Here is a 57671-nt window from a genome sequence, read left to right on the forward strand (position 1 = left end):
CAGGGAGGGAGATTGTACTGGGTTTTATTGGCGGTAGTCTGAGCATTTTGGTTTTGCTCTGTTTGGGCGCTTGGAGTGGCCATCTTTTTATTATGGCTCCCTTTGGTGCCAGTTGTGTTTTGCTTTATGCGGCATCTCAATCACCATTGGCACAACCCAGAAACATCATTTTCGGGCATTTGATCTCGGCTGCGATTGGGTTATGTTTTTTGAAATGGTTTGGTGTGAGTTATCTATCTATTGCCTTTTCAGTCGGTGCAGCAATTGCATGCATGCAATATTTTCGTTGTATTCATCCCCCAGCAGGTCCGAATCCATTGGTGATTCTCTTATCGGCACCTCATGTGACTTATGATTGGAGTTTCTTATTGTTTCCTGTAGCACTAGGTGCCTGTGTGTTGGTTGGCATTGCTTATATTCTTCATCACTTAAAAGCAAAGCATCACTGGCCACTGTATGGATTGGGCTTGTGGCGCAGTAAAATGGACCAATGAGCATTTAAGTATGCCTCAGCACAGTGACTGAGGCATTTTCTTTTTAAATCTGATGAGCCAAGCGATATTGTACCAATTCTTCAATGGTAATCACGGTCAGCTGATGGGTTTGTGCATAAGCCAGTACTTGAATGCCAGAAGCCATGGTGCCATCTGGATTGGTTAACTCGCACAACACACCCGCAGGTTTCAGTCCTGCCAAACGGGCAAGATCAATGGTTCCTTCAGTATGTCCACGGCGGCTAAGTACACCACCATCACGTGCACGCAAGGGAAATACATGACCAGGGCGGTTCAAGTCACTGGCAATTGCACCTGTACGGGTCGCCGCTTGAATGGTGGTGACACGGTCTTGTGCAGAAACGCCTGTCGTGACTCCTTGAGCCGCCTCGATGGTGACGGTGAAAGCAGTTTTGAATTGGCTAGAGTTATCACTCACCATAGGTGGCAATTCTAAATGGTCGGCGAGTTCATTGGTGATGCAAAGGCAGACAATACCTGAACCATCACGAATCATGCGAGCCATGGTCGCAACCGTTAATGTTTCCGCAGCAATAATTAAATCAGCTTCATTTTCACGATCAAAGTCGTCCATCACCAAGACAGGTTTACCTTGGCGGATATCGGCTAAAGCTTGTTGAATACGTTGTTCAGCAGGTGGAAGAGCTGAAAAGAAGATTTCGGGTTGAATTAAACTAGACATTGAAACGCTCGCGTAACTTGAAAATACGATTGAACATTTCAGGACATTTGAAAATAGGCTCGTAGCAAAACCATCTTACTGTGCTATAGGCAATAAGAAGGGTGTTGATGACGTCGTCTTCTTTCATCCGGACTATACCGTCGGCTTTGGCTTTGAACCAAATCTGCATGTAGGGTTGAGACTACACGCTCGTGGGCTGAATCAGCAGAAATTTTGATCCTACTGAAATTACCACCGGTGGGGAATTGCACCCCGCCCTGAAGCGATGTAGGTTCATTATAGGCTAATTTACAGAAAATGTGATTTTTCATGTAACTTGAGCGTCATGATTATTTCTGACAAGGTTTGCAATTAAATTGCTAAGACAATGAATTGAAGGAAGGGGGAGAATTATAGGATGGAGAGCTTGGTTTTTTTTAGGAAATAAAAAAGCTCGCAATCAGCGAGCTTTTTCTACATCTTAAGCCACTTGCACAGGAATACAGTTTGCAGTGTGATTTACTGTATTGTCTGGGTTCGCGTAGACCAAACGTGGTTTATGCGCATTTGCTTCAGCTTCTGTGAACGCACCGAATGTTGCAATGATGACAAGATCACCAACATCAGCTTGATGAGCAGCACCGCCGTTGACAGAGATAATGCCAGAGTTGTCTTCACCGCGAATCGCATAAGTTGCGAAACGTTTACCGTTGGTAACGTTCCAAACATGGATTTCTTCGTATTCACGAATGCCAGCTAAATCCATTAACACACCATCAATTGCACAAGAACCTTCATAGTGAAGTTCTGCATGTGTAACTACAGCGCGGTGAATTTTGCATTTTAATAAACGAGATAGCATGGCGAGCGTCTCCTGAGTGGACCTAAGACCGTTATCTTATGGTTAAATCAATCGCTTCTTACAAAACCAGTAATCGGCAAAAAACGCATTTTGCTCTGAAATGAGCAACATGGCAAGAAGGATTGTTCAACAATTCAAATAAATTCAGTTGGGTTTATAAGCATTGATTTGATTCATTGCTTGCTGGATATCACCATTCACGAGTAACTTGAGTCGTGAGAGTGCATGGTCAATTGCATCATCCATTAAACCTTGTTCACTGCTTGGCGCTTTGCTAAGCACATGCCCAGAGACACGTTCTTTTGAACCAGGATGACCAATACCAATACGCAGACGATGAAAATTTGGACCAAGATGTGGAACAATGTCACGTAGTCCATTATGACCACCATGACCACCGCCTGTTTTTAGGCGAATCACACCAGGGTTCATATCAAGCTCATCATGGGCAATTAACATTGCTTCAGGTGCGACTTGATAAAATTTGCAGAAGGGAACAACACTTTTGCCTGAAAGGTTCATAAAGGTTGTTGGTAAAAGCAGACGGACGTCTTGACCTTCGATATTACCACGACCACTGATTCCGTGAAATTTAGGGTCGTTTTTTAATGTAATGCCATATTTGTCTGCAATGCGTTCTACAAACCAGAAGCCTGCATTATGGCGGGTTTGGGCATATTCCTTTCCAGGATTGCCCAAACCAACAATTAGCGAAATATTAGCCACTAATTTACACCATTAAACACTTATGCGCGTTTGAAGTCAGCGTGCATTGGAGTGTTTTTAGCTGGGTGACGTTGTAACGCTTGGATTTTAACGCTTTCAACTTTGTCGCCAACTTTGATTTCAACAATTTCTTCAAAGAAAGCGTTGTTTTCTAAAGCTTTAACAAGCTCACGAAGTTCTAAAGTAACAGCTACAGGTTCAGCGTTGCCACCGTAGATGATTGCTGGAACTTGTGCAGCGTGACGAAGGCGGCGGCTCGCACCTTTCCCTTGGTTAGCTGCTTCACGTGCTTGTGCATTTAATACGAAGTTTGCCATGATAGACATCCTTAATTTAAGTTTAATTAAACTAGATCTGCGACCGACCTAGTGAGACAAAGCCCTGCACTGGGCAGGGCTTTTAAAATTCAGCGCTATATTATAGATAAGAATCAAACATTGCGCTAATAGATTCTTCGTTGTTAATACGACGAATTGTTTCAGCAACCATGCCGGCAACCGAAACCTGGCGAATCTTACCAAGTGCTTGTGCTTCTTCAGACAATGGAATTGTATCTGTTACAACGAGTTCATCGATAACAGAGTTTTTCAAATTCTCAATAGCTTTGCCTGAAAGAACAGGGTGAGTTGCATATGCAACCACTTTGCGTGCACCAAATGTTTTTAGTGCATCAGCAGCTTTACATAACGTACCTGCTGTATCGACCATATCATCAACAATGACACAGTCACGACCCTTCACATCACCAATCAAATGCATCACTTGTGATTCATTCGCTTTTTGACGACGTTTATCGATGATCGCAAGATCAATATCACCCATTTGTTTTGCAACAGCACGAGCACGAACTACACCACCAACGTCTGGAGAAACAACCATTAGGTTGTCATGCGACTGTTGACGTAAGTCAGCAAGCAATGCAGGTGTACCGTAGATGTTGTCTACAGGGATATCGAAGAAACCTTGGATTTGGTCTGCGTGTAGGTCAATCATTACAACACGGTCAATACCAACAGTCGTTAGCATATCTGCTACAACTTTTGCGGTGATTGGAACACGTGATGAACGAGGACGACGGTCTTGACGCGCATAACCGAAGTAAGGAATGACAGCAGTAATACGACCAGCACTTGCACGACGTAATGCGTCAGCCATTACTAAGATTTCCATCAGGTTATCATTGGTAGGGGCGCAAGTAGGTTGTACGATAAATACGTCTTTACCACGAACATTTTCAGTGATTTCAACAGCAATTTCACCATCAGAGAAGGTAGAAACTGATGCTGCACCTAAAGGAATGTGCAAATGGCTTACGACTTTTTGAGCGAATTGTGGATGAGCAGTTCCACTAAAAACGACAAGATTGGGCATGAAGCACCCTTGGCGGTTGGTATGTTTGAAAATAGATGGCAGGGGCGGCTGGATTCGAACCAACGGATGGCGAGATCAAAACCCGCTGCCTTACCACTTGGCGACGCCCCTAATGCGGCAGAATTTTAATATTTTTGCATATTCATGTCAAGGTGAAATGACAAGAAGATCAAAAACGCTATTCTGTCTTTTAAAACTTGAAATTGGCAGGGGCGGCTGGATTCGAACCAACGGATGGCGAGATCAAAACCCGCTGCCTTACCACTTGGCGACGCCCCTAAGTTTGATGTGTGTATATGGCAGGGGCGGCTGGATTCGAACCAACGGATGGCGAGATCAAAACCCGCTGCCTTACCACTTGGCGACGCCCCTAATACATACATCTACAGGTGAAATTGGCAGGGGCGGCTGGATTCGAACCAACGGATGGCGAGATCAAAACCCGCTGCCTTACCACTTGGCGACGCCCCTATTGAACTTTAAAATGACGTAATGGAGATTCATTTAAACTATTGACCAAGTAAGCTTTACAAGGCGAATGCTTAAGAATTTCATTAACGTGCATTTCAGCAGTTACTTCAGTAAAAACACAAGCACCTGTACCTGTAAGTTTTGCAACACCGAACTGATCTAAATATTGCATCGCTACATCGACTTCAGGATATAAGCTTCTTGCCAGAGGCTCAAAGTTATTTCTAAAGTCAGATGGCTTTATCTGATAGGCGCAGAATTTAGATGGCTTCGTGTTTCTTGTCAATGTTTTTTGTGAAAAAAGCAGTTGAGTGCTGATAAAACAGTCAGGTTTAAGCACAATGTATTGTTTTTGATCTAAGTCTATGAATGTTAAGTGTTCACCAATGCCTTCTGCCCATGCATTTTGACCATGGACAAAAATAGGCACATCGGCACCGAGTTTCACACCCAGCTCTGCCAGTTGTTCAATGCTTAATCCACATTGCCAAAGTTGATTGACTACAATCAGGGTGGTCGCTGCATTCGAAGATCCACCGCCTAATCCAGCACCCATGGGAATGTTTTTCTCGATTTTAATCTTTAAGCCTGTGAGATGCTGGGCAAAGGGTTTTAGCATCTGTGTGGCTTTGTAAATTAAATTTTGCTCAAGATCGACGTTATTTAAGCCATCAATCTGAATGTGGTCTTCCTGCAGGGGCTTAAATTCCAGCCAATCATATAAATCAATCAGCTGAAAAATACTTTGTAGCTCGTGATACCCATTTTCACGACGTCCCGTGATGTGTAAAAACAGGTTAAGTTTTGCAGGAGAGGGTACGCGAATCATAGCCAGCCAGAATTAACGGTTTTGAATGAGCATTGTAATACGATTTTCTTTGCCAGATTCAAGTTCTTGTTTAAGAACTAATTTGTTTGGCAGTTGAGCTGTATCGTTATAACTGAGATCGACTTGCCAGCCATCTTCAATGATTTGTTGAGGGCGATTGCTGGCATCTTTATTGATTTGTGCTTGTAAAGTAGCTGGTCGCGCCTGCACCCAATCCACTAAATGGGTAATCGGTGCTTGCCAGCCTGTTGCCTGTTCCAGAAGTTCTTCGGGCGTCGCTGCTTGAATCAGTCCTGTTTTGGCACTGTTCAGGCTCACAGCGCCTGGTTTGCCTGTAATTTGGGTTTTACCTACGCCCAGAATGCCACTCAGCTCAATATCAAATTCTTGCTGTTGTTGCTGCCAAGTAAAAAAGGCACTCCCAGACTGTTGCGGCGTGCGTACACCTATTTTGCCTTGCAAATTAAAATTATTCTGTTCGGCAGCATTTGGACTTTCCGCAGGAATTTGCGGTTTGGTAAATTGCTGACAACCCGTAAGGAATAAAACACTGCTGGTCAATACGGTCAGACCGACTTTGGAAAATACACGCATCAAAATCAATTAGCTCTTTTTCATTTGTTCAGGTAACAGTAACGAATTCAGTTGTTCCAATTGAGGATCATTTGGATGTTTTTGTTTGAGTTGTTGTAACACCGCGCTAAATTCTGCAATTTTTCCTTGCATATATAAGGCCTTGGCATATCGTACGCCTATCGAAACACTATTGCTTAATGTGTAGGCTTTACCCAGTACTTGCGCTGAAGTCTCGAAATCGTTCTGCAAATAGGTGATATAGCCCAGCGTATCCAAAATCGAAGCCTGATCTGGGGTGTACTCTAATGCCAGTTCGACATAATGCCGTGCATCATCCAGACGTCGATTTTGCAGTGCCAAGGTATAGGCATAAGCATTCAAATAAGTGGGGCTATTCGGTTCAATTTCCAGCAAGCGATTCAACAGTTGTTCCAACTTGACCCGATCTTGAAAGGGATCGAGTAAGAGTACTTCGGCATAAATCAAGTCAGGATCATCTGGCAGGTTCTTAATGGCTTCATCCAATAAGCGACGTGCCGCCTTATTGTTGTTCATGCGCTTTAAAATGTCTGCTTGTGCCTGATATAAAAAACTAGCATGTTGTGGATAATTAACCCGTTCTTGAGTCAAAAAGCGCAAGGCATCCTGTAATTTGTCCTGCTGGGCGTAGATATTGATCATGCTGCGTCTAGACACAGGGTAGAGGCTGCCATCTACCAAGCGATAGTAAGCTTTGGCCGTTTCAAAATGCTGTTTCCGTTCTGCATTGACTGCCAAATAGTAATAGGCATCATTTTGATACTGTGCGGAATAGCGCAACTCGACCAAATATTTTTCCGCATCTTCATATTGCTTTAAGTCGATACTGGTTAAGCCTGCAAGAAACAGGGCTTCTTCCTGTTTTGGCCAGCTTTTTAAAATACTTTCCAGTCTTTTTAGCGCGATATCGGATTGATTGACTTTAATCAGATATTTCACTTCTGCAAGACGCACTTCGAGATTGTCCCGATGCCGACGACTGGATTTGTCATACCATTTTAGCGTTTCTTCCTGATTGCCTAATGCATTCAGTAAGTTCGCTTTCATCAGGATAAAGCCCGTGACTTTAGGACGTTTACGCAAGGCACGGTTTACGGTCAGCAATGCTTGCTCATATTGCGCATTTTGCGCTTCTAAACCTGCAATCAGCACTAAAATAGAAGGATTGTCTTTTTCCTGACTGGCCGATAAAGTTTTGAGTAGCTCTTCACGATCACTCTGCGTTTCAGGGGAAATACCTGCCAAGATTTGTTCTAAGTCTGCATTCGGATCAATGTTGAGAATTTTATCCAGTGTTTCCGCAGCCAGTTCATATTCATGTGCTTTTAAGGCAATATGTGATAAATAAAATAATGCAGGCACATCTTCAGGTTCTTGCACCACCCAGTGCGTGGCAATATCGAGTGCAGCTTTTAAGTCATCTTGTTCTAGCGCAATGTTTAAGGCACGCTGTTTGACCAAAGTGGAGTTGCTGCGAATCGCAAGTACCGTGTAATTATGCAAGGCAGTTGGAATATCGTGATAAGCCAAAGCGAATTCGGCAATCATGCTTTGTTTTATGGCATTATTATTTGAATTTGCATGATAAACTGCCTCCGATGCTCTTACATGAGTACCAGAAGCCATGCTACCAAGCAGTAAGAATGTGGTAGAATACTGCTTTATCGTCGTGCCGTTCATACGGCTGTATGTTTGACGCAATTTTTTCTTGATCCAAGTAATGCTTTTTATGACACCGATGTTGCACAATAGCATAAATTTAGTGAATTGATGATTTGATATGTCTTTCTTTGCATTGGGGGTCAACCATCAAACCGCGTCAGTAGAGTTGCGTGAGCAAATTGCATTTAATGCTGAAAAGCTGAGTGTATTGCTTGCCCAGCAAAGTCACAACACTGAATTAAACGATTTAGTGGTGGTCTCGACGTGTAACCGCACCGAAGTTTATGCCATATCCGAAAATGCAGATATGGTATTAAATTGGCTCGCCCAAGCAAATGATCTTGATGTCAAACAACTGGTCAATCATGTTTATCGTTATGAAGATGCACAAGCCGTTACGCATTTAATGCGGGTTGCCAGCGGGCTTGATTCGCTCATGTTGGGTGAACCGCAAATTTTAGGGCAAGTAAAATCTGCACTCTCTCTGGCAAAAGATGCGCATACCGTTTCAGGTAATTTAAACCGAATTTTTGAATATGCCTTCTATGCGGCAAAACGTGTCCGTTCTGAAACTGCGGTGGGCAGCCATGCCGTTTCAATGGGGTATGCGGTTGCGCAATTGGCCTTACAAGTCTTTAGCCAGCCTGAAAAAATGACCGTGTTGATCGTCGCAGCTGGTGAAATGAATAGCTTGGTGGCGAAGCATTTGGCAGAGATGGGTGTCGGTAAAGTCCTGATTTGTAACCGTACCCGCGAACGTGCTGAACTGTTGGCACAAGAAATTGCCCATCAAGTTGATGTTGAAATTATTGATTTTGCTGCGTTAGCTGAAAACTTATACCGTGCAGATGTGATTTCAAGTTGTACGGGTAGTTTACATCAGATGATTTCTTATCAGGATGTCAAACGTGCGTTAAAGAAACGTCGTTATCAGCAAATGTTGTTGGTGGATTTAGCTGTACCACGCGATATCGAGCCTAAAGTAGAATCTTTGGATGGAGTCTATCTTTACGGGGTCGATGATTTACAGTCTGTGATTGATGAAAATCTGGCACAACGTCGCCAAGCGGCGGTTGAAGCCGAGGTGATGGTAAATCAGCTAGCTGTAGAGCTGATTACTCATGAACGCGTGAATGAAGCAGGTGCAACCATTCATCAATACCGTGAACACGGGCATGAATTACAACAAGAAGAATTACAATTGGCATTAGCGCGCTTACAAAAAGGCGAAAATGCCGCACAGATTATGCAAGAATTTGCCCATCGTCTAACCCAAAAGCTGTTACATCCAACTTCGATTGTCCTGCGTGATGCAGCCAAGGCAGAAGATCCCGCCTATTTTGAACAGCTCCAACAAAGCCTTGCTTATGTGATCGAGCATCGTCGTAAAGCTAAAAAATAATCGTTTTTTCGATGACTTAAGATAATAAGCGCAGTCCGATTTTCTTGGTCAGTTCATTGAGTTGTTGGCGTAAATTACGCGATTCAAGCAATGAGTTTGGATCTTTTAATTTCTGACGTAAATATTTTTCCTGCAAAGCCAAAGCATATTCAGTCGCCAGTTTATCTGCCATTTCAGGCGCATGCGTCAGCACTTCAATATTAGTGCGTCGCATAATATCGGCAATTTCTAAACCGTAAGTGCTGCAAGCACCGAGTACATAATACGTAGCCAGTTCTTGATCATCAGGCAAATTATCAAAAATTCGATTCAGAATAGTTAAGATATGCGAAAGTAATTCATTGCTCGGCACAAATGCCCGCAACGTTTCAAAATGAATATATAAAAAGGGATGGTGCATTAAAATCGCGATGGCGAAATCTTCATCTTTGGTGCGAATGTTAAAAGATAACGATGCATCATTACTCAGTTGCGGTGTCCAGCGCTTTCCAAAACCCAGTTTTTCTTTAAAGGACTGATTCAACAGATAACGGAAGGAGCCTTTTTGAGGGAGCAGTTCAGTCAGTTGGCGCAGTTCTGCCATCACCAGACTTTTACCTTCAGGACTGCTGATGTCCTGATTTTGAGTTAAATGCGCAAATACAAAGTCAGAAAGCAAAGGCGCTTGCTGTAAGAGGCGTTGGAAATTTTCCAAGCCTTCACGTCGGATCAGAGAATCTGGGTCATGATCATTCGGCAGGACAAAAAACTTGAGTTCACGACCATCATTTAACAGCGGAAGTGCAATTTCCAAAGTGCGTCGTGCTGCTTTTTGACCAGCAGCATCACCATCAAAGGCAATGGTAATACGGTTATTCTGTTTAAACAGAATATTTAAATGCTCGGTATTACTCGCAGTTCCTAAGGTTGCAACCGCGCCATAAATGCCATTTTGTTGTAATGCTATGACATCCATGTAGCCTTCAACCATCAGCCAGTCTTGAGCTTTCTGCTTGCGTCCTTCATACAGTCCATACAGTAACTGATTTTTATGAAAGACTTCGGAATCTGGCGAGTTGATGTATTTCGGTTTAATTTCATCATTCAGGGCACGACCACCAAAACCGACCACACGACCTTTGGCATCACGAATTGGGAAAATCACCCGATCACGTAATAAGTCAAAATCGCGTCCCTTGTCACTGGTACGGATTAAACCCAGTAATTTTAAGCCTTGAACATCTTGGGGAAAGGCCTTTTCCAGATGTTGCCAATCCTCAGGTGCATAGCCTAAACGCCAGAATTGTATCGTTTCTGCACCTAAACCACGGTGTCTAAAGTAGTGTTGCGCACTTTGGCTTTGTGGCAATTGGCGCTCGTAAAACTGTGCCACATTTTCCAGTAAGTCATAGAGATTACCATCTTGCGCTGGAGCTTCATGAAACTCTTGAAACGGTTCAAACTGGGCAAACGGATCATCGACATTACGAAACTCTTCAAAAGGGTCGTGATCAATCGGCAGCTCAGTTGTAGCAGGCGATTGGACAGGGGCAACAGGCGCTGTCTTTGGCGGCTCAGCAACAGCTTTGGCTTCGCGTTTGTAAGAGAGACGCTTGGAATCTTGATTGTCTTTAGGGAGTTCAATGCCTGTTTGACTGGACAGGTCTTTCATCACATCGACAAAGTTACGATTGTCGATGTCCATCAGAAAACGAATGGCATTACCATTGGCTTGGCAACCAAAGCAGTGGTAATACTGCTTGTCACGATAGACGTGAAACGAAGGAGATTTTTCCTGATGAAACGGACAGCAGCCCGAATAGGTGCGTCCTGTTTTTTTCAGTTTCACGCGTTGACCAATCAAGTCGACAATATCAGTTCGATCGAGAATTTGATCTATCGTATGTTGAGGAATGGCCATAGTCGTTATCGTGATTGGTGCAACAAAAAGAAAATACAAAGCGAGATCTGGATAAATCCATGCTTTGCAAAAGAACACTATTTATTTGTATATGGTTTGACCAACCTGATCAAGCCCAATACCCAATATAAAAGGGCAAGTATGATAACTTGCCCTTGAATAAATTGCACGATGAGTTGCGAGTTTATTCGGCAGCCGCACCTGAAGCAGGTGTTTCAGTTGTCGTTGCTGGTCGATCCAGTAAACCGAAACTCATGCGGTTGGTTAAGCTACGTTGCTCAGCGGGTGCAGCCGTTTTTGGTGTTTCGATGTTGCTTTGTTCTTCACGACCAAAGACACCGAATGTTGCGCGGTTGACCCAGCTGCCTTCTTTACGTGCCGCACGTAAATTGACGCTGCCATCAGATTTCACCAAGTTTGGATAGTTCAGCTTTAATACATCTACATATTGTTGTGCTGTCGCTTGGTCACCCAATTGCTCATAGCCATAAGCCACAGTTGCTAGCGCTTCTGGAATTTGCGGGGTTTGTGGATAGTGTTCGATCACCCATTGTGAACGCTCTACCGCAGCTAACCACGCTTTACGCTTAATGTTAAAGCGCGCCACGTTCATTTCACTTTCAGCCAATTCATTGCCGATATATTTCATACGTTGTGCTGCATCTACGGCATACGTGCTAGATGGATAACGGCGGATGAAGTCGACAAAGTTTTGGTAAGCCAGTTTTAAGTAGCTGGTGTCACGGTGTGATTGCTTTAATGAGGTATAACGCATTAAACCATCATAGTTTTGTTCCATGTTCGCTACACCGCGAACATAGTAGGCATAATCCACATTTGGATGCTGTGGATTTAAGCGAATAAAACGCTCGGCAAGGCTAATGGTGCCTTCATAATCTTTTTGCTGGAATTTGGTGTACAACAATTCAAGTTGAGCTTGTTGTGCATAATCGCCAGTCGGGTAGTAAGTATCAATCGCTTCTAGGTACTTGGCAGCATCAGTATATTGACCATTATCTAAGGCTTTCTCAGCTTTTTGTATATACACTTGCTCACTTAATTGTGGGCCTGTATCTACCACTTCTTTTTTTGGATTACTGCTACAGCCCACCATTGCCGATGCAATGCCTAAAGAAAGAACGAGCATTGTAATTTTATAACGTGGCAGCGACATAAAAATTCCTCTGTTAATACGGGCAATGAGCTACAATTGCGCTATTAAACCACTTTTGTTTGAATGATCAAATGACCCAAGCACAATCTACTGATACAAATTTTGCAGAAACTGATTTCAATTTACTTGAAGAAACAGACGAAGCAGATAACCATACTTCCGATGCAACTGCAACACGTTTATCGTTGCAATTTCAATTGGATGAAAGCTATATCGGGCAACGTATTGATCAGGTGGCTGCCAATGTTTGGAGTGACTTTTCGCGTGAAAAACTCAAGCAGTGGCTGAAGGATGGGCATTTGTTGGTAAATGGTAACACTGTGAAGCCAAAGTACAAATGTGAAGGAAATGAGCTACTTACTCTGGATGTAGAGTTGGAAGCACAGACCACCAGTCAGCCTGAAAACATTCCTTTAAACATTGTTTATGAAGATGATGACATCATTGTCATTAACAAATCTGTAGGCATGGTGGTACATCCAGGTGCAGGGAATACCACGGGAACTTTAGTCAATGGATTGCTTTACCACTATCCAAAATCGGCTGAACTTTCACGTGCAGGTTTAGTCCATCGTATTGATAAAGATACCAGTGGCTTATTGGTGGTGGCGAAAAACTTAGAAGCGCAATTCTCACTGAGCAAGCAATTGGCGAAAAAAACGGTTTATCGTGTTTATGATTTGATCGTTTATGGCAACATGATTGCTGGCGGTACCATTGATGAGCCAATTAAACGCCACCCTGTTGATCGCGTGAAAATGACGGTATTGCCTGGTGGTAAAGATGCAGTGACGCATTACAACGTGAAAGAGCGTTTTCAGCATTTCACGCGTGTACAAGCACGTCTGGAAACAGGTCGTACTCATCAAATTCGTGTGCATTTCTCTTATATCGGTTTTGGACTGGTTGGCGACCAAGTTTATATGCCGCGTGTTCGCGTACCTGCGGGGGCGTCTGAATTGCTGAATGACACTTTACGTGCCTTTAAACGTCAGGCCTTACATGCAGCAAAGTTGGGACTGGTTCACCCACGTACGGGCAAAGACATGATGTTTGAAGCGCCGTGGGCGGAAGATTTTGCAGCATTGGTTGATGTGTTACGTAGCGAAGATGCCGCCTATTAAGTCTCTGACTAGAAATAACTTCACGGTATACACTTATTACAAGCAATACCGTGAAGAAAGATGATTTTATAATAAGGAATTCAACATGCAATTTGTTCAAGGATTGCCAGAGGGGATCTGTGTAGGGCAAACCCGAGTACATCACGAGCATGCCTTGGCGTCGGATAAACCTGAATTGGCAGGTTTTAATCTGGCATTGCATGTACAGGATGATGCGAAGCGGGTGCAACAGCACCGTATGTGGTTGCTACAAGAGTTTTCAGCCTTTGGTGTAGATAAAATTACGTGGATGACGCAAACACATAGCACCATTTGTCATACCGTGAATGAGCAAATCCGCTTCGAGGCATTGGAAGGCGATGGTTTGGTGACACAACGTAAACAGCATGCCTTAATGATGATGACCGCAGATTGCTTGCCGATTGTACTGGGTGATGCTGAAGCCACTGAAGTTGCCAATCTGCATGCTGGCTGGCGCGGGCTGGCGAATGGCATTGTGGAAAACACCATTGCAGCGATGCAACATCCGCCTGCATGGGCATGGTTGGGGGCTGCCATCAGTCAACCTTGTTTTGAAGTGGGGGCTGAAGTCAAACAAACTTTCTGTAGTAAATATGCTGCACTCGATTCTGCTTTTGAACCTTCGAAAGAACAGGGGAAATACATGGCAGATTTATACGCGATCGCACGTTATATTTTACAGCAGCATGGTGTCACCAAGATTTTGGGGGGTGACCAGTGTACCTATCGACAAAAGGATGAATATTATTCTTATCGCCGTAATGCCAAGACTGGGCGTATGGCAACTTTTGTGTTCATCAAATAAGCTGGTTTCTTCTGTTTGACTCGGGCGATTTCATTGTTGATGTGCTCGCCTCAAATCAAGTAAAAGTGTTAAACTTGACTGAATTATTTGGTTTTAAAAGTTTCCATGTCTGTTACTGATCTCGTTTCTGCTGCTCCTGTTCATGTCTGTGTGGTTTATCATAGTCCTTATGGGCATACGGCTAAAGTGGCTCAATATATTGCGCAAGGTGCAGAACAGGCGGGTGCAGATGTGCATCTGATTTCGGTAGCAGCAGTGCAATGGGAACTGTTGGATCAGGCGGATATCATTATTATGGGTTGTCCAACCTATATGGGCAGCCTGACCTCGGCACTGAAACAGTTTATGGAAGATTCATCTAAGCGTTGGTTAGCACGTGCTTGGCAAGGCAAACTCGCTGCAGGCTTTACCAATGGTGGTGGTTTAAGTGGTGATAAGTTGGCGGTCTTGCAGCAGATTAACTTATTTGCCATGCAACACGGCATGTTATGGGCAGGTTTGCCGTTTATGCCGACAGGTCGTAGCCAGCAAGATATTAACCGTATGTCTAGCTTTTTAGGATTAATGACCCAGTCCGATAATGCCAGTGTGGAAATCACACCACCAGAAGGTGACTTGGAAACGGCACGCAAGTTCGGAAAATATTTGGTCGAACTAAAAGCCGATTATTAAAAGATGAGTCATTAAAAAACCTCCAAGTGGAGGTTTTTTATTATTTGTGGAACAGGCGGGCTTTGTCACGCTGCCAATCACGGTCTTTTTCAGTGGCACGTTTGTCGTGTAGTTGTTTACCTTTCACCAAAGCAATTTCAAGCTTGACCAAAGGGCCTTTCCAATAACATGCCAAAGGTACACAAGAGAAACCTTTTTGATTCACGGCACCGAGTAATTTGGCAATTTCATTGCGATTCAGCAATAATTTACGCGTGCGTGTGGCTTCAGGCACCACATGGGTCGATGCAGACAATAAAGGCTGAATTTGCGCGCCAAATAAATAGGCTTCGCCATTTTTAAACAGAATATAACTTTCCGTCAGGGTCATGCGACCAGCACGTAAGGACTTTACTTCCCAACCTTGTAAGGACAGTCCTGCTTCAAATTTTTCTTCGATAAAATAATCATGACGGGCACGCTTATTTTGGGCAATCGTACCGCCATTATGTTTTTTAACTACAGTTGCTTTCGCCATAATCAGTTACTTCCAAAGTTATGACTATTGTGCCCCAACATGACCTTACTGACAATTCTTAAATCGAATCAGTAAGATTTAATCTAAATCAAATAGAGCGATAAAGGATGCGCAGCGATTGGGTGAAAGTGGAAACAGTAGAATAGTTTTGAACGAATAGTGAAGATTTTTCAAATTTATGCAGTTTCTTCGCTAATAAAATCAGATTTTGTTAAAATACCTCCCAATAAAATGAATCAGAGTACAAATGGATGTCTAAAACTCGCGTAATTTATCCAGGAACATTTGATCCAATTACCAATGGGCATGTCGACCTTGTAACGCGTGCATCAAAAATGTTCGACGAGGTGGTGGTAGCCATTGCGATTGGACATCATAAAAATCCATTGTTCAAACTAGAAGAACGCGTGGCCTTAGCTCAAGCTTCTCTGAGCCATTTACCCAATGTAGAATTTGTGGGATTTGATGGTTTATTGGTGAACTTTTTCCGTGAACAGAATGCGACTGCGGTATTACGTGGATTGCGTGCAGTTTCGGACTTTGAATATGAGTTCCAATTGGCTAATATGAACCGTCAGTTAGATTCACGCTTTGAAGCAGTGTTTTTGACCCCATCTGAACAATATTCATTTATTTCTTCCACGTTAATTCGTGAAATTGCTCGTCTGAAAGGCGATGTCACCAAATTCGTTCCTGAAGCGGTGGTCAAAGCTTTTGAGCAGAAGCATCAACAAGGTTGGTAGAGTGTCTTTATATATAACCGATGAATGCATCAATTGTGATGTTTGTGAACCTGTTTGCCCCAATGAAGCGATTTATATGGGTGAATTGATTTACGAAATTAACCCAGACTTATGTACCGAATGTGTGGGACATCATGATCAGCCACAGTGTCAGTTGTTCTGTCCTGTGGATTGTATTCCCTTAGATCCGAATCATGCGGAAACTCAAGAACAGTTGCTGGAAAAGTATCAACGTTTAATTGCTCAAAAAAGCACAAGCAAATAGTTTTTAAATTTGATAAGATGCGCCTTCGAAGTGAGCCAGACGATCGCTGCTGTGGAGGTCTCCGTGACTAAAGCAGGGGAGGAAAGTCCGGGCTTCAACGGGCAAGGTGCCAGGTAACGCCTGGGCGGCGTGAGCCGACGGAAAGTGCAGCAGAGAGTAGACCGCCTTCATTATGGTTTCGAGCAATCGGAATCGGAGGTAAGGGTGAAAGGGTGCGGTAAGAGCGCACCGCATGACTGGTAACAGTTCATGGCATGGTAAACCCCACCGGAAGCAAGACCAAATAGGGATCCTTTAGGCATGGCCCATGCTGGATCCGGGTAGGTCGCTGGAGCGTATGAGTGATTGTACGCCTAGAGGAATGATCGTTCACGACAGAACCCGGCTTATCGGCTCACTTCACCAAATTTTGATCAATTAAGCGCATTAGGTACTTGACGTACTGTAAATAAAACAACATAATGCGCGCACAGTTTACGGCTATGTAGCTCAGTTGGTTAGAGCACCGCACTCATAATGCGGGGGTCACAAGTTCAAGTCTCGTCATAGCCACCATTTTATAAATCACGTTCCTATAACGTGATTTTTTTTGTCTAAAATTTCTGGTTGGATCCTTTTCAAAATAACCTGTTCAATCGCACGGTTAAAATATTCAGAATCATCCTAAAAGCGCTTTGATCATTTTTTCATTGCCATGTGTCTAGTGTTCAGTCCATGCTGCTGTTTTTGATACCGATCTTCCTTGTTGTTGCTATGCCTATAGGGCAGTAATAAAGCTCCACCTAGTCATGGATGTGGATATTGGAGCTGTGTCTGAATAACTGTCGAAAAATATAAAAGCGGCGAAGGTATCTGTGTTTTTTAGACTGATAAAGTGATGAAAAATATACAGTTAAGGCTAGTTTTTATAGTGAGTTTAACTGGTTGTACAAACTCTGAACATTCAAGTGTAAAAAGGCTTGACGCATAGACATGAAATTTAGATAATGCGCACACAGTTTACGGCTATGTAGCTCAGTTGGTTAGAGCACCGCACTCATAATGCGGGGGTCACAAGTTCAAGTCTCGTCATAGCCACCATTTTTATAGACCAAGCTCTCAGCTTGGTCTCTTTTTTTGTGCCTGAAAAATATAGTCTAAAAATGATCCATAAAAAAGCCCAAACAGATGTTTGGGCTTTTATATTCTGATTAGTGCTTAGACACCAGCTTTCCAACCATTAATGATTGGGTAACGACGTTCACGGCTAAAGGCACGTGAGCTGATACGTGGACCAATTGCACCTTGGCGGCGTTTATATTCATTGAAGTCGACCAAACGAATCACTTTCTTCACCACTTCAGCATCAAAGCCTTTGGCGATAATGTCATCTTGGCTCATGTCTTCTTCAATATAGGCGTAAAGGATTGCATCCAGTACGTCATAGTGTGGTAAAGAATCTTGGTCAGTTTGATCTGGACGCAATTCAGCAGAAGGTGGACGGGTAATCACACGCTCTGGAATCACAGGGGTTTCAGAGATGCTGTTACGGTATTTCGCCAATTCAAACACGATGGTTTTGTACACATCTTTCAGTACCACAAAGCCACCCACCATATCGCCGTAGAGGGTGCAATAACCGACAGAAAGTTCAGATTTGTTGCCTGTAGACAGTACAAGGTTACCGAACTTATTGGATAAGCCCATTAACAAGGTACCACGTGCACGTGCTTGTAGGTTTTCTTCCGTGGCATCCGCAGGGGCATTGCCAAAGAATGGATACAATGTTTGCATGAAGCTGTTTACAATCGGATTGATTTCGGCAATACCAAAGGTAATCCCCATGGTCTTGGCTTGAGCTGCTGCATCTTCTACGCTGATTTGAGAGGTGTAGGTATAAGGCATCATCACTGCTTGTACCTTGTCTGCACCAATCGCATCTGCTGCAATTGCAAGCGTTAGGGCAGAGTCGATCCCACCTGATAGACCTAAAATCACACCAGGGAAACCAGAGCGTTGTACATAGTCACGGGTTGCCATCACCAATGCTTGATAAATCTCAGCCATGGTATCCAGTGTTGGGCTGCTTTCAGCAATTTTGTAGCTTTGATGTTCAGCAATATAGTCTGTATAGAACAAGGCTTCTTGGAAGCTTGGTGCTTGCAGAGCAACGGCGCCATCTTTGTTAATCACAAAACTGGTGCCGTCAAAAATCAAATCGTCCTGACCACCCACTTGGTTAGCGTAAACCAAATGGATATTTAACTGTTTTGCCAATTCTTGCATGGTGTTGATGCGGTGCTGCGGCTTGCCGACTTCATAAGGAGAAGCATTCAGTACCAACACGGTTTCAACATTGAGTTGAGCCAATTGCTGAACGGTATTGAGTGACCAGATATCTTCACAAATCAGTAAACCGAACTTATGACCTAGGTATTCAAACACCAAGTGCTGATGCCCTTCGTTGAAATAACGTTTTTCATCAAACACGCCATAGTTTGGCAGGTTTTGTTTATTGTAAATGCCCAGAATCTTACCGTCTTTCATCACTGCGGCAGAGTTATAACGCTGACCATCTTCAGTTTGATTCACAAAACCAAACACCATCACGATGTCTTTGACTTGGCTGAGTTGCTCAAAGGCTTGTTGGGTACGTTTAGATAGGCTCGGGCGTAACAGTAAGTCTTCTGCTGGGTAACCAATGGTTGATAATTCAGGGAAGATGATTAAATCTGATTTTTGCTTTTTGGCTTCGTTTGCCAATTGTTGCATTTTTTCAGCATTTGCTTCGATATTGCCAATGTGCGGAGAGAATTGTGCTAGGGCAATTTTAAAACTTTTCATTCCAACTTAATCCTAAAGCTATAGGGATGTGTACACAGACCACTGATTTTTTTAATCGTTATTGGGTCAGTGCTGTGTAATCAACGACAAAACAAAGAATAAATATTTGCGTTGATACTATATACGAATTGCGACAAATGTAGTGTATAAATCCAAAAAAAATTCTTATTTGCATTTAGAAAAGCACAGCATAATTGGATATGCAGTTTTATGGATATTTCACTGAAATGGTTAAAGATATGGCGCAATACTTTTCAACGCTGATTCAGAGCATTAAGCGCATCGGGGTTTTAGCGCAGCGTCCATTGACTGAAGGTGAAAAAAATTTGGTACGCAGTATTTTTGCAGACACGATTCAGCTCGATCAGGTGCAGATTGTTGCGCATAAAGCCATATTGAAAAATTATGCTATGAGTCCGAATGGACACATCTATTTTCATCAGCAAAATTACTGTCAGGACTTCTCCAAGTGTTCGCTTCGTTTACAGTCGTGGTTTATGCATGAGATGACCCATGTCTGGCAATATCAACAAGGCATTGCCGTGGTCCGTAAGGCATTGTTTGATCGCCGTTATGCTTATGTGTTAGAGCGGGGTAAATTATTTTTGCATTATGGAATAGAACAACAGGCGCAAATGGTGCAGGACTATTTTATTAAAAAAGCACAGGGTCAGGACTGCGTTGCTTATGAACAGTGTATTCCGTTCTTGGCATCTAAAGCGTGATTTTGTCCTGTGTAGATAATTCTGTCAGGAAACTGTCGGACAAACCTCAGGAAAGGCAGAAATTGCAAATCAAATGACTCGAATTGCTAATGGAAACTTAAATGGGCTGCCTTAGTTTTTTACTGTAAGCGTATGCAAATACCTCATACGTGCTACCCCAAAGTTGCCGTTACAGTAGAAAAATAAGGAATGGTCATGCAATTCATTTCACCACTTAAAAATACATTGAGCCATGTATTTTCTGGTCCACACTTTGATGGCTTAAAACAGTCACCCATGATACCGATTCGGCATATGCGGTTTGACTTCGATGCTAAAACATTAGATCCCAAATTTTATTTAAATGCAGAGTTGGCCAGTGCTTATTTTGCATCACTCTCCATTTTTCTGACGTTTGGAGAAGATTTGGTGATTGATACCGCACGTTATCACCGTGAATTGATCCAAGATCCATTGCTCAAGCAGCGGGTCACCGCCTTGATTGGTCAAGAAGCCATCCATTCCAAAATGCACAATGAATTGAATGATGCGCTGGTAGGTTTAGATTTTCCTGTGCAACTGTTTCGTACATGGGCAGGGTGGGTGTTTGATTATGGGTTTAACCGCTTACCGCAGCCCATGAAGCTGTCTTTAATGGCAGGTATTGAGCATTTTACTGCGGTATTGGCGGAATATATGATGAAACATGAAGACATCTTTTTTCATTCTCAGGATGAAAAGCAACGTGCCATCTGGATGTGGCATATGCTCGAAGAGTCTGAACATAAAGATATTGCCTATGATGTGTTTCAGTCACTTTCAAATAATTATGCATTACGAATTGCAGGCTTTTTTCCAGCACTGATCACGATTTTGGTGCTGATCTCATTCGCCTCATTACTGGTGCCATTTTATCGACGCCCCAAAAATTTGATTCGCTTGAGTTATTGGAAGGAAATGCCGTATAGCATCGCGCTGATTTTTGGACTGAAAGATGGTGTTTATGGCAGCACCATGCGACATATTTTTGATTATTTACGTCCGAACTTTCATCCGAATGATCATGATACTTCAGCTTATTTAAGCTATTACAAAGAAAAATTATTATATCCTGAACATGGCATTTTGACGCCTTACTTCACAAGGGAATTTATCCCTAGTTTACGCTCTTAAGCCAGAGGAGCATTCAAAATGACAATATGGGAAAAAAGAACAAAGCCTAGTCAGCACGCCTACGCAGTTGTGACGGGTGCAGGAAGTGGAATTGGGCGCAGTTTTGCACTCGAACTTGCTCGTCGTGGCGGCACAGTGGTTTGTGCAGATATTAATTTAAGTGCTGCCGAGCAAACGGTGGCACTGATTCGAACCCAATATCAGACCGCTGCTTTTGCAGTGCAATGTGATGTGGGTTGCGCAGAGCAAGTTCAAACCTTGGCGGAGCAAGCTGAACAACTGATGGGACATCCCGCAACGCTGCTGATTAACAATGCAGGTGTCGGTTTGGGTGGAAAATTTGATGAGCTGAGTCTGGAGGATTGGCAGTGGTGTATGCAGGTCAATTTGTGGGGAGTCATTCATGGTTGTCATTATTTTGTGCCTAAATTTAAGCAGCAAGGTTTTGGTGCCATTATTAATGTGGCATCGGCTGCGGGGTTTACCGCTGCTCCTGAAATGACAGCCTATAACGTGACCAAGTCGAGTGTGCTGTCACTCTCGGAAACACTTTCTGCAGAACTCCGCAATGCCCACATTCGTATAAATGTACTTTGTCCCACATTGGTGCCGACCAATATTATGAAAAATGGTCGCTTACCGCAGCATTATTCAGGGTTGGCAGATCATTTGTTGATGAACCATGCCTTTATCAACAGTGAGCAAGTGGCGATGCAAACCTTGGATCGCTTGGATGCAAACAAGTTGTATACCATTCCTCAGCCAGACGCCAAATTGTTCTGGTGGATGAAGCGTGCTGCACCGAGTTTGTATGCCAAGTTACTTGGAATGGGGTATCCGTTCTTTCAAAAATATGTGAAATAACAATAAGAGCTAAAACATGACAGAGAATACATTTCAGGACAATGCAGACCCTGAACTCGAACCTACTTTAGAACGTGGTACAGAGAATCATGGTGCAGATATGCATGAATCGACAATCAAGCAAAAGACATCCAAGCCACGAAGCAAAGTAAAGCAAGCACATGCCACACATGTATATGATTGCATTGTGATTGGTGCCGGAATTTCAGGTATTGCTGCTGCATATAAAATGATACAAGCGGATTATCATGACTTTGTCGTGCTGGAAAAAGCAGATCAAGTTGGGGGAACGTGGCGCGACAATACCTATCCGGGCTGTGGTTGCGATGTGCCTTCAGCACTCTATTCATTTTCTTTTGCCCCAAGCCATCAATGGAGTCATCTGTTTGCCAAGCAGGCGGAGATTCTGACGTATCTAGAACAAGTCACTCATCAATTTAAACTGATCGATAAGATTAAATTCAAGCATGAGCTTTTATCTGCCAAATGGGATGAGTCGCAGCAGCAATGGAACTTGCAGACTACAAAGGGGATATTTCAGGCCAAAACAGTTGTTTTTTCTACAGGACCCATTACGGAACCGGCTCTGCCTAAAATCAAAGGAATAGAAACGTTTAATGGTGAAATGTTTCATTCCGCACACTGGAATCATGACGTGGATTTAACTGGAAAGCGGATCGCAGTAATTGGTACAGGGGCATCCGCAATTCAGTTCATTCCACAGATTCAACCAGTGGCGAAACAACTAGTCGTATTTCAGCGCACCGCGCCGTGGGTATTGCCAAAAGTGGATCTCAGCTTAAATGAAACTGCAAAAGGGGTAATGGAAAAATACCCTGTGATTCAGCAGTTATGGCGCAGCAGTGTGGCGCAAATTCTGAATGGAATCAACTTTGGATTGCGGCATCCGCAGCTGCTTGAACCGATCAATGTATTAAGTAAGCAGCTATTAAAGCTACAAATTCAAGATTCAACATTAAGAAATCATGTCACGCCAAATTTTTCCATTGGTTGTAAACGGCTGTTATTTGCCAACAAATACTATCCTGCACTGCAGCAAGCCAATGTACAGCTCGTACCACAGGGTTTAGTTGAAATTCAGGGAAATCAGGTGATTGCCGCCAATGGTGATCGACATGAGGTCGATGTGATTATATGGGGCACTGGCTTTGAAGTGTCACATCCACCAATTGGTCAACGAGTTTATGATGCTAAAGGTCAGCTTTTGGCTGAGCGATGGCAGGACAGTTCTCCAGAAGCCTTCTTGGGAACAAGTTTGGAGCGGGTGCCGAATGCCTTTTTGGTGCTAGGCCCCAATATATTGGTCTATGATTCCTTTATCGGGATTGCTGAGGCGCAGTTGGATTACATTATCAGTGGTCTGTTACAGATGAAAAATCGGCAGAATAAGCGTATGGAAATCAAGCATGAGGTGCTTCGTCAGCACAATCTTGCTGTGCAAACACATTTACAGAGCACAGTGTTTAATCGGGGCGGTTGTAAGTCGTACTATTTAGACCAGAATGGACGAAATTTCGCTGCGTGGCCATGGTCGCTTAAGCAATTGAAGCAAAAACTGAAAAAGTTAGATTTAGAGCATTATCATGTAAGTTAATGCTTAAGCCTGATCAAATCCAGTAAGTTCTGATCAATCATAATTTTCTTAAGGCGTAAAAAAACCACCCAAAGGGTGGTTTTGTTAATCATCAATTTTTACGAATTAACGACCTTGGATGTCACGTTGAACTTCACCAGTGTAAAGCTGACGTGGACGACCAATTTTGTAAGGTCCGCTGTGCATTTCTAACCAGTGGCTGATCCAACCAACAGTACGTGCAAGTGCGAAGATTACAGTAAACATTTCTGTAGGGATACCAATCGCTTTAAGGATGATACCTGAGTAGAAGTCTACGTTCGGGTAAAGGTTACGCTTGATGAAGTATTCATCAGATAACGCGATACGCTCAAGTTCCATAGCAAGTTCAAGCTGTGGATCGTTGATACCAAGTGCACCAAGAACTTCGTCGCAAGTCTCTTTCATTACTTTAGCGCGCGGGTCAAAGTTCTTATAAACGCGGTGACCGAAGCCCATTAACTTAACTTCTTTGGTCTTCACTTTTTCCATGAAGCCAGCAACGTTTTCTACAGTGCCGATTTCATCAAGCATCTTAAGAACAGCTTCGTTCGCACCACCGTGAGCAGGACCCCAAAGTGCAGAGATACCAGCAGCGATACATGCATACGGGTTAGCACCAGTAGAACCAGCTAAACGTACAGTAGACGTAGATGCATTTTGCTCGTGGTCAGCATGAAGCGTGAAGATACGGTCCATTGCTTTTGCAAGAATTGGGTTTACTTTGTAATCGCGGTCTGCTGGAGTAGCAAACATCATATGCAAGAAGTTTTCTGCATAGTTCAAGTCATTACGTGGGTAAACAAAAGGCTGACCTACAGTGTACTTGTAGCTCCAAGCTGCAAGTGTAGGTACTTTCGCGATTAAGCGAATTGCAGTTATTTCACGGTGGTTCACATCTTCGATGTCTAAACCATTGTGATAGAACGCAGAAAGTGCACCCACTACACCAACCATGATTGCCATAGGGTGAGCATCACGACGGAAACCATTGAAGAAACGGCTTACTTGGTCGTGAACCATCGTGTGGTTGCGTACTTTAGCATCAAATTCAACTTTTTGCTCAGCAGTTGGAAGCTCGCCATTTAATAATAGGTAGCAAGTTTCTAAGTAGTCAGCTTTAGTTGCAAGTTGGTCAATTGGGTAACCGCGGTGTAAAAGTACACCTTTGTTACCATCAATGAAGGTAATTTTTGATTCGCAAGCTGCTGTAGCCATAAAACCAGGATCAAAAGTAAAGTGACCTGCGGCCAACACATCCTTAACGTCGATTACATCTGGGCCCAATGTGCCGCTGTAAATTGGTAATTCAATTTCTTTGCCATCAAGCTGTAATACGGCTTTTTTGCCAGTTGCTTCAGACATTCAATAGATCTCCTGTCCTGGTGAATGTTTAATCTGACTCGTAGTACTAATCTTTTAATGCGCGAATCAGACGGATCAAAAATTTGCTAATTAGATTAGAGCGTACTGGATTTTTGTCAATTATACTTATGGATAAAAAACTGACGTCCACACAGAGGCTTAGTCAAATCCTTCCTTAGAGATATGAGTAAAATCACAGCACCGCCGCGCTATGATATGTCAAAAAATTATAGAGGTGCAGAAAAAAAACGGGGCAGTCGCTGAATTGTAAATATTTATATAAATTATGGGTCTGTGTTTTTTGAACAAATGGTGTGAGCATTTACATCTGAAATTTATCTAATTTTCATAACTTACATATTTTTTTGTTCAAATTTTATTTCATTTTATTGAGAAATTTGGCATTTAATTCTAAGACCAAAGATGTGTTTAATTGATCAAAAAATGACTAATTGAATTTGCGAAATGGCTTAAAAAATAGCCATTGCACGTCATTTTTTGCAATTTTTGCGTAATTTAAACCCGTAAAATGAATCAGTGATATGTATTTAATTTTGGCTAAGTCGTTATTTAATCTGGTTATATCTGGAAAATATTGCTCTAAATAAATAGTGAACATTTTGATAGGAAATGCAAGTCTTTCCATATAAAGGAAAAGATTATCAAATAGAGCGAATATTCTAATTATCTTTAGTCTAAAGTTGAACAGGGGAATAGCGGTAGTCCATGCCCTCAAAAAGAGTGGATAAGTGATAAAAACCAATAGCATAGCATTGGATTTTAGCTAAATTATTGGTTTATATAGAATGTTTGCTTTTGTGAATGATTCTTATTTAAGTGTTTTTTGTTAAAAAACCAGTCTTTGATTGTTTGTATTTTGACTTTTCGCGTTTTATAATTCGGTGTCGTTTTAAGTTTAGGCATTTGCTTGCCTGACAATGCCAGCTTTCCTTCGAATTAATTCCAACAAACTCCGGATGGAGTTTTTACTTACAGGATGCCCGCTGTGAAAAGCAACAGACCTGTCAATTTGTCCATGGGTCAAGTTTTAGAAGTAAACTTAAAATCCCCTGTGGCTATTGCATCAATTTTACACCGTCTATCTGGTGTCATCGTATTTTTACTCGTACCGGTACTTTTATGGATTTTAGACAAGTCATTGTCTTCTCCAGAAGGTTTTGCGCAAGTGCAAGCTATTTTCAATAGTTTCATCGTGCGATTTGTCGTATGGGTATTTGTAGCCGGCTTAATTTTCCACTTTATTGCGGGTGTTAAGCATTTACTTGCGGATCTTGGCGTTGCTGAAGAACTGCAAAGTGGTCGTGTCGCAGCTACTATTTCATTGATCTTGTCTGCAATCGGTATCATTGCGGCATTTGTATGGATTGTTATCTAATGAAAAGTGCTACTGGTTTAACGGGTTCAGGTTCTCGTGATTGGTTTATCCAACGCGTAAGTGCTGTCGTATTAGCAGTTTATACGGTTGTTGTTTTAGGTTGGATCCTATGCAATGGCGGTTTTAGCTACGAACAGTGGTACGGCTTTATGATGACAGCTCCAATGAAGATCTTATCTTTATTAGCCGTCTTATCTCTTGTTGCACATGCATGGATTGGTATGTGGCAAGTATTCACAGACTATGTGACTACTCGTCAAATGGGTCCTTCAGCTTCAGGTTTACGCCTTGTACTGACTTCAGCAGTAATTATTGCTGTATTTGCATATGCGATCTGGGCAATCCAGATTTTTTGGGCGAATTGATAGGAAGAGATCATGGGCGCTATAACCCCTAAAGAAGATTACACAAATATTCCACACGAAACTTTCGATGCTGTCATCGTTGGTGGTGGTGGTTCAGGTATGCGCGCGTCTTACCAACTTGCTCAAGCTGGTTTAAAAGTAGCGGTTCTGACAAAAGTATTCCCAACACGTTCACATACAGTTGCAGCGCAGGGCGGTATTGGTGCATCTCTTGGTAACATGCAAGAAGATAACTGGCACTACCACTTCTACGACACTGTTAAAGGTTCTGACTGGTTAGGTGACCAGGACGCGATTGAATTCATGACGCGTGAAGCACCGCAAGTAGTTTATGAACTAGAACACTTGGGTATGCCATTTGACCGTAATGCAGACGGTACGATTTACCAACGTCCATTCGGTGGTCACTCTGCAAACTACGGTGAAAAAGCGGTTCCACGTGCTTGTGCTGCTGCCGATCGTACAGGTCACGCACTTCTTCACACGCTTTATCAAAGCAACGTGAAGATGGGTACTCAATTCTTCGTTGAATGGATTGCGCTTGACTTAATCCGTAACGAAGCGGGTGATGTGCTTGGTGTAACTGCTTACGACCAAGAAACGGGTAAAATTGCAGTATTCCAAGCAAAAGCAACATTGTTTGCTACAGGCGGTGCGGGTCGTGTTTACCGTGCATCAACTAACGCATATATCAATACTGGTGACGGTCTTGGTATGGCGGCTCGTGCAGGCATTCCATTACAAGATATGGAATTCTGGCAATTCCACCCGACAGGTGTTGCGGGCGCAGGCGTATTGTTGACAGAAGGCTGTCGTGGTGAAGGTGCGATCCTTCGTAACGATGCTGGTGAGCCGTTCATGGAGCGTTATGCACCAACTTTAAAAGACTTGGCGCCACGTGACTTCGTATCACGTTCTATGGACCAAGAAATTAAAGAAGGTCGTGGTTGTGGTCCTAAGAAAGACTATATCTTGCTTGATATGACGCACTTGGGTGCTGAAACGATCATGAAACGTCTTCCATCTGTATTTGAGATTGGTAAGAAATTTGCGAACGTTGACATCACCAAAGAGCCAATTCCTGTAGTACCGACAATCCATTACCAAATGGGTGGTATTCCGACTAACATCCATGGTCAAGTTGTTGTGCCTGAAAGTGTTGAAACTTCACCACTTGAAGCGAACTACAACAAAGAGACTGATGTTTATTCTACCAATGCGGGTGAACGTAACTTCACTAAGCCGGTAAAAGGCTTCTATGCAATTGGTGAATGTTCTTGCGTATCTGTACATGGTGCAAACCGTTTAGGTACTAACTCACTGCTTGACTTGGTTGTATTTGGTAAAGCTGCGGGTGAACACATCATCGACTACGTGACTAAACACCACGGTGATGAATACCAACCGCTTCCTACAACTGTACTTGAGCAAACTGTTGCACGTATCCGTAAATTGGATGAGTCAACAACAGGTGAAAATGCACAAGAAGTTGCTGATGCAATTCGTGACATCGTACAAGACCATGCTGGTGTATTCCGTACAGAAGCATTGCTTGATAAAGGTGTGAAAGAAATTCTTGCGATTGAATCACGCGTTCGTAACATTCATTTGAAAGACAAATCTAAAGTATTCAACACTGCGCGTATTGAAGCTCTAGAAGTTGAAAACTTGTATGAAGTTGCTAAAGCGACCTTGATTTCTGCTGCTGCACGTAAAGAATGTCGTGGTGCGCATACAGTTGTAGATTTTGAAGAATCTCCAGATCATCCAGAATACCCATATGGTCGTCGTGATGATGAGTGGATGAAGCACACATTATGGTTCTCTGCTGACAATCGTCTAGAGTACAAGCCAGTGCGTTATAAGCCGCTTTCTGTAGCTGCTATTCCACCTAAACCACGTACATTCTAATTAGGAGAAGTAAGATGAGTAGAGGTACTCGTACATTTAATATCTACCGCTACGATCCTGATAAGGATGCAGCACCGTACATGCAGACGTTTAAGCTTGAATTGACTGATAAGCATCGTATGTTGCTTGATGCGCTTCTCGCATTGAAAGTTCAAGACGAAACTTTAACGTTCCGTCGTTCATGCCGTGAAGGTATTTGTGGTTCTGATGGTGTAAACATCAATGGTAAAAATGGTTTAGCGTGTCTTTGGAACCTAAACGACTTGCCAGACGTGATTACTGTTCGTCCACTTCCTGGTCTTCCTGTAGTGAAAGACTTAGTTGTAGATATGAACCAGTTCTACGATCAGTACAACAAAATTCATCCATTCTTGATTAACAATCAACCTGCGCCACCGAAAGAGCGTTTACAGTCTCCTGAAGATCGTGAACACTTAGATGGTCTTTATGAATGTATTTTGTGTGCATGCTGTTCTACTTCATGCCCATCATTCTGGTGGAACCCAGACAAATTCTTGGGTCCATCTGCATTGTTGAACGCGTATCGTTTCATTATCGATTCACGTGATACAGCGACTCAAGAGCGTTTGGCGCGTCTTGACGACCCATTCTCATTGTTCCGTTGTAAAGGGATCATGAACTGTGTATCTGTTTGTCCTAAGGGCTTAAACCCGACAAAAGCAATCGGTCACATCCGTAATATGCTTTTAGATATGGCTGGCTAATTGCTGCATATTTAAAGGTTGAAAAAAGCACACTTTCGGGTGTGCTTTTTTATTGCGGTCATTATTTGGGGCGAAACTTTGTATTTACTGCTGAGTGATGAAAGGCTAAGCGGAATTTGTGCAATTCATGTAAAAAGGAGCGGATTATTTGTGTTGTAAGTGCGCTAGTCGCGTAGAATAAATGCTATTATATAACGTTAGAAAAGGGCAGTTTGTGAGAAGATGCTCTTTTTTGCTATTTGTAAAACTGGAATTGGACTTTGGTCTAAATTGCATGTTGTTTAACGATAAAGCACCATAGTTTACATCATGAAATTTAATGTGTATTTCGCTGATTTATGAATGGTATGTGTCAAAAAAATCAATTGATCTTATGGGATCATGTTACGATTTGATACATCGTTATATTGAAAAAATGATGGTTATTTTATACACATTTTTTCATAAAAATTGAGAGCTTAATGGCTTGAAAGTGGTTTTAGAAAAGCTAAATCGAGAATTTATTTTTTCTAAAACGATTTTGCAAAAAATTGCTCGGTTTCGGTCGAGTATTTATGGATGAGTGATGATGCCATTGAGGGTGTTGTTGTTCATTTTACACATCAGGATAATCCTAATGTGGTGATAACGCCCTGAGGCTAATGTCTGCTGGGGACTAATGTCATGTTACCAATTTGACATTATCAATCATGGGGTTGCTTAAAAGGCACCTGAAATATTTTTGCAATAGGAAATGGGTCCACAAATGCAAGAAGTTGCTGACGCTCTGCGTCTTGACACTGAACTTTCCGCTGATAGTGCAGCGTATATTGAAGAACTTTATGAGCAGTATTTGACGTCACCTGAATCAGTTGGAGCTGATTGGCGCACTTACTTCGATAAATTCCCGAAAGGTGATCAACCACACAGTAATGTACGTGAGCAATTCCTCTTATTAGGTCGCAATTCAAGTCGTGTTCAGGCCGTGGTTCAAAGCACAGTCAGTACTGAACATGAGCGTCGTCAAATTGGCGTATTACAACTTATTGCAGCGTATCGTAACCGTGGTCACCAGAAAGCAAAGCTTGATCCATTAGGTTTGGCGAAACGTGAAATCGTTCCAGATCTTGATCTTGCTGCACACGGTTTGACCCAATCAGATTTAGACACTGTATTTAATACGGGCAATTTGCTTATCGGTAAAGATGAAGCAACCTTAGGTGAAATGGTTCAAGCCATGGAAGCAACGTATTGTGCTTCGATTGGTGCAGAATACATGCATATTGTTGATACCAAAGAAAAACGTTGGATTCAACAACGCCTTGAAGGAGCACGTGGTCAATTCAATTTCACTGCAGAACAAAAGAAACACGTATTAGAGCGTTTGACTGCAGCTGAAGGCTTAGAAAAATTCCTTGGTAACAAATACGTCGGTGCGAAACGTTTCGGTGTTGAAGGTGGTGAATCTTTCATTCCAATGGTTGATGCTTTAATTCAACGTGCAGGTTCTGTAGGTTGTAAAGAAGTTGTGATTGGTATGCCTCACCGTGGTCGTTTAAACCTTTTGGTTAACATCATGGGTAAAAACCCAGCAGACCTTTTTGGTGAGTTCGAAGGTAAGAGCTTACATAAAAAAGGTTCTGGAGACGTTAAATACCACCAAGGTTTCTCTTCAAATGTAATGACTCCAGGTGGCGAAGTTCACTTGGCATTGGCATTTAACCCATCGCACTTAGAAATCGTTGGACCAGTAGTTGAAGGTTCTGTTCGTGCACGTCAAGTACGTCGTAAAGACATTGGCGGTGACGATGTATTACCAGTGATCGTTCACGGTGATGCTGCATTTGCAGGTCAAGGTGTAAACCAAGAAACCTTCCAAATGTCACAAACCCGTGGTTACACAGTAGGTGGTACGGTTCATATTGTTGTGAACAACCAAGTTGGTTTTACAACATCTGACCCACGTGATGCGCGTTCTACAGAATACTGTACAGACATCGCGAAAATGATCCAAGCACCGATTTTCCATGTAAACGGTGATGATCCTGAATCAGTGTTGTTTGTTGCTCAATTGGCACATGATTTCCGTCATACATTCCGTAAAGACGTAGTCATTGACATGTTCTGTTACCGTCGTCGTGGTCATAACGAAGCGGACGAACCAGCAGCAACACAGCCGATGATGTATCAAGTCATCAACAAGAAAACGACGACACGTGCGTTATACGCAGACCAATTGGTTCAAGAAAACGTGTTGGATCGTGCTAAAGCGGATCAAATGATTGAAGACTACCGTGCTGATTTAGAAGCAGGTAATCACGTTGCAAATGCCTTGGTACTTGAGCCAAATACAAAAATGTTTGTAGATTGGACACCGTACTTGGGTCACGAATATACCGATATTTGGGATACAACGTTCTCTGAAGATCGCTTAAAAGAACTTGGTCGTACCATGCGCGAGCTTCCTGAAGGCTTCGTAATGCAGCGTCAAGTTGCAAAAGTGATTGATGATCGCTTGAAAATGCAAACTGGTGAAATGCCGTTGAACTGGGGTGCAGCTGAAACTTTAGCGTATGCAACTTTGTTGGATGATGGCTATTTAGTTCGCTTAACTGGTGAAGACGTTGGTCGTGGTACATTCTCGCATCGTCATGCGAAATTACATAACCAAGTTGACGGTTCTACTTATATTCCACTTTGCCACATCAAAGAAAACCAACCGCGTGTTGCTGTTTATGATTCTTTATTGTCTGAAATGGCAGTATTGGCATTTGAATATGGTTATGCAACGACATTGCCAAAGAGCTTGGTCATTTGGGAAGCTCAATTCGGTGACTTCGCAAACTGTGCACAGGTTGTAATTGACCAGTTTATCGCTTCTGGTGAAACCAAGTGGGAGCGTGTGTGTGGTTTAACTATGTTGTTACCACACGGTTTTGAAGGTCAAGGTCCAGAACACTCATCTGCACGTTTAGAACGTTTCTTACAGCTATGTGCTGAAGACAACATGCAAGTGATGACACCGACTACACCTGCTCAGATTTTCCATGCTTTACGTCGTCAGGCTGTTCGCCCAATTCGTAAGCCAATGATCATCATGTCACCGAAGTCTTTACTTCGTCACAAACTTGCAACTTCAACTTTAAATGAACTTGCAACGGGTACATTCCAGACTGTGATTGATGAAGTTGATCAAATCAACAAAGCTGACGTAACACGTCTTGTTCTTTGTGGTGGTAAAGTTTATTACGACCTATTAGAAAAACGTCGTGAGCAAGGTTTAAACAACGTTGCAATCGTTCGTATTGAACAATTGTATCCGTACCCAGAACAACGTATTGCTGAAGTCTTTGCTTCTTATCCAAACCTTAAAGATGTTGTTTGGACGCAAGAAGAGCCTAAGAACCAAGGCGCTTGGTTATTCATTGCTCCTCGTTTATATGACGATGTAATGAAATCAGGTAAACAAGTTCGTATCAGTTATGCAGGTCGTGAAGCTTCTGCTGCACCGGCTTGTGGTTCACCATATTTGCATGCAAAACAACAAGCTCAGCTGGTTAATGACGCTTTAGCGATCGTAGCTGAACAATCAGGAGATTCTAAATAATGGCAACCGAAATTAAAGCACCGGTATTCCCAGAGTCAGTTGCAGACGGTACGATCGCAACTTGGCACAAACAACCAGGTGAAGCAGTATCACGTGATGAAGTGATCTGTGACATTGAAACAGATAAAGTTGTTTTAGAAGTAGTTGCTCCTGCTGACGGTACAATCGTTGCAATCATTAAAAATGAAGGTGACACAGTTCTTTCTGCTGAAGTAATTGCTCAGTTTGAAGAAGGTGCGGTTTCTGGTGCTGCTGCAACTGAAGCGGTTCAAGGTGAAGCAAAAGTTGAACAAGCTGCTGCAAACACTCAAGCGGGTGCTGCTCCAGTTGTAGAACGTGCTCAACAAGTTCAAGACCAAGCTCCTGCAGTTCGTAAAGCATTAACTGAAACTGGTATCGCTGCTGCTGATGTAGCGGGTACTGGTCGTGGTGGTCGTATCACGAAAGAAGATGTTGCAAACCACCAAACTAAACCAGCTGCTGCTGTTGCACCTTTAAGTGTTGCAGTTGGCGAGCGTATTGAGAAACGTGTTCCAATGACACGTCTTCGTAAGCGTGTTGCTGAGCGTTTACTTGCAGCGACTCAAGAAACTGCAATGTTAACGACGTTCAACGAAGTGAACATGAAGCCAATCATGGAAATGCGTGCGCAATACAAAGATGCATTCGAGAAGCGTCATGGTGCGCGTCTTGGCTTTATGTCTTTCTTTGTTAAAGCGGCAACTGAAGCACTTAAGCGCTACCCAGCGGTTAACGCATCAATTGATGGCGACGACATCGTTTACCATGGTTATTATGACATCGGTGTAGCAGTATCTTCTGACCGTGGTCTAGTAGTTCCTGTACTCCGTGATACTGACCGTATGAACTACGCTGAAGTTGAAAACGGTATCCGTGACTACGCTTACAAAGCACGTGACGGTAAATTAGGGATCGAAGACATGACTGGCGGTACGTTCACCATTACTAACGGTGGTACTTTCGGTTCATTGCTTTCTACGCCAATTTTGAACACACCACAAACTGCGATTTTAGGTATGCACAAAATCCAAGAGCGTCCTATGGCAGTAAATGGTCAAGTAGAAATCTTGCCAATGATGTATTTAGCGCTTTCTTATGACCACCGTTTAATCGATGGTAAAGAAGCTGTAGGTTTCTTGGTAACAATCAAAGAATTGTTAGAAGAACCAGCTAAATTGATCCTTGACCTTTAATCGATAGAATAAAAATAACAGGCTTAGAGCGATCCTCTAAGCCTGTATTTGGAGATAAACATGTCTCAACAATTTGATCTTGTTGTAATTGGCGGTGGCCCAGGTGGCTATGAAGCAGCGATTCGTGCAGCGCAATTAGGTTTTAAAGTTGCTTGTATCGAAAAACGTATTCACAAAGGCAAGCCATCTTTAGGTGGTACTTGCTTAAACGTGGGTTGTATTCCTTCTAAAGCTTTACTTGATTCTTCTCACCGCTATGAAGATACAGTTCATCATTTAGATGATCACGGTATTACAACAAGTGAAGTGAAGTTCGACTTGGCTAAAATGCTGGATCGTAAGGATAAAATCGTTAACCAATTAACTATGGGTGTCGATGGCCTTCTTAAAGGTAATGGTATCGAATGGTTAAAAGGTACGGGTAAATTACTTGCTGGTAAAAAAGTTGAGTTTGTTTCTCATGAAGGGGAAACTCAAATTTTAGAGCCAAAATATGTGATCCTTGCATCTGGTTCTGTTCCTGTAAATATTCCTGTAGCTCCTGTTGATCAAGACATTATTGTTGATTCAACGGGCGCTTTAGAATTCCAAGAAGTTCCTAAGCGTTTAGGTGTAATTGGTGCTGGCGTAATTGGTTTAGAACTTGGTTCAGTATGGCGTCGTCTAGGTGCTGAAGTTGTTGTATTTGAAGCAATGGATGCATTCTTACCAATGGCTGATAAAGCATTGGCTAAAGATTACCAAAAAGTATTGACTAAACAAGGTTTAGACATTCGTGTAGGCGCTAAAGTTGCTGGTACTGAAGTTAACGGTCGTGAAGTGACAGTTAAGTACACGCAAGGTGGCGAAGACAAAACTCAAACTTTCGATAAATTAATCGTTTGTGTTGGTCGTCGTGCTTATGCAGAAGGTTTATTGGCTGATGATTCAGGTATTAAACTCACTGAACGTGGTTTAGTTGAAGTGAACGATTGGTGTGCGACTTCTGTTGAAGGTGTATATGCAATTGGCGACTTAGTACGCGGTCCAATGCTTGCGCATAAAGCAATGGAAGAAGGCGTAATGGCGGTTGAGCGTATTCACGGTCATGCTGCACAAGTCAACTATGACACAATCATTTCTGTAATCTATACACACCCAGAAGCGGCGTGGGTAGGTTTAACAGAAGAGCAAGCGAAAGAAAAAGGCCATGAAGTTAAAACGGGTCAATTTGGTTTCGCTGCAAATGGTCGTGCAATGGCTGCTGGTGAAAATGCTGGTTTCGTAAAGTTCGTTGCGGATGCAAAAACTGACCGTTTATTGGGTATGCACGTGATTGGACCTGCTGCGTCTGATATCGTTCACCAAGGTATGATCGCACTTGAGTTTGTATCTTCTGTTGAAGATCTTCAGTTGATGACATTTGGTCACCCAACTTTCTCTGAAGTTGTACATGAAGCTGCCTTGGCCGTTGATGGTCGAGCGATTCACGCAATTCAGCGTAAGCGTAAGTAAGATCAAAAAAGAGCGGTTTAAACCGCTCTTTTTTACTTTTAACGGTTGTTTTTAGCGAAACAATCTACTACAAATAAGAAAGAAAAATCGAAATAAGGACTAATACCAAGAAGACGTAAGTCCGAGGATTAGTCAGTCCATAACAAAGCGAAAAAGTAGTAAAAGGTTAGTCAATGAATCTACATGAGTATCAAGCCAAAGCGTTATTAAAAAAATATGGTATGCCTGTTCAAGAAGGTGTATTGGCAACTAACGCAGAAGAAGCAGTGAAAGCCTTTGAGCAGCTTGGTGGCAAGTTTGCGGTAATGAAAGCACAAGTTCATGCAGGTGGTCGCGGTAAAGCGGGCGGCGTGAAGGTGGTGAAGTCCAGTATAGAAGCAGCGGACTATGCCAATCACATTATCGGTACTCGTTTAGTAACGTATCAAACAGATGCAAATGGACAGCCTGTTAACAGCGTACTGGTTTGTGAAGATGTTTATCCTGTAGAACGTGAATTATATTTGGGCGCGGTCGTAGACCGTTCTAGCCGACGCGTGACTTTCATGGCATCCACTGAAGGTGGCGTTGAAATTGAGAAAGTCGCAGAAGAAACACCTGAGAAAATTATTAAAGTTGAAGTTGATCCATTGGTGGGCTTACAACCATTTCAGGCACGTGAAGTAGCTTTTGCTTTAAAACTTAAAGATGCTCAAGTCACTCAATTCGTCAAAATTATGACTGCGGCCTATCAAGCCTTTGTTGAAAATGACTTTGCTTTATTTGAAATTAACCCACTCTCTGTCCGTGAAAATGGTGAAATTTTATGTGTCGATGCCAAAGTCGGCATTGATTCAAACGCCTTGTATCGTTTACCTGAAGTTTTAGCTTTACGTGATAAATCTCAAGAGAACGAGCGTGAGCTGAAAGCTTCTGAGTTTGATCTAAACTATGTGGCTTTAGAAGGTAACATTGGTTGTATGGTCAATGGTGCTGGTTTGGCGATGGCAACCATGGACATCATTAAACTGTATGGTGGACAACCTGCAAACTTTTTGGACGTGGGTGGTGGTGCAACCAAAGAACGTGTGATTGAAGCGTTTAAACTGATTTTGGCAGATACTTCGGTTCAGGGCGTATTGATTAATATTTTTGGTGGAATTGTTCGTTGTGACATGATTGCAGAAGCGATTATTGCTGCGGTAGAGGAAGTTCATGTAGAAGTTCCTGTTGTGGTTCGTTTAGAAGGAAATAATGCCGAGTTAGGGGCAAAAATTCTGGATGAATCAGGTTTGAAATTAACTTCTGCAAATGGTCTGGCTGATGCTGCAGAAAAAATTGTTGCCGCAGTAAAAGCATAAGGAGTTCCACAATGAGCGTATTAATTAATAAAAACACAAAAGTATTGGTACAAGGTTTTACAGGTAAGAATGGTACGTTTCATTCTGCACAAGCGCTGGATTATGGGACCAAAGTGGTGGGCGGCGTAACCCCGGGTAAAGGTGGAACCACACATTTAGATTTACCTGTATTTAACACCATGAAAGACGCAGTACGTAAAACTCAGGCAGATGCTTCTGTGATTTATGTTCCTGCACCGTATGTACTAGATTCAATTGTAGAAGCGGTAGATTCAGGCGTTGGGCTGATTGTCGTGATTACGGAAGGTGTCCCAACGATTGATATGCTGAAAGCCAAGCGTTATTTAGAGACCAATGGCAATGGTACGCGTTTGGTTGGTCCAAACTGTCCAGGCGTGATTACTCCAGGGGAATGCAAAATTGGCATTATGCCAGGGCATATTCATCAACCAGGTCGTATCGGCATTATTTCGCGTTCAGGCACGTTAACTTACGAAGCGGTTGCGCAGACCACTAAATTAGGCTTAGGGCAATCGACTTGTATCGGTATTGGTGGTGATCCTATTCCGGGGATGAACCAAATTGATGCATTAAAACTGTTCCAAGATGATCCAGACACTGATGCGATCATTATGATTGGTGAAATTGGTGGGACAGCGGAAGAAGAAGCCGCTGAATATATTCAGTCGAATGTGTCAAAACCTGTTGTAGGTTATATTGCGGGTGTAACAGCGCCAAAAGGTAAGCGTATGGGACATGCTGGTGCAATTATCTCAGGGGGTAAAGGTACAGCCGAAGAAAAATTCGCAGCTTTTGAGCGTGCTGGAATGGCTTATACCCGTAGCCCTGCAGAGTTAGGTGCGACTATGCTACAAGTATTAAAAGAGAAAGGTTTAGCTTAAGTTACTGAATTCGTATCAGATAGTGCGTATGTTGCAACAGCAACATACGCTTTTTCATATATGGAATTTACATTTGGTATACAAATTGCACTGCACGGGCATAAGTGTGAACAGTGTTTAGATACGATGCAAGCGGTAAATTGGAATCAATTCAGTGAAGAATTTAGTCGCAACCTTCAGAAAGTTATCCCATTTGAAGGATTGGTTGCTTTTAATATCGATTCAGAAACAACAGCCAGTCAATATTTATTCAAAGGTGTGAATCAAGTTGCTGTCGAGGAGTATCTTGGACATAAGCAGCATTATGATCCAGTACATTTTCGACATGCTTATCAACAGACAGACATTAAGTTAAGTGTTTTACATCAAGCGACTTCTAACGAGGAATACGAAGACTTCAGAAAGAAGTGGGACATTCAAGACACCGTCGAGTTATTTTTCCGCCAAAATGGTATTCCTGTACGAGGGATGAGTTTGGTTCGTTCTTCTGCTCATGTCGCTTTTACAGCACAAGAATTAAGCATGATTGAATCCTTTTATGATTTAACCGCCTGTTGTTTTAATCAAATTTATGATCTTTCGAGCCATCAGGTGAGTGTCTTTAATGAAGGATTAACTGAATCTTTAACTCGCCAAGAATCTAAAGTACTGAATTTATTATGCAAAGGTTTAAATAATCAGGCACTTGCCAATGAAATGCATTGTGGACTTTCCACCATTAAAACCCATTTACAGCATATCTATCAAAAAGCTCAAGTGAAAAGCCGTCAGGAATTAATGAGCCGAGTGTTATGTGGTCTTCAACTTTGAAGCAAAATGCCGAATTTGTCTTCAATTTAAAAAATCATCCTTTGGGATGATTTTTTACTTAGGGAACAGCGTAATTTTTCAGCATAGAAAAACAGTTGTAAGGCTAAGGAAATCCTAGATGAAAACATTACATTCTCACATGTTGAAAAAATACCTTAAACAAATGTCGAATGTTATTGGCGTAATGGCGATTGGTGCATGTGCGACTCAAGCGATGGCACATGGTGAAGCTGCGAAAATGTTACCGCTACAACAAGCCATGCAGTCAGTTGGCGCAACGGTACAGCAAGATCAATATGCCAATGTATATACCATCAGCAAAAACTCAACCTTAGTCCGTGCGAAACCAAATTCAACTACAATTATGGTGAATGGCAAACCATTAAAAATTTCAGCACCAATTGTCGTGAAAGATGGACAGGCGATGGCATCTGAAACTTTGGCGAATGAAATTTTCCAATCTGGTTTAGATCAGACTTTCCAGGTTGAAACCGTCAAGCATCCATTAAATACTTTAACAGCAGACGAAATTCAGTCGGTCACTAAAATTATTCAGGCAGACCAACGTGCACCGAAAGTGCTGCGTTTCAGCCGTGTTCGTTTACAAGAACCTGAAAAAAATGCGGTTTGGAACAGCGTACTCAACCATACAGAATACAAAGGTCCTCGTTTAGCTGAATTCAGCTTGTTGCAAAATGACAACATCATTGAAGGTGTGGTCGATCTGAATAGCCAAAAAGTGACCAACTGGAAAGTCTTGCCTGCAACGCATGGTATGGTGTTGTTGGATGACTTCATGATGGTGCAAGAGATTATCCAAAAGAGCCCTGAATACCATGCAGCATTGGCAAAGCGCGGTATTAAAGATGTGACTAAAGTCATTGGTACGCCACTTACTGTTGGTTATTTCGGTGGAGAAGATGGTCTAAACAAAGAACTCAGTTTACTGAAAATTGTCAGCTACTTAGATGTAGGTGATGGTAACTACTGGGCACATCCAATCGAAAACTTGGTGGCTGTTGTTGATTTAGAGAAAAAGAAAATCATCAAAATTGAAGAAGGCAGTTTAGTGCCTGTGCCAATGGCGGCTCGTCCTTATGATGGTCGTAATAAAACAGCACAAACACGTAAGCCATTAAATATTGTAGAACCAGAGGGTAAAAACTACAGCATCACGGGTCAGTACATTCACTGGGGTAACTGGTGCTTCCACGTCGGGCTAGATTCACGTGTGGGCTTACAATTGGGTACAGTGACCTTTAAAGATAAAGGTGTAAAACGTAAGGTGATGTACCAAGGCAACCTTGGCGGCATGGTGGTGCCTTACGGTGATCCAGACATGGGTTGGTACTTCAAGTCTTACCTCGATTCTGGTGAATACGGTATGGGGACTTTAACCTCGTCTATCGAACGTGGTAAAGACGTTCCAGAAAATGCGGTACTCATGGATGCTGTGATTGCTGATTATCAAGGTAACCCAGTGACGATTCCAAACGCAATTGCGGTATTTGAACGTTATGCAGGACCTGAATTTAAACATCAGGAAATGGGGCAGGAGAATGTCAGCGTAGAACGTCGTGAATTGGTAGTTCGTTGGATCAGTACTGTTGGTAACTATGACTACATGTTTGACTGGGTGTTCTCAGACAACGGTACCATGGGAATTAATGCTGGTGCGACAGGAATTGAAGCGGTTAAAGGCGTAAAAGCTAAGACCATGCATGATGCAACTGCCAAAGAAGATACGCGTTACGGCACTTTATTGGATCACAATATTGTCGGGACAACCCATCAGCACATTTATAACTTCCGTCTAGATTTAGATGTGGATGGCGAGAACAACACCTTAACCCATATGAATCCTGTGGTGAATGTGAATAAGAAAGGCGTGCGTAAGAGTGCGATGGAAATTGAACAGCATGTGGTGCGTACTGAACAAGATGCTGCGGAAAAATTTGATCCATCCACCATTCGCTTAATCAGCAATTACTCGAAAGAAAACAAAGTCGGCAATCCTGTTTCGTATCAATTGATTCCATTTGCAGGCGGTACACATCCAATTGCCAAAGGTGCGAATTTCAGTCCAAATGAGTGGTTATTCAAGCGTTTGAACTTTATGGATAAGCAAATTTGGGTCACTAAATACAATCCAACTGAACTCTATCCAGAGGGTGCGTACCCGAACCGTTCAGACAAAGACACTGGTTTAGGTCAGTTTGTTAAAAATAATGATGCAATTGATAACAAAGACTTAGTTGTATGGTTAACCACAGGGACAACCCACGTGGCACGTGCTGAAGAATGGCCAATCATGCCTACGGAATGGGTGAATGTCTTGCTTAAGCCGTGGAACTTCTTCGATGAAACACCATCTTTGAACTTGAATGCACCAAAAGATACTACAACACATCAACACTAATGCTGCGATAGCAATGAAATATGCCATATCAAACATTTGATATGGCATGTCTAAAGATTTGGGGAAATCTATGTTAAAAAAATATGCTCAGCAGCTTTTGACTGCATCACTTGTGATGACATCTGTTTCAGCATTTGCCGAAGAATCAACAACTGAATCGACTCCAGCGATTACAGTAGCAGGCTCAATGGCAATGTTGACCGATTATCGCTTCCGTGGTGTATCGATGTCGAACCGAGATCCATCTGTTCAAGGGGCTTTAAACTTTGCACATAAATCTGGGGCGTACTTCAGCCTTTGGGCATCAAATGCCGATGTAGGTGCAGGTGGGAATGTCGAAGCTGACTTTTTTGTGGGTTATATTTTACCCATCACAGAAAAATCATTCTTAGATATTAACTATGCCGATGTCAATTATCCTGGCACGATCAAAGAATATCACACAGACTTTAGTGAGTTTGGCGTGAACTATAATCATAGTGATTTAGTGACGGCAGGCGATTATTTCACTGCGGGTGTATTCTATTCACCTGAATTTGCCTTCAAGTCATGCACAGAAATTTATCTCAGCACAACGTATAAATTCCCTGTGTATAACAGCATTAAATTTGTTTCGAGCTTGGGCTATACCAAACTGGAAGATAATGAAAAATTCGCTCAAGCTTTCGGTGGGGATGGTCAGCAAGATGACTATTTCGACTATAAAATTGGTTTCGGTGCAGACTTCCTTGGTCTAAGTTCAGAATTGGTGTGGATTGATAATAATATTGATAGCGATGCCAATATAATGAAAGGCAGTGTGGTCTTTTCTGTCACAAAACAGTTCTAAGCCTAAAATAGCCCACGCAAGTTTAGGATGATTCAAGGAAAGGGTTTCATGATAATGAGGCCCTTTTTTATGTTTTCATGAGTATTGAGTCAATTGGAGATATCTAAAGCATGCTATATGAAGTCATATTTCAACATGCTATAGTAAATTTAAAATTATGCTGTGAAGACATAGTGTTACAGATGCTCGGCTCAATTCAGTTGTTTGCTTGTCGCTGCTTTTTCTTGTTGTTGCTGTTCATCAATAGCTCCTATGCCGAAAATGAAGATGTGCATATGGATGAATTTATTGGGGATGATATTTTTAATTATTATCAAAAGCTTGCGGAAAAACATGACGAAGAAGAAAAAGATTATACCGTGCTGAATAATGATTTCTATGAAAATGAATATATTCGGGTGTTTAACTATACTGCTTATAACTCGGATAATTTCAGTAATAAATTGGGGACAGGGGAGTTTAATGCTGATTTGGATGCCCTCAGTATTTCCTTTGGCTATGGCATTGAAATCAAACTCAATAAGCGCAATAAATTAGGCTATGAATACCTTTCTAATTTTCCTTATGACCGCGGGCAGTTGATTCGTTTATATTGGGTGCATTTATTAAAATTTTGAATATGTAAAATGTGCTATTTAGCTTTTAAACCAACAGGTTCTGAATAATGATTTTCTTCATGCGGGTTAGTGCCGATAATGCTTGTGGTTTGCCTTTTAAAATGGCGCTGATATTTTCAGGTACGATTTGCCAACTGATACCAAAGACATCTTTGCACCAGCCACACCAGCTTTCTGTTCCATGCTCGGTAAAATAATTCCAGTAATAATCAATTTCTTGCTGAGTTTTACATGGAATGACAAAGGAAACCGCTTCATTAAAGTCGAAAATATGCGTATTGGGGCTATCCTTCGCAATCAATTTTAGATGGTTGATGCTGAAACTACAGTCCTGTATCTGTCCTTTAAGTTCACCTGATGTATAGCGAGTTCGTTGATGGCGCTGAAAGTCGGGAAAAATCTTTTGATAATATTGCAGGGCTTGTGAACACTGATTTTGATGAATGCCGCAAAAGAGTAAATTCGGCATGATTTTTTGTTGCTGAATTTGTTTTGCTTGACCTAATTGTAATTGCCATGAATAGCCATATTGATCCTGCACCCAGCCATAGTAAGCATTCCATGCATAATGTCCGAGTTCTTTAAGACTCGAGCCACCAATCATCAATTTCTGCCATAGCGCATTGATTTCTTGACGACTTTCGCAAACAACAGTGAACGAGATGGCGGGATTGGGTAAAAAGTAGGGACCGCCATTAATGCCAATAAATAATTGATCGGCAAGGAATGCTTTTACCACAGTCGCATTCTGTTCAAGGATTTGGCTATGGGGAAAAACCGAACAATAAAACTCCAACGCTTCTAACGCTTGATTGTCAAACCACAAAGCAGGATAGATCCTAAGATGCATGCACGGTCCTTGTGTTAAGAGTTTATATGCTTGAATTCTAACCGAATATACCAGACCTATTTGTAATTTTTTTGCTGAAAAAAGCGCAACTGGTGTTGCGCTTTTCGTTATGGGTAGGCTTAAACTTTGCTTTGCGGCTTTAACTGCTGGGTTAGACCATTGATGTCACCACCTTGTAGCCCTAGTTCACTCATTAAGCTGTCAATGAGGGGGGCTTGAGAGCGATAACGCAGCGCACTGTTCACCACTTGATCTGACAATGAAGTTGTCGCATGTTCGCCACCAGCGTCTGTGCCATGAGGATGAGCCACATTACCTAAGCCATTCACTTGCAAGATCTTGATGTCATCAATGTTTTCCATTGGTTTAACACTTTCACGAATGATTTCAGGTAAATATTTGAGTAGGGCAAGACGAATTTGCATTTCGACTTGTTCACTGGAGAGTGTGTTATTGGCTTCATGGACTGCACGGGTACCTTCGGCATCGACTTGATACTGTTTTTCCATCGCTTGTGCCAAGAGGACTTTCGCATCGGCTTCACCTTTGGCTTTTAAGCGAGCTTTTTCAGCTTCAGCTTCTGCTGCAATGCGAATTGCCTCGGCCTCATCGACTGCGGCTTTTTTACCTGCTTCTGCCGCAACAGTAATAGCAATCGCATCTTTTTCCGCAGCTTGTTTTGCCGCAACCAGTTCAACTGCTTTTTCGCGTTCAGCACGTTGAGTTTCGCGTACAGTTAATACTTCTTCTTCAGCTTTTACCGCTTGAGCACGTGCCTGATCAGCTTGCGCTTTGGCTTCCGATTCTGCACGTGATTTTTCAGCAATGGCAATGGCGCGATCTTGCTCTGCCAGTTCAATGGTTTTCTTTTGCTCCACTTGTGCTTTTTGAATGAGTTGCGACTTTTGAATATTTTCATTTTCGACATCACGTGCCGAAGCAATACGTTTCAATTCAACTTCACGTTCAGCAGCAATACGTGCTTCTTCAGCCTCACGTTTTTTAGCAGCTTCTTGAGCCGCAATTTCCGCAAGCTGTTCTGCGCGACGGACTGAAATCTCTCGTTCTTGCTGCAATTTGGCATATTCTTCTTCACGTAGAATTTGTAAGCGTGCCTGTTCTGCCTCTAGGTTTTTGGTTTTGATCGCCAAATCGGCATCTTGCTCAATCACATTACGTTTTTTACGTCGGTCTTCAATGGTTTCTGTAAGTTTGGTTAGACCTTCAGCATCGAAAGCATTTTGCGGATTAAAATATTTAAAGCTGGTTTGGTCTAAGCCAGTCAAAGAAACAGTTTCTAGTTCTAGACCATTTTTGAATAAATCTTCAGAGACGACCTGTTGAACCTTTTGTACAAAGTCGACGCGCTTTTCATGCAGTTCTTCCATCGCCATTTCTGCTGCCACAGCGCGCAGAGAGTCGACAAATTTACCTTCAACCAAATTCTTTAACTCATTTGGCGACATGGTTTTTTTACCCAAAGTCTGTGCCGCAGTTGCAATGGATTCCGCCGTGGGTTTGACGCGCACATAAAATTCAGCCATGACATCTACCCGCATGCGATCACGGGTAATTAAAGCTTGGTCTTCTGCACGTACCACTTCAAGACGCAGGGTATTCATATTTACAGGAATAATTTCATGCAATACGGGAAGAACAATCGCACCACCGTTAAGGATGACCTTTTCACCGCCAAAACCCGTACGGACAAATGAAATTTCTTTACTGGAACGTTGGTACAATCGGGCGACAATAAAGCCAATTACGATGATGGCGACAAAAATAATGCCAGTGATGACTAACAGATTGATAATATTTGGATTTAACATGGAATACTCAAAGTTGAAGTGTTATTAAGTTTCTGCACGAATGGCTTGAAAGCCAATTTTAGTTTTTTGGGTCAAAATGACGTGTTGACCCTGTTTAAAGGACTCATCCTGTTCAGGTTCAACCAAAACATAATGAATCTGTCCAAATTGATCTTTGACTTTGGCTTGAGCTGGAGAATGAGGTTTGGCAATGCCGAGTATAATGATGGCTGTTCGTCCAACCAGCTCTTCACTAAAAATAGCGGTACTTTCATCTTGGGGTAAAACCCTAGAAACAATTTTTGCCGTGAACCGAACCAGCGGCATGCATAAAAAGAAGCTGGCTGGTGCTAAAATCCATGCACTCCAATAAGCTCCCGTAAAGAGGTGAGCGAGACTTTGCAAAAAAAGCCCAAACAGCCCAAAAATGGTCAGGAAAATAATGAACCAGATTAATAATGGAACACGGCCAAGATATAGCCAGTCTAAAACCTGTAACAGCCAACCTGCTTCAGTATCAATATCGACTTCGGGAGAGGTCAGATCTGCAGGTAAAAGTTGATCGAGGATGCCCTGAGTTCCGCCACCAAGTAAGAGCAAAGTCAGTTCAAAAAAGGCAAAGAGAAACAGTAGGCATATGGAAATGCTAAAAACCAGATTTGACGGGTGCGTCACAAGTTCCCACATGTTTGAATTCTCAATTTTTTAAGTTATTAATAACAAATAAAGTACAAATTTCTTCTTTATTGATTAAGATAGCATCGAAATGAGAATAAGTCTAAAAAACTTTGAGACAAAAAAATACGCAACGATTGGGGTGATCATTGCGTAGAACAACGAATCTGTTTGCACAGTTCGGTTAAGGAGAAATGTTACAAGTTTAGGTGCTCTAAACTATAGATTTAGAATAATTGGAAACAGGTCTGCATTCATGAGCAATCACGTTATTTACTGTTAAATCACGTTAAGAATTAGAGAGTATTGTGAGAGAGCTGGATAATTTTTATTCTATAAAATTAAAGGCCTTATCAAAGACCTTTAATTTTTGCATTTTTAAAACATGTTTAGAAGTGGAAAACGCCTAAACCTGATTTCACTTCATCTAAAGTTTGTTGGGTAATATCGCGGCATTTATCTGTACCTGCTTTCAAAATATCCATAATGTAGTCTGGATCTTTTGCCAGTTCGATACGACGTTCACGAATTGGTCCGATGAGTTCTTTCAATACACCTTCCAAACGTTTTTTCACAGTACCATCACCTAAACCACCACGACGATAATGTGCTTTAAGTTCTTCAACTTCTTCTTTGTTTGGATCAAACGCGTCTAGGTAAGTAAATACAATATTGCCTTCGACTTGGCCTGGGTCTTCAATACGCAGGTGATTTGGGTCGGTGTACATTGCATTGACTGCTTTCTTAATGTCTTTATCAGAAGCATCAAGCACAATGGTATTGCCTAATGATTTCGACATTTTCGCTTTTCCGTCAAAGCCTGGTAAGCGGCTCATATTCGAAAGCAATGCTTTACATTCTGGTAATAAGTCCTGACCGATTTGACGGTTAATACGACGAACAATCTCATTGGTTTGTTCAATCATTGGAATTTGGTCTTCACCCACAGGTACCACAGTCGCTTTAAACGCCGTGATGTCTGCCGCTTGTGCAACTGGATAGCACAGGAAGCCAGCAGGAATATCGCGTTCAAAACCACGCATCTGAATTTCAGATTTAATGGTCGGGTTACGCTCTAAACGAGAAACAGTCACAAAGTTAAGATACAACATGGTGAGTTCATTTAATGCAGGTAAGCATGACTGAACACAAATCGTAGTTTTGGTTGGATCAATACCAACAGCTAAGTAATCTGTTGCAACTTCAAGAATATTACGACGTACTTTTTCAAAATTGTCGGCATTATCAGTCAATGCTTGTGCATCAGCCAATAACAGGTGTTGATGATGTGAATCTTGTAAACCCACACGTGAACGTAAAGAACCAACAAAATGACCTAAGTGAAGTTGCCCAGTCGGACGGTCGCCAGTCAAAATGACTGGACGATTATCTTGATTACTCATTTTCTTTTCCAAAAAGTAGTGTTTTTACTACATCTGCAGTCAATTAATGGGCTACATTGTACGGCATAATTTTTTTTAATGTCAGCAGAAAAAAATAGAAGTGGAAAAAAAATAAATCCGAACATAAATCATCATGCAAATACAGTTTTTTTCATCAGATCTCATTAAAATAGAGCAAAGTTCTTAGGATAAATATAATGGCGAGTAGCTTATTAATATTATTAGATGATATTGCGACGGTATTAGATGACGTTGCGGTGATGAGTAAAGTGGCAGCCAAGAAAACTGCGGGCGTTTTAGGGGATGACTTGGCGCTGAATGCACAGCAAGTAAGTGGTCTACGTGCTGAACGTGAATTACCAGTGGTGTGGAGTGTCGCCAAAGGCTCTTTTGTAAATAAGCTGATTTTGGTTCCACTGGCATTATTAATTAGTGTGGTTGCGCCATGGTTAATCAATCCATTATTGATGATTGGTGGTTTGTTCTTATGTTACGAGGGTGTGGAGAAAGTTTTACACAGTCTGCAACATCGTAAAGCGAAAGATGAAAAAGAAGCAGAACAAGAGCTGCAAAGCATTGAAACTGACCTCGCCACTTTTGAAAAGGAAAAGATTAAAGGTGCAGTACGTACTGACTTTATTTTGTCTGCGGAAATTGTGGTGATTTCGTTGGGTACAGTTGCGACTGCTACTTTTATCAGTAAATTGACGGTGCTTAGCATCATCGCAATTGTCATGACGATTGGGGTGTATGGTTTTGTCGGGCTGATTGTCAAAATTGATGATATTGGACTGTATCTGACTCAACAAGGCGGCAATTTTAAGAAAAGTATTGGTCGATTCTTGTTGGCATTTGCTCCAAAGTTGATGAAAACATTGACCGTAGTTGGCACCATTGCCATGTTCTTGGTGGGCGGCGGAATTATTAATCATGCCGTGCCTTTAATTCATCATTTTACTGAAGATACGGTTGACCATTTAGAGCTGATTCCAAGTTTTGGCAGTATTTTTGGCGCATTAACCCCAATGCTGATTAATTTGATGATAGGTATTGCGGCAGGTTTGGCTGTCATTCTTGTATTGACTGTGTTTAAAAAGATTTGGCCGAAATCAAAACAGGCATAATCTATAGCGATCTACTTCATAAAAATAAGGAATACGGCTATGCAATGGAAAGGTCGTCGTGTCAGTAGCAATATTGAAGACCGCCGTGGTGGCGGTGGTGCCCGTAAAGTCGGGGGGATCAGTATTTTGGGGCTGGTCGTTGCCTTTGTTGCATGGAAATTTTTTGGTGTAGATCCGCAGCAAGCTTATCAAGCTACGCAGCAAGTGACCCAGCAGACTTCAGTGGCAGAAACCAAAGGTTTGGATAATCCAACGCCTGAGCAACAAGAAGCTATGGAGTTTGTTGGGACAGTGTTGGCAGATACCGAAGACACATGGAATTTGGTATTTCAGCAACAGTTAAATCAGTCTTATACGCCGCCCAAACTGGTGATGTTTACAGGTGCGGTGAATTCTGGCTGCGGTGCAGCTCAGGCGGCGATGGGACCTTTTTATTGCCCGATAGATCAGAAGGTTTATATTGATACTACGTTCTTTAAAGACATGCGTCAGCAAATGGGCATTAGTGGTGAGCAAAATCAGACTGAATTAACCCGCCAAGATCAAGCTGGAGATTTTGCTCAGGCTTATGTGGTTGCGCATGAAGTTGGGCATCATGTACAAAATTTATTGGGAATCTCAGATCAAGTCCATAAAGCCCGCACACAAACTTCACGAGTAGAAGCCAATCAACTCTCAGTGCGTCAGGAGCTGCAAGCCGATTGTCTAGCGGGAATCTGGGCGTATCACAATCAACAACGCACCCAATTTTTACAACAAGGGGATGTTGAAGAAGCCATGGATGCCGCACAGAAAATTGGCGATGATTATCTGCAAAAACAGGCAACAGGACAGGTGGTGCCAGACAGTTTTACCCATGGTTCTAGTCAACAACGGATGAAGTGGTTCCAAGCAGGCTTGAAGTCAGGCAATTTAAAAGATTGCGATACCTTTAATCAGCCGATTTAAGCGCTAACTGAATGCGAAAGGCGTAAATTTAATTACGCCTTTTTTGTTTTGTTCCTACCCAGTCTAATCAGTTCAGCTTGCAAGCTACACGGCATTTTAGAATTGCTTTTGTATGCTGCATGGTCTCTAAGTCTAGAAGCCTATATTAGTGCTCAAAATCAAAATTTTGCCAATTCGCTATGGAATCTAAATGACAGGTTTTCTTAATTTGGGAATCATGCATTTTAAAGAGGCGTGCTCGGTTGAATGACCCTGTAACAAGCTATAGATGAGTAAAACGGACGTTTTTTGCAGTTCTGGATGAAATATTCAGGTATGAATTCAAGAAAAAAAGACATTTAATAGGTTGATTTTAATACCTTAAAGGTATGAGTTTTGATCAAAATTTCCAGATAGGAGAGGCAGGTAATTTGAAATAATGAACCATAATTCATTATTTTTGAATATTTATTCAATACTTATGTATAAAAGACAACGGTTTAGCCTGATTTACGGTGCAAACGGAATGGTAATTTGTATAAAAAACAAAATTATAGGCTTCGACTAAAGCATATATAGTCGATATTAGACTTATCTGTCACATTTTGGCTCAAGAAATGTTCAGTGGAATGAACAACCAATAATTCACACAGTGATGGATAAGGAATTTAGGATGACGACTCAAAAGATGTCTGTACGTTTAAAAACATTAGTTTTGGCGATGGGTGTAGTAGTAGCGGGAACGGCACAGGCAGATACCAATACGGAAGTTGAACAATTACGTAAAGAAGTTCAAGAGTTGCGTGGCATGTTAGAACAATATGCACAGCAACAAAAGCAAATGAATGTGCAGCAGCAAAATTATCAAGCTCAAGTTGCGGCACAAACTTCACCTGCAAAACCAGCTCCAGAGAAAAAAGGTCTAGGGATTACGGTTGGTGGTGCGGAAGTTAACTTCTACGGTAATGTGCGTGCAGATGCAACTTATCAGATTGATGGTGGTCCAAACAAAGGGCATCCATATAACCAAATTAATAAAGCTGCTTTAGAAGGTACAACGGGTAACAGTGATATTTTCAAATCAACTTTGGCTGCAACACGTTTAGGCTTTGATTTTAAAACTCCAACCCAAAGTGGTGATGTTGCGGGTAAGGTTGAAGTTGATTTCCTTGGTGCCAATGACACTTTACGTATCCGTCACGCCTATTTAACGTATGCAAACTGGTTGATTGGTCAAACATGGTCGAACTTTGCCGTACCTGACTATATGCCAGAATCAATTGATGCTTTAGGTTATGTTGGTGGTGCAGTTAAACGTACACCTCAAGTGCGTTATACCAGCACCTTTAGCCCACAAACCAATTTAATCTTTGCACTTGAAGATTCTAAATATAGTGATAACACAACAGGAACGAAAACTGTTGTAGTAAAAGATCCAGCTACTCAACAAGTAACGGGCATTACTAACGTTACAACTGTGACAGCATTAGGTTCTGATCCTGATAATCAAACACGTTTACCTGCACTTAGTGCGCGTTTTAATCATAAGTTTGCAGATAATGCAGGCATTGTGACTGCACGTACAATGTTGGCAGAGAAGAATACTAAAGATGATAATGACTTGGCATGGGGTGTAGGTTTAGGTGCTAAATATAATGTAACACCAAGCACCACTTTAAAAGCCGACTATTACCATGTCAAAGGTGACAGCAGCTTTGTTTCTTGGTCGAACCCAGGTTATGCAATTGATAGCAATGGGAATATTCAACAAAGTGAGTTTGACTCGATTACTGTAGGTATTACCCAACAGTTCAATCCGAAGTGGCGTGGTACATTGGGTTATGGTTATATGAACCATGATACAGATTTAGATTATATCAATGCTTCTGGTATCCCGAGTGCATTAAATAAGGATTTATGGCAAGCGTGGGCAAACGTATTCTATAGCCCGATCAAACCAGTCAGCCTAGGACTTGAATATACGTATGGTGAGCGTGAGACCTTCTCGGCACCAAATGCGACTACACCATTAACCAGCAAAACAGGTGAAGAAAATCGTGTAAATGTGGTGGCGATGTATAATTTCTAAAATATACAGTGCTGTTGAAAAAAAGAGGCGTATGCCTCTTTTTTTTTATTTATTTTTACAATAAGTTAGCATAATGGTTCCGCTAAAACAGGTTGTTTTGAAAGGTAGCGATTAGATTAAATTAGAATCAATTAAAACTGAGTTTATAAAAAATAATAAAACTTTTGAGCAAAAGGCAGCATAATGTTGCGCTTTCATTTCGACAGTTATCAATTGTGAAATTGATATGGTCGTATGGATCTATTTGTTTACCCGATACAAATAGATCTTGATGAACATGCAAAATACTAAAGGAACAAGGAGTTTGGAATGAGTTTACCCCTCATGAAGAAGCCTGCGATTCGACAAAGTTTAGCAGTTAGCATAGCGACTTTGATGATGACAGCGACTCACGCGGCGTCTGCTGAGCAACAGGAAATTGCACAATTAAGAGCTGAAGTTGAAGCACTCAAAGCTTTGATTCAACAAAATTTTCCACAAGTACAACAAGCATCGGTGGTAGCAAAATCAGCACCACTTACGACAACATCACCAGCCGTTGAGAAAACGCCTGTAGTTTCTGCTGTGACAGCAACCAATAGCGAAAAATCATCGCCTTTGCAGTTTAAAACCGCAGGTGGTTCAGAAGTCAAATTATATGGGTTTGTCCGTGGGGATGCGTCTTATCAAGTTGACGGTGGCAATGCCATTTTTAACCGTATTAATGCAGTGTCATTAGATAACACCGCAGATCAAAATAAAACACAAGACCGTTTTTATAGTACCGCAACCACAACCCGTTTCGGTTTGGATTTTAAAACACCGATTGAAGGTCAAGAGCTTGGTGCTAAAGTCGAAGTTGATTTTCGCGGCAGCAATGATTCGCTCCGTATCCGTCATGCTTACTTAACCCTTAATCATTGGCTCTTTGGTCAAACGACGTCTAGCTTTTTAGCGACAGATTTACAGCCAGAAATGCTAGATTTTAACTCGCCTTTGGGCATCGGTACTTTCCGTACACCCATGTTGCGTTATAGCAATAAATTAAGTACAGACACCTCCTATTTTTTAGGTCTGGAAAAAGGGCGTGATGACAATCGTTTCCCCGCATTAACTGCGAAACTGAAACAGAATTTTGCTGCGGGTAAAGGAACATCATCACTACGTTTATTGGCACAGGAATTACGCGTAACCGAAGCGGATAATGAGACTGCTTTTAGTTGGGGTGTGGGTTTAGGCGCAAGCTATAAAGTTACAGATCAGCTCCGTGTGCTGGGTGATTATTCGCATGTCAAAGGGGATGATAAATTCCTGCTCTATACCAATACGGCTTATAACGTTGGACCTGAAACGACAGATCTAAACTTAAATGAATTCGATGCCTTAACTGTAGGTACGACTTATCAATTTAACCCGAAAGTACGGGGTACTTTGGGCTATGGATTGATGTTGGCAAATGACAGTAATGATTTTGCTGATTATTTGGCTGTGACAGATAGCGTACAGAACAAAACCTTACAACAAGGTTGGCTCAATGTGATGTACAACCCCGTGACGCCTGTCACGCTTGGGGTGGAATATATTTATGGTGAGCGTGAAACTTTCTCTGGGGTAAAAGGGAAAGATAATCGCGTAGGCGCAATGGCACGCTACAACTTCTAAATTCTCTTGCTCAAAAGTTGGACCTGCACGCGGATGCTGTACAGAGTGTTTCACTGTTTGTACAAATTGCCGCTTGTAGCTTTTCATACTTAGGGCGTTATTATTTATCTGTATAACAACAGATAAAATTGACGGACAAGAATTATGGCACTTACTTTTAATGCGTTTTATACGCTGATTGCAGCAGTCATTGTATTGTTGTTGGGTCGATTCCTTGTGAATCATATCGACTTTTTACGTCGTTATAATATCCCTGAACCTGTTGCTGGTGGTTTGGTCGCGGCTATTCTCTCCCTAGTCGTGTACAACATCTGGGGTTTTAGCATTAGTACCAGTAGTGAACTGCAAACCAGCTTCATGTTGATTTTCTTCGCTTCGATTGGTTTAAGTGCAAACTTCTCCAAATTGAAAGAAGGTGGTATGGGGTTGGTGATCTTCCTGATCGCTGTGGCTTCATTCATTGTGGTTCAAGATTTTGTCGGTATCAGTCTCGCGACTTTATTGGGTATTGATCCACTCATCGGTTTGATCGCAGGCTCAATTACCTTGACGGGTGGTCACGGTACTGCGGGTGCATGGGGCGAAATTCTAGAAGTTGAACATGGTATTCAAGGTGCTTTGGCTCTGGGTATGGCAAGTGCGACTTTTGGTTTGATTATCGGTGGTTTAATCGGTGGTCCTTTGGCAAAAATGTTGATTAACCGTTATCAATTGGCTGAAGCAAAAACTGATGCGCAAATTGAAAAGCGTGATCATACGCCAATGACCGAGAAAGAAGCAGAAGAAACAGCTCCGTTTGAATATCCGCATCAAGTGCGTTTAATTACTGCGGACAATGCAATTACCACTTTAGGTATGTTTGCAGCATGTTTGGCTTTTGCTGAATTCATGACGGGCTTTAGTAAAGGCACATGGTTTGAACTTCCGACCTTTGTTTGGACTTTGGGTGGTGGCGTAATTTTACGTAACATCCTTGAAGGTGTATTCAAAGTCAGTATTTTTGACCGTGCGATTGATGTGTTTGGTAATGCTTCACTGTCATTGTACTTGGCGATGGCATTGCTTTCGTTAAAATTATGGCAACTGGCAGACCTTGCGGGTCCATTGGTTGTCATTTTAGGTGCGCAAACCATCACCATGGCATTGTATGCCGCATTTGTCACTTTCCGTGTGATGGGCAAAAACTACGATGCAGCAGTCCTTTCTGCGGGTCACTGTGGTTTTGGTATGGGTGCTACCCCAACTGCAGTTGCCAATATGCAAGCCATTACCAATATGTATGGCGCCTCACATAAAGCCTTCCTGATTGTTCCACTCTGTGGCGCATTCTTTGTTGACTTGATCAATGCAACTGTAATTCAACTTATTCTTAAGTTCATCGCTTAAGTGATAGCAAAAGGTCTTGTTCTCAAGGCCTTTTTTGAATTGCCAAACAATATCTGCTGAGTCTTAAGGAATAAGAAAATGGATGAACAATTAAATGCGACCCTGATGTCATGGGTACAAATGCTGAATGATCCTTTATGGAACTTTCTGGTTGTATTTTTGGTTGTGGTTGGGGTGTTCTATACCTTAATTACGGGTGGGGTACAGCTTCGCTTATTTTTGCACAGTATCAAGGTCATGAAATCAAGCCGTAAAGAGGGCGATGATGATCATGGGATTACCCCGTTTCAGGCTTTTGTAACAGGTCTCGCGAGCCGTGTTGGTGTGGGTAACGTCGCAGGTGTAGCGATTGCGATTGCTATTGGTGGTCCTGGTGCGGTGTTCTGGATGTGGCTTACTGCGTTTTTAGGGATGAGTTCGGCATTCGTTGAATCATCACTTGCACAGCTATTTAAAGTTCGTGATACACAGAACCAGCAATTCCGCGGTGGTCCAGCATACTACATTACCCAAGGCCTAAAACAAAAATGGTTGGGTGTGGTTTTCGCACTGTCCCTGATTTTAGCCTATGGTTTCGTGTTCAATGCAGTACAAGCCAACTCGATTATTGATGCAACCTCACATGCATGGGGCTGGGATAAAGCCAATGTCATGTTGAACTTGGGACTTTTCTCTTTTGAAATTTCTTGGGTGGGTCTCATTTTAGTGTTCATGACAGGTGTCATCATTTTTGGTGGGATTAAGCGTATTGCAGTGGTTGCTGAACGTTTTGTACCCCTCATGGCGGTGATGTACTTGGCCGTTGCGTTGTACATTGCTGTGAAAAACTTGCCAATCTTGCCAGACATTTTCCAATTGATTTTCTCGCATGCCTTCCAGTTTGATGCTGCGGCAGGTGGTTTCTTTGGTGCCATGGTATCTATGGCAATGATGATGGGGATTAAACGTGGTTTATTCTCGAATGAAGCGGGTATGGGTTCTGCACCAAATGCGGCAGCAGCATCTGATGTAAAACATCCTGTAAACCAAGGTTTGGTACAAATGCTGGGTGTATTTGTCGATACCTTCGTGGTGTGTTCATGTACTGCTATCATCATCTTGTCATCAGGGTTGTACCATGATGCAGGTTTTGCGGGTGTACAGTTAACTCAGATGGCGCTGGTAAGTCAGATTGGTAGCTGGGGCGATGACTTCCTTGCGATCATTCTGTTTATGTTTGCTTACTCTTCCATCATTGGTAACTATGCCTATGCTGAAAGTAATATGCAGTTCATCAACAATAACCGTAAAGTGATCTTTGTGTTCCGTTTACTGGTGTTGTTTATGGTGTACTTCGGCGCCATCACCAGTGTTCCATTGGTATGGTCTATGGCCGATCTATCTATGGGCTTAATGGCAACCATTAACTTGTTTGCAATTCTGTTGTTAACACCTTTTGCATTAATGCTGTTGAAAGACTATACCTCGCAGTTGAAGCAAGGCATTAAAGAACCAGAATTTAAGCTGGATAATCATCCGAAATTTAAAGATAAAGTGAATTCTGATATTTGGTAATACAACCAATCATCTGAATTTGAAGAAGCCAGTCTGCAACCGCAAGGCTGGCTTTTTTTATTTAAGGTCTTGTTATCCGTATTAAAATACCATCTAAGCAGGTGAATTGAAACTCAGTTGCGAAAATGCAGCACAGTCTCCATGATTTTACGGTTTTTCTTCATTATCTTAATGCTGCAAGATGACATTTTTACGAAATGCAACAGTGAAAAACTGTCGTTTGCATAGAATAACCATCAGTCCCGATCAGAGAGTTTAGTCCGCCTTGAAATTGCTTCAATCTAATTTAGTTATTGGCATTATCTGCATGTTTTCAGGGCAAGCCATGGCTCAGTCATCGCTATTTTCTTTTAATCAGAACCCTTCCAAGCAAATACAGGTTGAGGCTCAGGTCAAAGCAGATCGTGTCGATTTTAAAAAACTGAAGCAAACTGAACACCGTCCTATTGTGGCATTGGTGCTGGGGAGTGGTGGGGCGCGAGGCTATGCCCACATTGGTGTGATTCAAGTGCTAGAACAATATGGCATTCATCCCGATATGATTGTGGGCACCAGTGCCGGCAGTGTGGTCGGTTCCATTTATGCCAGTGGAAAAAACGCACAGCAATTACGCGACATTGCGCTGAATATGAAGGCGAATGATGTGCGTGATGTGAAGTTAGCCATGACAGGCTTTTTTGATGGTCAAAAGGTGGAAGACTATGTCAATGAACAAGTCTTGAGTACGCCCTTAGAACACTTGAAAATTCCGATGTACGTGGTGGCCACTGAGCTGAGAGAAGGTAAAAAGGTCGTATTTAATTATGGCAATACAGGGCAAGCCGTGCGTGCTTCTGTTTCGATTCCGAGCATGTTTATTCCAACAAAAATTGCTGGTGAGGAATATGTTGATGGTGGCTTGGTTAGTCCAGTGCCTGTGAATGTGGCGCGTGAGTTGGGTGCAGATATTGTGATTGCCGTGGATATCTTGGCGCAGCCTGAACATACCGAAACCAGTAATGTCTGGGGATTGTTCAACCAGAATATCAACATTATGCAAAACCGTTTAGCACAAGAAGAACTGAAACATGCCGATGTGGTGATACAACCCGATTTAAGGGAAAAGTCACATATTTTTGATGTGCGCGGGCGTGAAGAAACCATGCAAGCAGGTGTTACGGCTGCGGACAAACAATTGAGCAGTATTTTCAAAGTGTTTGATCAGCAGAATTTTTCACACGGTTATAAAATTCCTCAATTTACTGTGAAGAATTAAGGCATGACTGAAAAGGGGAATATTAAAAGCCTCCTTATTTATATGCAAAAACTTGCAGTACAAGATGATGAGTCGTCAGACAATAAACTTTATAAATCACATAACTTATCTTAAATTGTATTTTTATAATCTATTGAAATAAATTAATTTATTTTAAAATGGTCAGAGATGATGCTGTTTAAAGAAATTTATTTACAGTGATATTCTTGCTCAATATACTGCACTTTAAAATTTTCTTCTTCTCCTAAAAATGAAAACAGCATCCATGTCTTTACAACAACTTGAATTGGGTCAAACCGTAAAATTGGCATCACTTCCAAATATGTTATTCAAAATTGTGGCGCTACATTGCGATGGTTCCTACCAAATCAGCGCTGATTTAGATGTTACAACTCAACTCAGTTATGACCATGTCTGTCGAGAAATGCTGAGCGTCATTGAAATCGATGCTACA

General features: G+C 42.1%; 49 protein-coding genes, 6 tRNA genes, 1 other RNA gene and 1 riboswitch (2 of these 57 running past the window's edge). Of the genes, 35 read left to right on the forward strand and 21 right to left on the reverse strand.

Annotation, left to right across the window (positions count from 1 at the left end; all coding sequences use genetic code 11):
* Positions 1 to 494, forward strand: the 3' portion of a protein-coding gene (locus ACWQ4X_RS04580; RefSeq protein WP_457902874.1) for an HPP family protein. It extends 43 nt beyond the left edge of the window; only the last 494 of its 537 coding nucleotides appear in the window; the start codon falls outside the window, past its left edge; the stop codon is at positions 492 to 494.
* Between the two features lie 43 nt (positions 495 to 537).
* Here the strand turns inward: ACWQ4X_RS04580 and ribB are convergent, their stop codons facing one another.
* From ribB to ACWQ4X_RS04640, 12 genes are all read right to left on the reverse strand, one after another.
* Positions 538 to 1197 (reverse strand): 3,4-dihydroxy-2-butanone-4-phosphate synthase, encoded by a 660-nt coding sequence (gene ribB / locus ACWQ4X_RS04585; protein ID WP_457902875.1) that lies wholly within the window; start codon positions 1195 to 1197, stop codon positions 538 to 540.
* 111 nt (positions 1198 to 1308) lie between these two features.
* A riboswitch (FMN riboswitch) is annotated at positions 1309 to 1465 on the reverse strand.
* Positions 1466 to 1657: 192 nt separating this feature from the next.
* Complete coding sequence (panD, locus tag ACWQ4X_RS04590) at positions 1658 to 2038, reverse strand: aspartate 1-decarboxylase (RefSeq protein ID WP_016165796.1); 381 nt, start codon at positions 2036 to 2038, stop codon at positions 1658 to 1660.
* A 144-nt stretch (positions 2039 to 2182) separates the two neighbouring features.
* Positions 2183 to 2764, reverse strand: a complete 582-nt coding sequence (pth, locus tag ACWQ4X_RS04595; protein WP_142769292.1) for an aminoacyl-tRNA hydrolase — start codon at positions 2762 to 2764, stop codon at positions 2183 to 2185.
* A 20-nt stretch (positions 2765 to 2784) separates the two neighbouring features.
* The gene (gene rplY, locus ACWQ4X_RS04600) at positions 2785 to 3081 is read right to left on the reverse strand and encodes a 50S ribosomal protein L25 (RefSeq protein WP_457902876.1); all 297 of its coding nucleotides are present in this window, start codon (positions 3079 to 3081) and stop codon (positions 2785 to 2787) included.
* A 100-nt stretch (positions 3082 to 3181) separates the two neighbouring features.
* Positions 3182 to 4135, reverse strand: a complete 954-nt coding sequence (locus ACWQ4X_RS04605) for a ribose-phosphate pyrophosphokinase (RefSeq protein WP_100243191.1) — start codon at positions 4133 to 4135, stop codon at positions 3182 to 3184.
* 36 nt (positions 4136 to 4171) lie between these two features.
* Positions 4172 to 4246 (reverse strand) — tRNA-Gln (locus ACWQ4X_RS04610).
* 93 nt (positions 4247 to 4339) lie between these two features.
* Positions 4340 to 4414, reverse strand: a tRNA-Gln gene (locus ACWQ4X_RS04615).
* An 18-nt stretch (positions 4415 to 4432) separates the two neighbouring features.
* Positions 4433 to 4507: transfer RNA gene (locus tag ACWQ4X_RS04620), tRNA-Gln, on the reverse strand.
* A gap of 24 nt (positions 4508 to 4531) precedes the next feature.
* A tRNA-Gln gene (locus ACWQ4X_RS04625) sits at positions 4532 to 4606 on the reverse strand.
* Complete coding sequence (gene ispE, locus ACWQ4X_RS04630) at positions 4605 to 5435, reverse strand: 4-(cytidine 5'-diphospho)-2-C-methyl-D-erythritol kinase (RefSeq protein WP_457902877.1); 831 nt, start codon at positions 5433 to 5435, stop codon at positions 4605 to 4607. Before ispE ends, ACWQ4X_RS04625 begins: the two co-directional genes overlap by 2 nt.
* A gap of 12 nt (positions 5436 to 5447) precedes the next feature.
* Positions 5448 to 6029 (reverse strand): lipoprotein insertase outer membrane protein LolB, encoded by a 582-nt coding sequence (lolB, locus tag ACWQ4X_RS04635; RefSeq protein ID WP_100243202.1) that lies wholly within the window; start codon positions 6027 to 6029, stop codon positions 5448 to 5450.
* Between the two features lie 9 nt (positions 6030 to 6038).
* A complete protein-coding gene (locus tag ACWQ4X_RS04640) occupies positions 6039 to 7751 on the reverse strand; it encodes a tetratricopeptide repeat protein (RefSeq protein ID WP_216071665.1) in 1713 nt (570 codons plus the stop codon).
* A 79-nt stretch (positions 7752 to 7830) separates the two neighbouring features.
* On the opposite strand from ACWQ4X_RS04640, the gene hemA reads away from it, so the two are divergent.
* Complete coding sequence (gene hemA / locus ACWQ4X_RS04645) at positions 7831 to 9114, forward strand: glutamyl-tRNA reductase (RefSeq protein ID WP_457902878.1); 1284 nt, start codon at positions 7831 to 7833, stop codon at positions 9112 to 9114.
* A gap of 16 nt (positions 9115 to 9130) precedes the next feature.
* Here the strand turns inward: hemA and ACWQ4X_RS04650 are convergent, their stop codons facing one another.
* Together ACWQ4X_RS04650 and ACWQ4X_RS04655 are read right to left on the reverse strand one after the other, a co-directional pair.
* The gene (locus tag ACWQ4X_RS04650) at positions 9131 to 11014 is read right to left on the reverse strand and encodes a DNA primase (protein ID WP_457902879.1); all 1884 of its coding nucleotides are present in this window, start codon (positions 11012 to 11014) and stop codon (positions 9131 to 9133) included.
* Positions 11015 to 11198: 184 nt separating this feature from the next.
* Complete coding sequence (locus tag ACWQ4X_RS04655; RefSeq protein WP_374529535.1) at positions 11199 to 12188, reverse strand: outer membrane protein assembly factor BamD; 990 nt, start codon at positions 12186 to 12188, stop codon at positions 11199 to 11201.
* A gap of 71 nt (positions 12189 to 12259) precedes the next feature.
* Between ACWQ4X_RS04655 and rluD the strand changes: the two genes are divergently transcribed.
* The 3 genes from rluD (at position 12260) to ACWQ4X_RS04670 (ending at position 14810) form a co-directional block, all read left to right on the forward strand.
* The gene (rluD, locus tag ACWQ4X_RS04660) at positions 12260 to 13312 is read left to right on the forward strand and encodes a 23S rRNA pseudouridine(1911/1915/1917) synthase RluD (protein WP_457902880.1); all 1053 of its coding nucleotides are present in this window, start codon (positions 12260 to 12262) and stop codon (positions 13310 to 13312) included.
* Between the two features lie 85 nt (positions 13313 to 13397).
* Positions 13398 to 14138 carry a peptidoglycan editing factor PgeF gene (gene pgeF, locus ACWQ4X_RS04665; protein ID WP_457902881.1) on the forward strand — a complete coding sequence of 247 codons (741 nt, stop codon included), beginning with the start codon at positions 13398 to 13400 and terminating at the stop codon, positions 14136 to 14138.
* Positions 14139 to 14243: 105 nt separating this feature from the next.
* On the forward strand, positions 14244 to 14810 hold the full coding sequence (locus ACWQ4X_RS04670) for a flavodoxin family protein (RefSeq protein WP_142769283.1): 567 nt from the start codon (positions 14244 to 14246) through the stop codon (positions 14808 to 14810).
* A gap of 40 nt (positions 14811 to 14850) precedes the next feature.
* Here ACWQ4X_RS04670 and smpB read toward each other — a convergent pair whose 3' ends face one another.
* The gene (gene smpB, locus ACWQ4X_RS04675) at positions 14851 to 15327 is read right to left on the reverse strand and encodes an SsrA-binding protein SmpB (protein WP_016165809.1); all 477 of its coding nucleotides are present in this window, start codon (positions 15325 to 15327) and stop codon (positions 14851 to 14853) included.
* A 251-nt stretch (positions 15328 to 15578) separates the two neighbouring features.
* Here smpB and coaD point away from each other — a divergent pair, with 251 nt between their 5' ends.
* From coaD to ACWQ4X_RS04700, 5 genes are all read left to right on the forward strand, one after another.
* Entirely contained in the window at positions 15579 to 16070 is a 492-nt protein-coding gene (coaD, locus tag ACWQ4X_RS04680) for a pantetheine-phosphate adenylyltransferase (protein ID WP_016165810.1), read from the forward strand.
* A gap of 1 nt (position 16071) precedes the next feature.
* Complete coding sequence (locus tag ACWQ4X_RS04685) at positions 16072 to 16335, forward strand: YfhL family 4Fe-4S dicluster ferredoxin (protein WP_100243201.1); 264 nt, start codon at positions 16072 to 16074, stop codon at positions 16333 to 16335.
* A gap of 27 nt (positions 16336 to 16362) precedes the next feature.
* Positions 16363 to 16740: RNase P RNA component class A (gene rnpB / locus ACWQ4X_RS04690), an RNA gene on the forward strand.
* Positions 16741 to 16813: 73 nt separating this feature from the next.
* Positions 16814 to 16890 (forward strand) — tRNA-Met (locus tag ACWQ4X_RS04695).
* Between the two features lie 448 nt (positions 16891 to 17338).
* Positions 17339 to 17415 (forward strand) — tRNA-Met (locus ACWQ4X_RS04700).
* Between the two features lie 117 nt (positions 17416 to 17532).
* Here the strand turns inward: ACWQ4X_RS04700 and ACWQ4X_RS04705 are convergent.
* Positions 17533 to 19158 carry an NAD+ synthase gene (locus ACWQ4X_RS04705; protein WP_457902882.1) on the reverse strand — a complete coding sequence of 542 codons (1626 nt, stop codon included), beginning with the start codon at positions 19156 to 19158 and terminating at the stop codon, positions 17533 to 17535.
* 239 nt (positions 19159 to 19397) lie between these two features.
* On the opposite strand from ACWQ4X_RS04705, the gene ACWQ4X_RS04710 reads away from it, so the two are divergent.
* The 4 genes from ACWQ4X_RS04710 (at position 19398) to ACWQ4X_RS04725 (ending at position 23514) form a co-directional block, all read left to right on the forward strand.
* A complete protein-coding gene (locus tag ACWQ4X_RS04710) occupies positions 19398 to 19883 on the forward strand; it encodes a type IV secretion protein Rhs (RefSeq protein WP_457902883.1) in 486 nt (161 codons plus the stop codon).
* A gap of 195 nt (positions 19884 to 20078) precedes the next feature.
* A complete protein-coding gene (locus ACWQ4X_RS04715; protein WP_457902884.1) occupies positions 20079 to 21035 on the forward strand; it encodes a metal-dependent hydrolase in 957 nt (318 codons plus the stop codon).
* Positions 21036 to 21053: 18 nt separating this feature from the next.
* Positions 21054 to 21899, forward strand: a complete 846-nt coding sequence (locus ACWQ4X_RS04720) for an SDR family NAD(P)-dependent oxidoreductase (protein ID WP_457902885.1) — start codon at positions 21054 to 21056, stop codon at positions 21897 to 21899.
* 100 nt (positions 21900 to 21999) lie between these two features.
* Positions 22000 to 23514, forward strand: a complete 1515-nt coding sequence (locus ACWQ4X_RS04725) for a flavin-containing monooxygenase (RefSeq protein ID WP_457902914.1) — start codon at positions 22000 to 22002, stop codon at positions 23512 to 23514.
* Positions 23515 to 23619: 105 nt separating this feature from the next.
* Here ACWQ4X_RS04725 and gltA read toward each other — a convergent pair whose 3' ends face one another.
* Entirely contained in the window at positions 23620 to 24897 is a 1278-nt protein-coding gene (gltA, locus tag ACWQ4X_RS04730; protein WP_100240904.1) for a citrate synthase, read from the reverse strand.
* 997 nt (positions 24898 to 25894) lie between these two features.
* Between gltA and sdhC the strand changes: the two genes are divergently transcribed.
* The 13 genes from sdhC (at position 25895) to ACWQ4X_RS04795 (ending at position 42505) form a co-directional block, all read left to right on the forward strand.
* A complete protein-coding gene (gene sdhC, locus ACWQ4X_RS04735; protein ID WP_142769276.1) occupies positions 25895 to 26293 on the forward strand; it encodes a succinate dehydrogenase, cytochrome b556 subunit in 399 nt (132 codons plus the stop codon).
* Positions 26293 to 26658: a succinate dehydrogenase, hydrophobic membrane anchor protein gene (gene sdhD, locus ACWQ4X_RS04740; RefSeq protein WP_004695554.1), complete on the forward strand. Its 366-nt coding sequence runs from the start codon at positions 26293 to 26295 to the stop codon at positions 26656 to 26658. The genes sdhC and sdhD overlap by 1 nt, the downstream gene beginning before the upstream one ends.
* Before the next feature lie 12 nt (positions 26659 to 26670).
* Complete coding sequence (gene sdhA, locus ACWQ4X_RS04745; protein WP_142769275.1) at positions 26671 to 28569, forward strand: succinate dehydrogenase flavoprotein subunit; 1899 nt, start codon at positions 26671 to 26673, stop codon at positions 28567 to 28569.
* Positions 28570 to 28583: 14 nt separating this feature from the next.
* Entirely contained in the window at positions 28584 to 29294 is a 711-nt protein-coding gene (locus ACWQ4X_RS04750; protein WP_142769274.1) for a succinate dehydrogenase iron-sulfur subunit, read from the forward strand.
* 745 nt (positions 29295 to 30039) lie between these two features.
* Positions 30040 to 32880: a 2-oxoglutarate dehydrogenase E1 component gene (locus ACWQ4X_RS04755; RefSeq protein WP_216071689.1), complete on the forward strand. Its 2841-nt coding sequence runs from the start codon at positions 30040 to 30042 to the stop codon at positions 32878 to 32880.
* Positions 32880 to 34094 (forward strand): 2-oxoglutarate dehydrogenase complex dihydrolipoyllysine-residue succinyltransferase, encoded by a 1215-nt coding sequence (odhB, locus tag ACWQ4X_RS04760; protein WP_100240906.1) that lies wholly within the window; start codon positions 32880 to 32882, stop codon positions 34092 to 34094. Before ACWQ4X_RS04755 ends, odhB begins: the two co-directional genes overlap by 1 nt.
* 60 nt (positions 34095 to 34154) lie before the next feature.
* The gene (gene lpdA / locus ACWQ4X_RS04765) at positions 34155 to 35588 is read left to right on the forward strand and encodes a dihydrolipoyl dehydrogenase (protein WP_016165823.1); all 1434 of its coding nucleotides are present in this window, start codon (positions 34155 to 34157) and stop codon (positions 35586 to 35588) included.
* Positions 35589 to 35761: 173 nt separating this feature from the next.
* Positions 35762 to 36928 carry an ADP-forming succinate--CoA ligase subunit beta gene (sucC, locus tag ACWQ4X_RS04770; protein WP_100240907.1) on the forward strand — a complete coding sequence of 389 codons (1167 nt, stop codon included), beginning with the start codon at positions 35762 to 35764 and terminating at the stop codon, positions 36926 to 36928.
* Positions 36929 to 36939: 11 nt separating this feature from the next.
* Complete coding sequence (gene sucD, locus ACWQ4X_RS04775) at positions 36940 to 37830, forward strand: succinate--CoA ligase subunit alpha (RefSeq protein ID WP_457902886.1); 891 nt, start codon at positions 36940 to 36942, stop codon at positions 37828 to 37830.
* Between the two features lie 60 nt (positions 37831 to 37890).
* Positions 37891 to 38640, forward strand: coding sequence for a response regulator transcription factor (locus ACWQ4X_RS04780; RefSeq protein ID WP_457902887.1), 750 nt, complete (start codon positions 37891 to 37893; stop codon positions 38638 to 38640).
* Between the two features lie 163 nt (positions 38641 to 38803).
* Positions 38804 to 41059 carry a primary-amine oxidase gene (gene tynA, locus ACWQ4X_RS04785; protein ID WP_457902915.1) on the forward strand — a complete coding sequence of 752 codons (2256 nt, stop codon included), beginning with the start codon at positions 38804 to 38806 and terminating at the stop codon, positions 41057 to 41059.
* A 70-nt stretch (positions 41060 to 41129) separates the two neighbouring features.
* Complete coding sequence (locus tag ACWQ4X_RS04790) at positions 41130 to 41888, forward strand: TorF family putative porin (protein WP_457902888.1); 759 nt, start codon at positions 41130 to 41132, stop codon at positions 41886 to 41888.
* Between the two features lie 182 nt (positions 41889 to 42070).
* Positions 42071 to 42505: a hypothetical protein gene (locus tag ACWQ4X_RS04795; protein WP_457902889.1), complete on the forward strand. Its 435-nt coding sequence runs from the start codon at positions 42071 to 42073 to the stop codon at positions 42503 to 42505.
* A 25-nt stretch (positions 42506 to 42530) separates the two neighbouring features.
* Here ACWQ4X_RS04795 and ACWQ4X_RS04800 read toward each other — a convergent pair whose 3' ends face one another.
* The 4 genes from ACWQ4X_RS04800 to trpS all read right to left on the reverse strand — a co-directional run bounded on the left by ACWQ4X_RS04800 (position 42531) and on the right by trpS (position 47241).
* A complete protein-coding gene (locus ACWQ4X_RS04800) occupies positions 42531 to 43355 on the reverse strand; it encodes a VOC family protein (RefSeq protein WP_457902890.1) in 825 nt (274 codons plus the stop codon).
* A gap of 119 nt (positions 43356 to 43474) precedes the next feature.
* On the reverse strand, positions 43475 to 45184 hold the full coding sequence (locus ACWQ4X_RS04805; protein ID WP_457902891.1) for a flotillin family protein: 1710 nt from the start codon (positions 45182 to 45184) through the stop codon (positions 43475 to 43477).
* 24 nt (positions 45185 to 45208) lie between these two features.
* Complete coding sequence (locus tag ACWQ4X_RS04810) at positions 45209 to 45850, reverse strand: YqiJ family protein (RefSeq protein WP_161932568.1); 642 nt, start codon at positions 45848 to 45850, stop codon at positions 45209 to 45211.
* Between the two features lie 377 nt (positions 45851 to 46227).
* The gene (trpS, locus tag ACWQ4X_RS04815; protein ID WP_016165833.1) at positions 46228 to 47241 is read right to left on the reverse strand and encodes a tryptophan--tRNA ligase; all 1014 of its coding nucleotides are present in this window, start codon (positions 47239 to 47241) and stop codon (positions 46228 to 46230) included.
* A gap of 197 nt (positions 47242 to 47438) precedes the next feature.
* Between trpS and ACWQ4X_RS04820 the strand changes: the two genes are divergently transcribed.
* The 8 genes from ACWQ4X_RS04820 to ACWQ4X_RS04855 all read left to right on the forward strand — a co-directional run.
* Positions 47439 to 48365 (forward strand): DUF808 domain-containing protein, encoded by a 927-nt coding sequence (locus ACWQ4X_RS04820; protein ID WP_100240923.1) that lies wholly within the window; start codon positions 47439 to 47441, stop codon positions 48363 to 48365.
* 39 nt (positions 48366 to 48404) lie between these two features.
* On the forward strand, positions 48405 to 49313 hold the full coding sequence (gene ypfJ, locus ACWQ4X_RS04825) for a KPN_02809 family neutral zinc metallopeptidase (RefSeq protein ID WP_457902892.1): 909 nt from the start codon (positions 48405 to 48407) through the stop codon (positions 49311 to 49313).
* 652 nt (positions 49314 to 49965) lie between these two features.
* The gene (locus ACWQ4X_RS04830; RefSeq protein WP_457902893.1) at positions 49966 to 51381 is read left to right on the forward strand and encodes a DcaP family trimeric outer membrane transporter; all 1416 of its coding nucleotides are present in this window, start codon (positions 49966 to 49968) and stop codon (positions 51379 to 51381) included.
* A gap of 309 nt (positions 51382 to 51690) precedes the next feature.
* Positions 51691 to 53022 (forward strand): DcaP family trimeric outer membrane transporter, encoded by a 1332-nt coding sequence (locus ACWQ4X_RS04835; RefSeq protein ID WP_457902894.1) that lies wholly within the window; start codon positions 51691 to 51693, stop codon positions 53020 to 53022.
* A gap of 144 nt (positions 53023 to 53166) precedes the next feature.
* The gene (gltS, locus tag ACWQ4X_RS04840; RefSeq protein WP_142769261.1) at positions 53167 to 54408 is read left to right on the forward strand and encodes a sodium/glutamate symporter; all 1242 of its coding nucleotides are present in this window, start codon (positions 53167 to 53169) and stop codon (positions 54406 to 54408) included.
* 78 nt (positions 54409 to 54486) lie between these two features.
* A complete protein-coding gene (locus ACWQ4X_RS04845) occupies positions 54487 to 55962 on the forward strand; it encodes an alanine/glycine:cation symporter family protein (RefSeq protein WP_457902895.1) in 1476 nt (491 codons plus the stop codon).
* Positions 55963 to 56287: 325 nt separating this feature from the next.
* Positions 56288 to 57217, forward strand: a complete 930-nt coding sequence (locus ACWQ4X_RS04850; RefSeq protein WP_457902896.1) for a patatin-like phospholipase family protein — start codon at positions 56288 to 56290, stop codon at positions 57215 to 57217.
* A 265-nt stretch (positions 57218 to 57482) separates the two neighbouring features.
* Positions 57483 to 57671 carry the 5' portion of a hypothetical protein gene (locus ACWQ4X_RS04855; RefSeq protein ID WP_457902897.1) on the forward strand. Its footprint extends 3 nt past the window's final position, so 189 of the gene's 192 nt are visible here — the first part of the coding sequence; the start codon lies at positions 57483 to 57485; the stop codon falls past the right edge of the window.

Source organism: Acinetobacter sp. NigerLNRRAM0016, assembly GCF_054112845.1.

Excerpts from the sequence above, each read along its gene's own strand:
- ribB (WP_457902875.1), bottom strand. The coding sequence starts at position 1,197 with ATGTCTAGTTTAATTCAACCCGAAATCTTCTTTTCAGCTCTTCCACCT.
- panD (WP_016165796.1), bottom strand. The coding sequence starts at position 2,038 with ATGCTATCTCGTTTATTAAAATGCAAAATTCACCGCGCTGTAGTTACA.
- rplY (WP_457902876.1), bottom strand. The coding sequence starts at position 3,081 with ATGGCAAACTTCGTATTAAATGCACAAGCACGTGAAGCAGCTAACCAA.
- ACWQ4X_RS04605 (WP_100243191.1), bottom strand. The coding sequence starts at position 4,135 with ATGCCCAATCTTGTCGTTTTTAGTGGAACTGCTCATCCACAATTCGCT.
- ispE (WP_457902877.1), bottom strand. The coding sequence starts at position 5,435 with ATGATTCGCGTACCCTCTCCTGCAAAACTTAACCTGTTTTTACACATC.
- lolB (WP_100243202.1), bottom strand. The coding sequence starts at position 6,029 with ATGCGTGTATTTTCCAAAGTCGGTCTGACCGTATTGACCAGCAGTGTT.
- hemA (WP_457902878.1), top strand. The coding sequence starts at position 7,831 with ATGTCTTTCTTTGCATTGGGGGTCAACCATCAAACCGCGTCAGTAGAG.
- ACWQ4X_RS04650 (WP_457902879.1), bottom strand. The coding sequence starts at position 11,014 with ATGGCCATTCCTCAACATACGATAGATCAAATTCTCGATCGAACTGAT.
- ACWQ4X_RS04655 (WP_374529535.1), bottom strand. The coding sequence starts at position 12,188 with ATGTCGCTGCCACGTTATAAAATTACAATGCTCGTTCTTTCTTTAGGC.
- rluD (WP_457902880.1), top strand. The coding sequence starts at position 12,260 with ATGACCCAAGCACAATCTACTGATACAAATTTTGCAGAAACTGATTTC.
- pgeF (WP_457902881.1), top strand. The coding sequence starts at position 13,398 with ATGCAATTTGTTCAAGGATTGCCAGAGGGGATCTGTGTAGGGCAAACC.
- ACWQ4X_RS04670 (WP_142769283.1), top strand. The coding sequence starts at position 14,244 with ATGTCTGTTACTGATCTCGTTTCTGCTGCTCCTGTTCATGTCTGTGTG.
- smpB (WP_016165809.1), bottom strand. The coding sequence starts at position 15,327 with ATGGCGAAAGCAACTGTAGTTAAAAAACATAATGGCGGTACGATTGCC.
- coaD (WP_016165810.1), top strand. The coding sequence starts at position 15,579 with ATGTCTAAAACTCGCGTAATTTATCCAGGAACATTTGATCCAATTACC.
- ACWQ4X_RS04705 (WP_457902882.1), bottom strand. The coding sequence starts at position 19,158 with ATGAAAAGTTTTAAAATTGCCCTAGCACAATTCTCTCCGCACATTGGC.
- ACWQ4X_RS04710 (WP_457902883.1), top strand. The coding sequence starts at position 19,398 with ATGGCGCAATACTTTTCAACGCTGATTCAGAGCATTAAGCGCATCGGG.
- ACWQ4X_RS04715 (WP_457902884.1), top strand. The coding sequence starts at position 20,079 with ATGCAATTCATTTCACCACTTAAAAATACATTGAGCCATGTATTTTCT.
- ACWQ4X_RS04720 (WP_457902885.1), top strand. The coding sequence starts at position 21,054 with ATGACAATATGGGAAAAAAGAACAAAGCCTAGTCAGCACGCCTACGCA.
- ACWQ4X_RS04725 (WP_457902914.1), top strand. The coding sequence starts at position 22,000 with ATGCATGAATCGACAATCAAGCAAAAGACATCCAAGCCACGAAGCAAA.
- gltA (WP_100240904.1), bottom strand. The coding sequence starts at position 24,897 with ATGTCTGAAGCAACTGGCAAAAAAGCCGTATTACAGCTTGATGGCAAA.
- sdhC (WP_142769276.1), top strand. The coding sequence starts at position 25,895 with ATGCCCGCTGTGAAAAGCAACAGACCTGTCAATTTGTCCATGGGTCAA.
- sdhD (WP_004695554.1), top strand. The coding sequence starts at position 26,293 with ATGAAAAGTGCTACTGGTTTAACGGGTTCAGGTTCTCGTGATTGGTTT.
- sdhA (WP_142769275.1), top strand. The coding sequence starts at position 26,671 with ATGGGCGCTATAACCCCTAAAGAAGATTACACAAATATTCCACACGAA.
- ACWQ4X_RS04750 (WP_142769274.1), top strand. The coding sequence starts at position 28,584 with ATGAGTAGAGGTACTCGTACATTTAATATCTACCGCTACGATCCTGAT.
- ACWQ4X_RS04755 (WP_216071689.1), top strand. The coding sequence starts at position 30,040 with ATGCAAGAAGTTGCTGACGCTCTGCGTCTTGACACTGAACTTTCCGCT.
- odhB (WP_100240906.1), top strand. The coding sequence starts at position 32,880 with ATGGCAACCGAAATTAAAGCACCGGTATTCCCAGAGTCAGTTGCAGAC.
- lpdA (WP_016165823.1), top strand. The coding sequence starts at position 34,155 with ATGTCTCAACAATTTGATCTTGTTGTAATTGGCGGTGGCCCAGGTGGC.
- sucC (WP_100240907.1), top strand. The coding sequence starts at position 35,762 with ATGAATCTACATGAGTATCAAGCCAAAGCGTTATTAAAAAAATATGGT.
- sucD (WP_457902886.1), top strand. The coding sequence starts at position 36,940 with ATGAGCGTATTAATTAATAAAAACACAAAAGTATTGGTACAAGGTTTT.
- ACWQ4X_RS04780 (WP_457902887.1), top strand. The coding sequence starts at position 37,891 with ATGGAATTTACATTTGGTATACAAATTGCACTGCACGGGCATAAGTGT.
- tynA (WP_457902915.1), top strand. The coding sequence starts at position 38,804 with ATGTCGAATGTTATTGGCGTAATGGCGATTGGTGCATGTGCGACTCAA.
- ACWQ4X_RS04790 (WP_457902888.1), top strand. The coding sequence starts at position 41,130 with ATGTTAAAAAAATATGCTCAGCAGCTTTTGACTGCATCACTTGTGATG.
- ACWQ4X_RS04795 (WP_457902889.1), top strand. The coding sequence starts at position 42,071 with ATGCTCGGCTCAATTCAGTTGTTTGCTTGTCGCTGCTTTTTCTTGTTG.
- ACWQ4X_RS04800 (WP_457902890.1), bottom strand. The coding sequence starts at position 43,355 with ATGCATCTTAGGATCTATCCTGCTTTGTGGTTTGACAATCAAGCGTTA.
- ACWQ4X_RS04805 (WP_457902891.1), bottom strand. The coding sequence starts at position 45,184 with ATGTTAAATCCAAATATTATCAATCTGTTAGTCATCACTGGCATTATT.
- ACWQ4X_RS04810 (WP_161932568.1), bottom strand. The coding sequence starts at position 45,850 with ATGTGGGAACTTGTGACGCACCCGTCAAATCTGGTTTTTAGCATTTCC.
- trpS (WP_016165833.1), bottom strand. The coding sequence starts at position 47,241 with ATGAGTAATCAAGATAATCGTCCAGTCATTTTGACTGGCGACCGTCCG.
- ACWQ4X_RS04820 (WP_100240923.1), top strand. The coding sequence starts at position 47,439 with ATGGCGAGTAGCTTATTAATATTATTAGATGATATTGCGACGGTATTA.
- ypfJ (WP_457902892.1), top strand. The coding sequence starts at position 48,405 with ATGCAATGGAAAGGTCGTCGTGTCAGTAGCAATATTGAAGACCGCCGT.
- ACWQ4X_RS04830 (WP_457902893.1), top strand. The coding sequence starts at position 49,966 with ATGACGACTCAAAAGATGTCTGTACGTTTAAAAACATTAGTTTTGGCG.
- ACWQ4X_RS04835 (WP_457902894.1), top strand. The coding sequence starts at position 51,691 with ATGAGTTTACCCCTCATGAAGAAGCCTGCGATTCGACAAAGTTTAGCA.
- gltS (WP_142769261.1), top strand. The coding sequence starts at position 53,167 with ATGGCACTTACTTTTAATGCGTTTTATACGCTGATTGCAGCAGTCATT.
- ACWQ4X_RS04845 (WP_457902895.1), top strand. The coding sequence starts at position 54,487 with ATGGATGAACAATTAAATGCGACCCTGATGTCATGGGTACAAATGCTG.
- ACWQ4X_RS04850 (WP_457902896.1), top strand. The coding sequence starts at position 56,288 with ATGGCTCAGTCATCGCTATTTTCTTTTAATCAGAACCCTTCCAAGCAA.